At 47.4% G+C, this 57,671-nt stretch carries 53 protein-coding genes (2 of these 53 only partly in view); 37 read left to right on the forward strand and 16 right to left on the reverse strand.

Annotated features, from left to right (window positions below):
* Positions 1-50: the beginning of a hypothetical protein gene (locus PKOR_RS06385; RefSeq protein WP_046309787.1), read on the reverse strand. It extends 1,087 nt beyond the left edge of the window; the window shows 50 of its 1,137 coding nt (coding positions 1-50); the start codon lies at positions 48-50; the stop codon falls past the left edge of the window.
* A gap of 234 nt (positions 51-284) precedes the next feature.
* Here PKOR_RS06385 and PKOR_RS06390 point away from each other — a divergent pair, with 234 nt between their 5' ends.
* From PKOR_RS06390 to PKOR_RS06405, 5 genes are all read left to right on the forward strand, one after another.
* Positions 285-1,787: a glycine--tRNA ligase gene (locus tag PKOR_RS06390; RefSeq protein WP_046309788.1), complete on the forward strand. Its 1,503-nt coding sequence runs from the start codon at positions 285-287 to the stop codon at positions 1,785-1,787.
* 671 nt (positions 1,788-2,458) lie between these two features.
* Positions 2,459-2,626 carry a hypothetical protein gene (locus PKOR_RS25005; RefSeq protein ID WP_158453747.1) on the forward strand — a complete coding sequence of 56 codons (168 nt, stop codon included), beginning with the start codon at positions 2,459-2,461 and terminating at the stop codon, positions 2,624-2,626.
* Between the two features lie 139 nt (positions 2,627-2,765).
* Positions 2,766-5,285, forward strand: coding sequence for an efflux RND transporter permease subunit (locus PKOR_RS06395; protein WP_046309789.1), 2,520 nt, complete (start codon positions 2,766-2,768; stop codon positions 5,283-5,285).
* Positions 5,266-8,619: an isoleucine--tRNA ligase gene (ileS, locus tag PKOR_RS06400; RefSeq protein WP_046309790.1), complete on the forward strand. Its 3,354-nt coding sequence runs from the start codon at positions 5,266-5,268 to the stop codon at positions 8,617-8,619. The genes PKOR_RS06395 and ileS overlap by 20 nt, the downstream gene beginning before the upstream one ends.
* 107 nt (positions 8,620-8,726) lie before the next feature.
* Entirely contained in the window at positions 8,727-9,347 is a 621-nt protein-coding gene (locus tag PKOR_RS06405; RefSeq protein WP_046309792.1) for a lipoprotein signal peptidase, read from the forward strand.
* Between the two features lie 137 nt (positions 9,348-9,484).
* On the opposite strand, the gene PKOR_RS06410 is transcribed toward PKOR_RS06405, so the two are convergent.
* On the reverse strand, positions 9,485-10,090 hold the full coding sequence (locus PKOR_RS06410; RefSeq protein ID WP_046309793.1) for an HAD family hydrolase: 606 nt from the start codon (positions 10,088-10,090) through the stop codon (positions 9,485-9,487).
* Positions 10,091-10,228: 138 nt separating this feature from the next.
* On the opposite strand from PKOR_RS06410, the gene PKOR_RS06415 reads away from it, so the two are divergent.
* The 4 genes from PKOR_RS06415 (at position 10,229) to PKOR_RS06430 (ending at position 16,316) form a co-directional block, all read left to right on the forward strand.
* Positions 10,229-12,058 (forward strand): ABC transporter ATP-binding protein, encoded by a 1,830-nt coding sequence (locus PKOR_RS06415; RefSeq protein ID WP_046309795.1) that lies wholly within the window; start codon positions 10,229-10,231, stop codon positions 12,056-12,058.
* Positions 12,059-12,111: 53 nt separating this feature from the next.
* The gene (locus tag PKOR_RS06420) at positions 12,112-12,876 is read left to right on the forward strand and encodes a DUF695 domain-containing protein (RefSeq protein ID WP_046309797.1); all 765 of its coding nucleotides are present in this window, start codon (positions 12,112-12,114) and stop codon (positions 12,874-12,876) included.
* Between the two features lie 193 nt (positions 12,877-13,069).
* Positions 13,070-15,334: a ribonuclease R gene (gene rnr, locus PKOR_RS06425; RefSeq protein ID WP_046309799.1), complete on the forward strand. Its 2,265-nt coding sequence runs from the start codon at positions 13,070-13,072 to the stop codon at positions 15,332-15,334.
* Between the two features lie 7 nt (positions 15,335-15,341).
* On the forward strand, positions 15,342-16,316 hold the full coding sequence (locus tag PKOR_RS06430; protein WP_046309801.1) for a polyprenyl synthetase family protein: 975 nt from the start codon (positions 15,342-15,344) through the stop codon (positions 16,314-16,316).
* Positions 16,317-16,374: 58 nt separating this feature from the next.
* Here PKOR_RS06430 and PKOR_RS06435 read toward each other — a convergent pair whose 3' ends face one another.
* Positions 16,375-17,046 carry an HAD family hydrolase gene (locus tag PKOR_RS06435; RefSeq protein ID WP_046309802.1) on the reverse strand — a complete coding sequence of 224 codons (672 nt, stop codon included), beginning with the start codon at positions 17,044-17,046 and terminating at the stop codon, positions 16,375-16,377.
* Positions 17,047-17,250: 204 nt separating this feature from the next.
* Here PKOR_RS06435 and PKOR_RS06440 point away from each other — a divergent pair, with 204 nt between their 5' ends.
* The 6 genes from PKOR_RS06440 to PKOR_RS25835 all read left to right on the forward strand — a co-directional run bounded on the left by PKOR_RS06440 (position 17,251) and on the right by PKOR_RS25835 (position 21,820).
* Positions 17,251-17,874, forward strand: coding sequence for a rhomboid family intramembrane serine protease (locus PKOR_RS06440; RefSeq protein ID WP_046309804.1), 624 nt, complete (start codon positions 17,251-17,253; stop codon positions 17,872-17,874).
* A gap of 97 nt (positions 17,875-17,971) precedes the next feature.
* Positions 17,972-18,433 (forward strand): fasciclin domain-containing protein, encoded by a 462-nt coding sequence (locus PKOR_RS06445; protein ID WP_046309806.1) that lies wholly within the window; start codon positions 17,972-17,974, stop codon positions 18,431-18,433.
* A 158-nt stretch (positions 18,434-18,591) separates the two neighbouring features.
* Positions 18,592-19,017 carry a hypothetical protein gene (locus PKOR_RS06450; RefSeq protein WP_046309807.1) on the forward strand — a complete coding sequence of 142 codons (426 nt, stop codon included), beginning with the start codon at positions 18,592-18,594 and terminating at the stop codon, positions 19,015-19,017.
* 162 nt (positions 19,018-19,179) lie between these two features.
* Positions 19,180-20,958 carry an SLC13 family permease gene (locus PKOR_RS06455; RefSeq protein ID WP_046309808.1) on the forward strand — a complete coding sequence of 593 codons (1,779 nt, stop codon included), beginning with the start codon at positions 19,180-19,182 and terminating at the stop codon, positions 20,956-20,958.
* A gap of 147 nt (positions 20,959-21,105) precedes the next feature.
* A complete protein-coding gene (locus PKOR_RS25830; protein ID WP_158453748.1) occupies positions 21,106-21,507 on the forward strand; it encodes a DUF2490 domain-containing protein in 402 nt (133 codons plus the stop codon).
* 37 nt (positions 21,508-21,544) lie between these two features.
* Entirely contained in the window at positions 21,545-21,820 is a 276-nt protein-coding gene (locus PKOR_RS25835; RefSeq protein ID WP_052738743.1) for a DUF2490 domain-containing protein, read from the forward strand.
* Between the two features lie 18 nt (positions 21,821-21,838).
* Here the strand turns inward: PKOR_RS25835 and PKOR_RS06465 are convergent, their stop codons facing one another.
* Positions 21,839-23,692, reverse strand: coding sequence for an ABC transporter ATP-binding protein (locus tag PKOR_RS06465; protein WP_046309810.1), 1,854 nt, complete (start codon positions 23,690-23,692; stop codon positions 21,839-21,841).
* A 215-nt stretch (positions 23,693-23,907) separates the two neighbouring features.
* Between PKOR_RS06465 and PKOR_RS06470 the strand changes: the two genes are divergently transcribed.
* Entirely contained in the window at positions 23,908-24,366 is a 459-nt protein-coding gene (locus PKOR_RS06470; RefSeq protein ID WP_046309812.1) for a hypothetical protein, read from the forward strand.
* A 588-nt stretch (positions 24,367-24,954) separates the two neighbouring features.
* Here the strand turns inward: PKOR_RS06470 and PKOR_RS06475 are convergent.
* From PKOR_RS06475 to PKOR_RS06485, 3 genes are read right to left on the reverse strand one after another with little or no spacing between them, the layout of a single operon-like run.
* Positions 24,955-26,004, reverse strand: a complete 1,050-nt coding sequence (locus PKOR_RS06475; RefSeq protein ID WP_046309814.1) for a glutathione synthetase — start codon at positions 26,002-26,004, stop codon at positions 24,955-24,957.
* A gap of 46 nt (positions 26,005-26,050) precedes the next feature.
* Complete coding sequence (locus tag PKOR_RS06480) at positions 26,051-27,898, reverse strand: peptidase MATCAP family protein (RefSeq protein ID WP_046309815.1); 1,848 nt, start codon at positions 27,896-27,898, stop codon at positions 26,051-26,053.
* Between the two features lie 16 nt (positions 27,899-27,914).
* Complete coding sequence (locus PKOR_RS06485; protein WP_046309817.1) at positions 27,915-28,721, reverse strand: N-formylglutamate amidohydrolase; 807 nt, start codon at positions 28,719-28,721, stop codon at positions 27,915-27,917.
* Between the two features lie 258 nt (positions 28,722-28,979).
* Here PKOR_RS06485 and PKOR_RS25010 point away from each other — a divergent pair, with 258 nt between their 5' ends.
* From PKOR_RS25010 to PKOR_RS06505, 5 genes are all read left to right on the forward strand, one after another.
* Positions 28,980-29,156 carry a hypothetical protein gene (locus PKOR_RS25010; protein ID WP_158453749.1) on the forward strand — a complete coding sequence of 59 codons (177 nt, stop codon included), beginning with the start codon at positions 28,980-28,982 and terminating at the stop codon, positions 29,154-29,156.
* A gap of 38 nt (positions 29,157-29,194) precedes the next feature.
* Entirely contained in the window at positions 29,195-29,395 is a 201-nt protein-coding gene (locus PKOR_RS06490) for a zinc-ribbon domain-containing protein (protein WP_046309818.1), read from the forward strand.
* A gap of 2 nt (positions 29,396-29,397) precedes the next feature.
* Positions 29,398-29,763: a hypothetical protein gene (locus PKOR_RS06495; protein ID WP_046309819.1), complete on the forward strand. Its 366-nt coding sequence runs from the start codon at positions 29,398-29,400 to the stop codon at positions 29,761-29,763.
* Between the two features lie 159 nt (positions 29,764-29,922).
* Positions 29,923-30,648, forward strand: a complete 726-nt coding sequence (locus tag PKOR_RS06500; RefSeq protein ID WP_046309821.1) for a head GIN domain-containing protein — start codon at positions 29,923-29,925, stop codon at positions 30,646-30,648.
* Between the two features lie 134 nt (positions 30,649-30,782).
* Positions 30,783-31,049 (forward strand): hypothetical protein, encoded by a 267-nt coding sequence (locus PKOR_RS06505; protein WP_046309822.1) that lies wholly within the window; start codon positions 30,783-30,785, stop codon positions 31,047-31,049.
* Between the two features lie 71 nt (positions 31,050-31,120).
* Here PKOR_RS06505 and bla read toward each other — a convergent pair whose 3' ends face one another.
* The 7 genes from bla to recF form a co-directional block, all read right to left on the reverse strand.
* Positions 31,121-31,849 (reverse strand): subclass B1 metallo-beta-lactamase, encoded by a 729-nt coding sequence (gene bla / locus PKOR_RS06510; RefSeq protein ID WP_052738744.1) that lies wholly within the window; start codon positions 31,847-31,849, stop codon positions 31,121-31,123.
* A gap of 12 nt (positions 31,850-31,861) precedes the next feature.
* Positions 31,862-33,265, reverse strand: coding sequence for a M28 family metallopeptidase (locus PKOR_RS06515; RefSeq protein ID WP_235337297.1), 1,404 nt, complete (start codon positions 33,263-33,265; stop codon positions 31,862-31,864).
* 443 nt (positions 33,266-33,708) lie between these two features.
* Complete coding sequence (locus tag PKOR_RS06520) at positions 33,709-34,278, reverse strand: acyl-CoA thioesterase (protein ID WP_046309826.1); 570 nt, start codon at positions 34,276-34,278, stop codon at positions 33,709-33,711.
* A 51-nt stretch (positions 34,279-34,329) separates the two neighbouring features.
* Positions 34,330-35,691 carry a T9SS type A sorting domain-containing protein gene (locus PKOR_RS23400; protein ID WP_052738745.1) on the reverse strand — a complete coding sequence of 454 codons (1,362 nt, stop codon included), beginning with the start codon at positions 35,689-35,691 and terminating at the stop codon, positions 34,330-34,332.
* A 39-nt stretch (positions 35,692-35,730) separates the two neighbouring features.
* Positions 35,731-37,221 carry an SUMF1/EgtB/PvdO family nonheme iron enzyme gene (locus PKOR_RS06530; RefSeq protein WP_046309827.1) on the reverse strand — a complete coding sequence of 497 codons (1,491 nt, stop codon included), beginning with the start codon at positions 37,219-37,221 and terminating at the stop codon, positions 35,731-35,733.
* 222 nt (positions 37,222-37,443) lie between these two features.
* Entirely contained in the window at positions 37,444-37,767 is a 324-nt protein-coding gene (locus PKOR_RS06535; protein WP_046309829.1) for a DciA family protein, read from the reverse strand.
* Between the two features lie 30 nt (positions 37,768-37,797).
* Positions 37,798-38,904, reverse strand: coding sequence for a DNA replication/repair protein RecF (gene recF / locus PKOR_RS06540; protein WP_046309830.1), 1,107 nt, complete (start codon positions 38,902-38,904; stop codon positions 37,798-37,800).
* 135 nt (positions 38,905-39,039) lie between these two features.
* On the opposite strand from recF, the gene pdhA reads away from it, so the two are divergent.
* The 3 genes from pdhA (at position 39,040) to ribH (ending at position 41,576) form a co-directional block, all read left to right on the forward strand.
* Entirely contained in the window at positions 39,040-40,086 is a 1,047-nt protein-coding gene (pdhA, locus tag PKOR_RS06545) for a pyruvate dehydrogenase (acetyl-transferring) E1 component subunit alpha (protein WP_046309832.1), read from the forward strand.
* A gap of 120 nt (positions 40,087-40,206) precedes the next feature.
* Positions 40,207-40,920, forward strand: a complete 714-nt coding sequence (locus PKOR_RS06550) for a tetratricopeptide repeat protein (RefSeq protein ID WP_046309834.1) — start codon at positions 40,207-40,209, stop codon at positions 40,918-40,920.
* Between the two features lie 179 nt (positions 40,921-41,099).
* Positions 41,100-41,576, forward strand: coding sequence for a 6,7-dimethyl-8-ribityllumazine synthase (ribH, locus tag PKOR_RS06555; RefSeq protein ID WP_046309836.1), 477 nt, complete (start codon positions 41,100-41,102; stop codon positions 41,574-41,576).
* An 82-nt stretch (positions 41,577-41,658) separates the two neighbouring features.
* On the opposite strand, the gene PKOR_RS06560 is transcribed toward ribH, so the two are convergent.
* Positions 41,659-42,252: a DUF3575 domain-containing protein gene (locus PKOR_RS06560; protein WP_046309840.1), complete on the reverse strand. Its 594-nt coding sequence runs from the start codon at positions 42,250-42,252 to the stop codon at positions 41,659-41,661.
* 356 nt (positions 42,253-42,608) lie between these two features.
* On the opposite strand from PKOR_RS06560, the gene PKOR_RS06565 reads away from it, so the two are divergent.
* From PKOR_RS06565 to recJ, 11 genes are all read left to right on the forward strand, one after another.
* Positions 42,609-42,998 carry a TraR/DksA family transcriptional regulator gene (locus PKOR_RS06565; protein WP_046309842.1) on the forward strand — a complete coding sequence of 130 codons (390 nt, stop codon included), beginning with the start codon at positions 42,609-42,611 and terminating at the stop codon, positions 42,996-42,998.
* A gap of 11 nt (positions 42,999-43,009) precedes the next feature.
* Positions 43,010-43,573, forward strand: a complete 564-nt coding sequence (gene scpB, locus PKOR_RS06570; protein WP_046309844.1) for an SMC-Scp complex subunit ScpB — start codon at positions 43,010-43,012, stop codon at positions 43,571-43,573.
* 103 nt (positions 43,574-43,676) lie between these two features.
* Positions 43,677-45,344, forward strand: coding sequence for a pseudouridine synthase (locus PKOR_RS06575; RefSeq protein ID WP_046309845.1), 1,668 nt, complete (start codon positions 43,677-43,679; stop codon positions 45,342-45,344).
* 2 nt (positions 45,345-45,346) lie between these two features.
* On the forward strand, positions 45,347-46,066 hold the full coding sequence (locus tag PKOR_RS06580) for a type III pantothenate kinase (RefSeq protein WP_046309847.1): 720 nt from the start codon (positions 45,347-45,349) through the stop codon (positions 46,064-46,066).
* Positions 46,059-47,357, forward strand: coding sequence for a BamG family beta-barrel-assembly machinery protein (gene bamG / locus PKOR_RS06585; protein ID WP_046309849.1), 1,299 nt, complete (start codon positions 46,059-46,061; stop codon positions 47,355-47,357). Before PKOR_RS06580 ends, bamG begins: the two co-directional genes overlap by 8 nt.
* A gap of 133 nt (positions 47,358-47,490) precedes the next feature.
* Positions 47,491-48,030, forward strand: coding sequence for an LPS export ABC transporter periplasmic protein LptC (gene lptC / locus PKOR_RS06590; protein ID WP_084694740.1), 540 nt, complete (start codon positions 47,491-47,493; stop codon positions 48,028-48,030).
* Positions 48,027-48,200, forward strand: a complete 174-nt coding sequence (locus PKOR_RS25015; protein ID WP_158453750.1) for a hypothetical protein — start codon at positions 48,027-48,029, stop codon at positions 48,198-48,200. The genes lptC and PKOR_RS25015 overlap by 4 nt, the downstream gene beginning before the upstream one ends.
* A gap of 20 nt (positions 48,201-48,220) precedes the next feature.
* On the forward strand, positions 48,221-49,522 hold the full coding sequence (locus PKOR_RS06595) for a hemolysin family protein (protein WP_046309850.1): 1,302 nt from the start codon (positions 48,221-48,223) through the stop codon (positions 49,520-49,522).
* 75 nt (positions 49,523-49,597) lie between these two features.
* Positions 49,598-51,703 (forward strand): peptidylprolyl isomerase, encoded by a 2,106-nt coding sequence (locus PKOR_RS06600; RefSeq protein ID WP_046309852.1) that lies wholly within the window; start codon positions 49,598-49,600, stop codon positions 51,701-51,703.
* Between the two features lie 187 nt (positions 51,704-51,890).
* On the forward strand, positions 51,891-53,708 hold the full coding sequence (locus PKOR_RS06605; protein WP_052738746.1) for a tetratricopeptide repeat protein: 1,818 nt from the start codon (positions 51,891-51,893) through the stop codon (positions 53,706-53,708).
* A gap of 240 nt (positions 53,709-53,948) precedes the next feature.
* A complete protein-coding gene (recJ, locus tag PKOR_RS06610; RefSeq protein WP_046314174.1) occupies positions 53,949-55,655 on the forward strand; it encodes a single-stranded-DNA-specific exonuclease RecJ in 1,707 nt (568 codons plus the stop codon).
* 51 nt (positions 55,656-55,706) lie between these two features.
* Here recJ and PKOR_RS06615 read toward each other — a convergent pair whose 3' ends face one another.
* Positions 55,707-56,531 (reverse strand): glycoside hydrolase family 25 protein, encoded by an 825-nt coding sequence (locus PKOR_RS06615; protein WP_046309856.1) that lies wholly within the window; start codon positions 56,529-56,531, stop codon positions 55,707-55,709.
* A 202-nt stretch (positions 56,532-56,733) separates the two neighbouring features.
* On the opposite strand from PKOR_RS06615, the gene lptB reads away from it, so the two are divergent.
* A complete protein-coding gene (lptB, locus tag PKOR_RS06620; protein ID WP_046314176.1) occupies positions 56,734-57,465 on the forward strand; it encodes an LPS export ABC transporter ATP-binding protein in 732 nt (243 codons plus the stop codon).
* 80 nt (positions 57,466-57,545) lie between these two features.
* On the forward strand, positions 57,546-57,671 hold the start of the coding sequence (locus tag PKOR_RS06625) for a GH3 auxin-responsive promoter family protein (RefSeq protein WP_462938320.1). Its footprint extends 1,392 nt past the window's final position; 126 of the gene's 1,518 nt are visible here — the first part of the coding sequence; the start codon lies at positions 57,546-57,548; its stop codon lies beyond the right edge, outside the window.

Genomic DNA, 57,671 nt, shown 5'->3' on the forward strand with positions numbered 1-57,671 from the left:
TAAGGCTTGATAGGGGCTACATGCTTTTTTCCTTTTTTGACTTTGGCCATTAGTTAAAAATATAGAAAAGTATAAAAAACGGTGCAAAGGTACTTTAAAGCAAAGTTATGATTCTAGGTCTAATGTTAAGAAATTGTTAATACAAACCATGTAATTGCAAGAGCATAGCTGTAGCAACGAAAGCGATGAAAAATTGAAGAACAAAAGGCCTGCTGAAACCTGCAAACATAAAATCTGTACCTGTAGCGTAGCAAAATCAAGCACTAAAAAGCTATATTTGCGACATGGCGACTCAAGAAAAAACACCTGTAGAAAACGCTCAGTTGAAAGACATTATCTCACATGCGAAAGAGTATGGTTTCATATTCCCGTCGAGTGAGATATATGATGGCCTGCAAGCCGTGTACGACTACGGCCAAATGGGCGTGGAGCTGAAAAATAACATCAAGAACCTGTGGTGGAAAAGTATGACACAGCTGAACCAGAACGTAGTAGGTCTGGATGCTGCCATCTTTATGCACCCACTGGTTTGGAAGGCCTCTGGCCACGTGGATAGCTTTAACGATCCGATGATAGATAACAAGGATTCGAAGAAGCGCTACCGTGCCGATGTGATGATAGAAGAAAAAGCTGCTCAGTATGAAAATGAGGGCGACGTAGAAAGAGCGAAAGCTTTAACTGCTGAGATGGGACGCTTATTAGAGGCAGAAGATCTTAATGGCGTGCGTGAGCTGATTATACGTGAAGACATCAAATGCCCTGTATCAGGTACTGCCAACTGGACAGAGGTACGTCAGTTTAACCTGATGTTCTCCACACAGGTTGGTTCTGTGGCTGAAGATGCCAGCACTATTTACCTGCGCCCTGAAACAGCACAGGGTATTTTTGTGAACTTCCTTAATGTGCAAAAGACAGGCCGAATGAAGGTGCCTTTCGGTATTGCACAAATTGGTAAGGCCTTCCGTAACGAGATTGTAGCACGTCAGTTCATCTTCCGTATGCGCGAGTTTGAACAAATGGAGATGCAATTCTTTGTGCGCCCTGGCACTGAAATGGAGTGGTATGAGAAATGGAGAGACACACGCCGCAAGTGGCACGAGGCTATTGGTGTGCCAACCGACAAGCTACGCTTCCACGACCACGATAAGCTGGCGCATTATGCAAATGCTGCCCTTGATATTGAGTTCGAATTCCCGTTTGGTTTCAAAGAGGTAGAAGGCATCCACTCCCGCACTGACTTTGACCTGACGCAGCACCAGGAGCTGAGCCGCAAAAAGCTTCAGTACTTTGATAACGACCTGAACGAGGAGGGCAAGCCGTACGGAAACTATGTTCCTTATGTAATCGAAACATCCGTAGGTGCTGACCGACTGTTCCTGATGGTACTGTGCAGCGCTTATACTGAAGAAGAAATCACAGAAGGAGACAGCACGAAGAGCCGAACTTTCCTGAAGTTGCATCCAGCATTGGCTCCTGTTAAGGCTGCTATACTTCCGCTAACGAAAAAAGACGGCTTGCCAGAGAAAGCTACCGAGATCTTCGATTCTCTGAAGTATGACTTCAACATGATCTACGAAGAGCGCGATAGCATTGGCAAGCGTTATACACGCCAGGACCTGATTGGTACACCATTCTGTATAGCAGTGGACCACCAGACACTGGAAGACAATACTGTTACCGTGCGTGACAGAGATACACGTGAGCAAGTGCGCATGCCAATCAGTGAGCTACATAGTTACATTAACAAAGCAGTTAGCTACAGAAGCATTTTTGAGCAACTAGCATAAGTATAGATATCGAATTAGCAGGAGAGGCAGCTCGGTTTACCCGTGGCTGCCTCTTTTTTTATTCCCTGTAAAAAATGCAGCCTTTCTAACAATCACCTTAAAGCATAAGCTTTTCAGAAGCTAAGTTTTAAACCGGCTTTCTACCGAACAGTTTTTCGTCTCTCAACCATATCAGTTCATACTGATTGTCGGTAGCTACATCAGAAAACCCATAGAAAATTTGAGCAGGCATCGAACTTCTAACATTGCTCTACAGAGTACATCTAGACGGCATTAGGATAACCTATCAACACAGTAGTTTTTGCAGGATTACCAAGCCCCAAGTTTTAGTTTGATATAATAAAAGCCGAAACAGCCTTCTATTATTGACATCTTCAATACACCAAAATGGAGGGAAACTTCTTTAAGTGCATAAATTATGTTAAGTATTATAGCGTAACTTTTGTTGATAAATCACCTCCACCACTTGTGTAAAACAAATGGGCACGGGAAAAGTACAAGATTTAAAAAAGCTAATAATCAGTGCAATTGAGCTGAAGGTAAGCATGATTTGAATATGTTAATGCACAAGAGTTATGGTGGTTTACTAACTTAAACAGGCAGTATGCCAAAACGTACAAAGCCTACTGTAGATTTGCCGTACATACAAGCAGAACCAAACTAGAATAGTCATGTCCAAATCAGATAACAACGAGCATAGTTTGAAAGAAGAGAACCCTTGCTGGAAAGGCTATGAACCAGTAGGCACAAAGGAGAAAGACGGCAAAACAGTGCCTAACTGTGTGCCAAAGAATGATTCCTCCAGTGGTTCCTCCTCATCCTCAAATAAGAAAAGCTAAAAGAAATTAGATACAGCACCTAAAGCCCCGGCTCTGGCTGGGGTTCTTTTGTTTTATACACACTCAATGGAAGGATTACCGGCTGATTACCTGCGGCGTGCGCAAAAAAAACGTACCTTTGCCGAATTGTAGCCGGATCATGTGGAATAAGATTGCCATTTTTATTATAAAGAACAGGCTGAGACTGATAATTCTCTTAGCCGTGCTTACTGCGTTTATGGCTTATAAGGCCAAAGATGCAGAAATGTCTTACGATTTTGCCAACGTCGTTTCAGAAGACGACGTGGACATGCAGTACTTCCAGCGCTTTAAGAAAACCTTTGGCGAAGATGGGAACGTGCTGGTGGTAGGCATGCAGGACAGCAAAGTATACAAGCTTCAGAACTTTAAGGAGCTGAAGACTCTGTCGGAGGAACTAAGCAAAGTAGAGGGGGTGAAGGCCGTGATCTCGTTGCCAAACCTGGTGCAGGTGGTAAAAAACACCGGTGAACGGAAGTTCACCACAGCTGCCATCTTCTCACCAGCTCCAGAAACACAGCCGCAACTTGATAGTATGCTGCAGGTGGTACGCAACCAGGGCTTCTACGATGGGCAGATCATAAACGACAAAACCGGAGCTACATTACTGGCCATAACAGTAGAACCAACTTACCTCAACTCCGCTCGACGTGTAGAGGTGATGGAAAACATCACAGCGCACACAGATGCTTTCTCTAAGAATACAGGCATAAAACTGCACTATGCAGGACTACCATTTGTGCGTGCCGTAATGACAACAAAGGTAGCCGCAGAGATGAAAATGTTCCTGCTGCTGGCTTTGCTTGTAACGGGTGTTACGCTCTTCATATTCTTCCGCTCCTTCTATGCCGTTATCTTTCCGCTTTTAGTAATTAGTGTAGTGGTGGTATGGGTGCTGGGAACGCTCTCGCTACTTGGCTTTAAAATATCCCTGCTAACAGGACTTATACCTGCCATCCTGGTGGTGATTGGTATACCTAACTCTACTTATCTGCTCACGCGTTATCACTACGATTACCGCAAGCACGGCAACAAGATAATGGCCTTAGCCCGCGTGATCAGCAAGATTGGCGTGGTAAACCTTGTAACGAACACCACCACGGCTATCGGTTTTATTGTGTTCACGTTTACGCATGTAGCCATACTGTATGAGTTTGGTGTGGTAGCCGGTATCAACATCTTTGTTACCTTCATCATAAGCCTGGTGCTGATACCTGCGGTGTTCTCTTACCTGCCGCCGCCTAGCCCGCGTCAGCTCCGCCACCTCGATGCAAAGCCGCTAAACAAGCTGCTTGAGTTCTTCGACTACATTGTGCACCGCAAGCGCCACCTGGTATATTTCTTTACGATCTTAGCAGTAGGCGTATCGCTGTTGGGAATTTACAAGGTGAAGACGGTATCCTATATGGTGGATGACCTGCCGGAGGAAAGCAGTGTGAACGCAGATTTGGCTTTCTTCGAGAATCACTTTAATGGAGTAATGCCGCTAGAGGTGATAGTAGATACAGGAGTGAAGCAGGGAGTGATGCGCTTGCCAAACCTGAACAAGCTGAACAGGCTGGAAGATTTCCTACGCACGCAACCTATACTTTCAGCACCCATCTCTGTAGTGGGACTGGTGAAAACTGCTACGCAGGCCTTCTATGGTGGAGATCCTAGTTCTTACCGCCTGCCAGACAACACCGAACGCAACTTCATCTTCAGCTACTTGGCCAAACAGAATGATGGAGCTAACCAGAAGCTGCTTCGGTCTTTTGTAGACAGCACAGGTCAGCGGGCACGTATCTCACTAAAAGTGGCCGATGTGGGTTCTCGACAGCTGGATACACTTATCATCAGTAAGATAAAGCCAGAGCTGCGCGAAATATATGGAGGCGAGGGTGTAACGGAAACTGAAGATGGCAACACTATCACCTTTAAACGCGACGACTCCGGAAGCCAAACCACCGTAAGCCTTACCGGAACAACACTCCTGTTCATCAAAGGAAACGAGTACCTTATCAACAACCTGCGCTCCAGCCTTATACTTGCATTCGTGTTGGTAACAATTGTGATTGCATTGTTGTTTAAGTCAGCAAGGGTAGTGATAATATCACTGATACCGAACATGATACCACTGCTGATTGCAGGTGGCCTGATGGGGTTTTTCAACATCCCGCTAAAGCCGAGCACAGCGCTGATCTTTAGTATAGCCCTGGGTATAGCCATCGATGACTCCATTCACTTTCTGGCTAAGTACAGGAGCGAACTGCTCTCGAATGGCTTTAACGTGAGCCGGGCCATCACCACCAGTTTAACCGAGGCAGGTACCAGTATGGTGTATACTTCAGTTATCCTGTTCTTTGGTTTTGTGATCTTTGCCTTCTCCGAGTTTGGCGGTACGAAAGCACTGGGAGTGCTGATGTCGGTGAGTTTACTGATTGCATTATTCACAAACCTGATTATATTGCCAACTTTGCTGATGAGCTTCGATAGCGGCAAGTTTGAGCGTGATCCTTACGCCCTGATAGAGCACTACGATGAGTTTTACCTGGAGCATGAGGACGAGGAGCTCGACCTGAATCAGCTAAAGTTGAAAGTTGAAGAATTAACTCTTGAGGAAGATAAAAAACCTGTAAACGGTGAAGTACAACGAGTATAAGAATCTGAATTACGCCAAAGTAGGCGAAGATGTGCTTTCCTTTTGGAAGCAGAACAACATCTTTGAGAAATCGGTAGCCACACGTGAGGGCAAAACACCTTTCGTGTTCTACGAAGGCCCACCATCTGCCAACGGTACACCGGGCATTCACCACGTAATGGCCCGTGCTGTAAAAGACATTTTTTGCCGCTATAAAACCCTGAAAGGTTTTCAGGTAAACCGCAAAGGCGGCTGGGACACCCATGGCCTTCCGGTAGAGCTGCAGGTAGAGAAAGAGCTGGGCATTACTAAAGAAGATATCGGTAAGAAGATAACGGTAGAGGAGTATAACCAGCGCTGCCGCGAAACGGTAATGCGTTTCAAGAACCAATGGGATACCCTAACAGAGCAAATGGGCTACTGGGTAGACCTGAACAACCCGTATATCACTTTCGAGAATGAGTACATCGAGTCTTGCTGGGCACTGCTGAAGCGCCTTTACGACAAGGGGTATTTATATAAAGGCTATACAATACAACCTTTCTCTCCTGCTGCAGGTACAGGCCTTAGCTCACACGAGCTGAACCAGCCAGGCTGCTACAAAATGGTGAAAGATACTACCATTGTGGCGCAGTTCGAGGTGAAGAAGATTACCCGTAACATGTTCCTGTTCGAAGACGAAGAGGAGAATGTATACTTCTTGGCTTGGACAACGACGCCTTGGACACTGCCTGCCAACACAGGACTTGCCGTAGGTAAGAACATAAAGTATGTGAAGGTGAAATCCTTCAACCCATATACGTACGAGCCGATCTCAGTTATACTTGCTAAGGATCTGGTGAGTCGCTATTTCAACCCGAAAGCTGCTGACTTGGCGCTGGCTGATTACAAGGCAGGCGATAAGCTGGTTCCTTATAAAGTGGTAGAGGAGTTTACTGGTACTGACCTGAATGGCGTGGAGTATCACCAGCTGATGCCATACGTGCAGCCAGACAAGCCAGCTTTCCGTGTGATCATCGGTGATTATGTAACTACAGAGGATGGTACTGGTATCGTGCATATTTCGCCAACCTTTGGTGCAGATGACGCCCGTGTAGCCGCTCAAAATGATATCCCGGCACTGCTGGTAATGGACGAGAATGGTAAGCCATCTCCGATCGTAGACAGACAAGGTAGATTTGTGAAGGAGATCACCGACTTTGCTGGCATGTATGTAAAGAACTATGCCAAGGAAGACGAGTCTGCTGCCGAGTACAAGCCTACTGATGTAAAGATCGCCATCAAGCTAAAAGAAGAAGGCAAGGCATTCAAAGTAGAGAAGTACGAGCACACTTATCCGCATTGTTGGAGAACAGATATGCCGGTGCTGTACTACCCGCTGGATAGCTGGTTCATCAAAACCACAGCTGTTAAAGACCGCCTGATCGAGCTGAACAAAACCATCAACTGGAAACCAGAGTCAACTGGTACAGGTCGTTTTGGTAACTGGCTGGAGAACCTGGTGGACTGGAACCTGTCACGCTCCCGTTACTGGGGCACCCCACTGCCTATCTGGAGAACTGAAGACGGCGAGGAAGAAATCTGCATCGGCTCTATCGCGCAGCTGAACGACGAGATTGCCAGAGCGGTGGACGCTGGTTTGATGGATACTTCTGTAGAGGTGAAAGACCTGCACCGCCCGTATGTGGACAACATCGTGCTGGTAAGCAAGTCTGGAAAGCCAATGTACAGAGAGACAGACCTTATCGACGTGTGGTTTGACTCTGGTGCTATGCCTTATGCACAATGGCACTACCCATTGGAGAACGAGAATATCTTTGATAAAAACTTTCCAGCAGATTTTATTGCTGAAGGTGTTGACCAAACACGCGGCTGGTTCTTTACGCTACACGCATTGGCTGTAATGCTGGAGGATAACGTGGCTTACAAAAACGTAATCGCCAACGGTCTGGTGCTGGATAAGAACGGCAATAAGATGAGCAAGCGCCTAGGCAATGCCATAGATCCGTTCGAGATGATTGGTAACTATGGCCCGGATGCCGTGCGCTGGTATATGATCTCCAATGCGCCACCGTGGGACAACCTGAAGTTTAACCCGGATGGCGTGGTAGAGACGCAGCGCCGTTTCTTTGGCACACTGCAGAACACATACTCGTTCTTCGCACTCTATGCTAACCTTGACAACTTTACGTACTCAGAGGCTGATGTGCCAATGGCGCAACGTACCGAGTCAGACCGCTGGATCATCTCAAAGCTGAACACGCTGGTGCAGGACGTAGATACGTACTACGAAGACTACGATCCAACCCGTGCTGCCCGTGCCATCCAGGATTTTGTGGTGGACGACCTGAGTAATTGGTACGTGCGCCTGAACCGTAAGCGTTTCTGGAAAGGTGAGTATAACACAGATAAGATTGCCGCTTACCAGACATTGTATACTTGCTTGGAGACAATTGCTGTTCTGGCTGCTCCGGTGGCACCGTTCTATACAGAGCAATTGTACCGCGACCTGAACAACGTAAGCAACAAGCATACAGTAGAGTCGGTACACTTAGCATATTATCCGGAGGTAAATCAAGAGAATATCGATACGGATCTGGAGGAGCGCATGCAACTGGCGCAAACTGTTTCTTCTTTGGTGCACTCGCTGCGTAAGAAAGAAATGATTAAAGTACGCCAGCCACTGCAGCGTATCCTGATACCGGTACTGAACTCGAAAATGAAGCAGCAGATTGAGGCTGTGGCTGATTTGATCCTGAGTGAGGTGAACGTGAAGGCTATCGAATACATCGATGATACTTCTGGCATCCTGGTGAAGAAGATTAAGCCTAACTTCAAAAAGTTAGGTCAGGTGTTCGGTCCAAAGATGAAGCTGGTAGCAGCTGCTGTACAGCAAATGGATCAGGCAGATATCGCTACACTGGAGCGCGAAGGTGGCTTTAAGATCATGCTTTCAGAGGATGAGTCAGCAGTACTGACGCCGGACGATGTGGAGATCTCTTCTGAGGACATCCCGGGTTGGCTGGTAGCCAGCGAAGGCAGATTAACTGTAGCCTTGGATATTACCATCACAGAGGAGCTGAAGCAGGAGGGTATTGCCCGCGACCTGGTAAATCGTATCCAGAACTTGCGTAAGGACTCTAACCTAGAGGTTCAGGACAAGATCCACATCGCCATGCAGCAATCAGTGCCAGAGGTAAACGAGGCTGTTAAAAACTACAGCGACTATATATGTGCTGAAACACAAGCCCTGACGCTGGACCTGGTAGTGGAGCTGGCAAGCGCCACCATACTGGATATTGATGATTACAAGGTGTCAATCCAAATTCAGACAGAAGAAAGAGCGACTATCTAAATCAACAGAGCACCAGGAAACTAAAAGGTATTCTGGTGCTCTTATATTTTCAAGAAGTCTGTTATGGCGGCCAACATTGTAAAGTGCCAGCTGCTTAAATTTTAGATATGAAATACGGAAAATACTACCTGGCTGCTCTTGCCGTGATTCTTGTAGATCAGGCTGTAAAGCTGATCGTGCATTACAACATGGAAATGGGAATGCCAGGGGAGATTCATCTAATTGGCGATTGGCTGAAACTGCATTACACTCTTAACCCTGGGATGGCCTTTGGTGTGGAGCTAGGCTCTGAGTATGGCAAGCTTATACTTACGCTGTTCCGCTTGGTAGCCATGTTTGGTATTGGCTATTACCTGTATTACCTCGTTAAGAATAAGGCTCCTAAAGGTCTTATCTGGTGCATCTCGCTGATACTTGGCGGCGCTATAGGTAACCTGATAGACAGTACCTTTTACGGTGTATGGTTTGACAACGCTCCCTATGGCTCTTCTACACCATGGTTTCATGGGCAGGTAATAGATATGTTCTATGTGGACATATGGGAAGGTATCGTGCCGAACTGGGTTCCGATTCTTGGTGGTAAACCAATGTCGCTGTGGCCTATCTTCAATGTAGCCGACTCTGCCATCTTTGTAGGTGTATTGCTGATCCTTTTCAACCAGAAGCGCTTCTTCGGAGAGCACCATGAAGAGCAAAAGCAAAAGCCAGTAGAGCAGCAAGGGCTGTAATCATAAGTATAAATTCAAAACAAAAAGGCTGCTCCTGAATTGGAGCAGCCTTTTTGTTTTGAATACAATGTGGGTTACTACGAAGCTATACTACTTCATACTCCAGACGGTCGGAGGAGCTGTGTATGCCACGAGAATTATAAAACTCCTCTCTCTTTCAGCGCTTCCTTCAGCGCTTCGGGCGAAGTAAAATGAATAGAATCTATTCCAAGTTGTTCTGCCGCTTTTACGTTCCGCAGGTTATCATCTATAAAAACAGCTTCGGAAGGATGCACATCATACCTGCTTAGTAACGTGTGGTAGAAACTGCTAAATGGCTTCCTGTCTTTTTCGGTGCCTGATACTACTATTCCATCGAACCAGTTCAGGAAATCAAACTGTTCCTGTGCAATCGGGAAAGTTTCTGCAGACCAGTTTGTGAGGGCGTAGAGGTTGTACTTGCCGCTTTCTTTTAACTCCCGCAAAATATCGACAGTACCCTCTATGGCTCCTCCCAACATTTCATGCCAGCGGCCATAAAAAGCCTCTATTCTTTCCTGGTGCTCCGGATGCCTTGCTACCAGTAGTTCTGTGGCCTCCTGTAACGGACGTCCGGCATCCTGCTCCTCATTCCATTCCGGGGTGCAAATGTTCTCCAGGAAGTGCAGCATTTCTTCTTCTTCATCGAAGATCTTTCGGTACAGGTAGTGCGGGTTCCAATCAATCAGCACAGCACCCAAGTCGAAAATGATGAATTTAATCATAGCTTAAATAAGAGGTGTTTTTCTAAGTTATGTGGTTTGGATATGTATTTCAAAATGTTTATTCTAAAAACGTAACTGGTACAAAAGCCTTGTAACTAAAAAGCTTTATTTTCACCAAAGAACAAACCCACTCTTGCGTTGACTTTACTAAAACCCATACTTCAGGTAATAAACCTAAACTCTGTTTTCTCAACACTCCATAGCATCACAAAAGCTGTAGACAAGGTAAGCTTTGAAGTCTACGCTGGCGAAACAGTTGCCATAGTAGGAGAGTCCGGCTCCGGAAAGTCTGTAACGGCACTATCTCTAATGCGGTTGCTCGATACAACCCCAGGACAAATCGCAACAGGGCAGGTGGTGTTCCAGTCAAAAAAGTATGGAGAAGTAGACTTATTGCAGCTGCCGGAGAAGCAAATGCAGCACATCCGTGGCAACGAGATCAGCATGGTTTTTCAGGAACCTATGTCCTCACTTAACCCCGTTTACACCTGTGGAAAACAAGTGACAGAGGCATTGCTGATACATAATACTCTAACAAAAAAACAGGCCAAAGAACGAACTATACAGCTTTTTGAAAAGGCAAGGCTGTCACATCCTGAAAGAATTTTTGATGCTTATCCACATGAAGTTTCAGGAGGGCAGAAGCAGCGCGTTATGATTGCTATGGCCTTGGCCTGCGAGCCAAGTATACTTATTGCCGATGAGCCTACTACGGCTTTGGATGTAACGGTGCAGGCACGCGTGCTGCGGCTGGTAGACGAGCTGCGGATAAAGGAGAATACGGCAGTGCTCTTCATTACCCACGATCTAGGCGTGGTAGCCGAGATAGCTGACCGCATCCTAGTGATGTATAAAGGAAAGATAGTGGAGCAAGGTAAGGTGATAGATATCTTTACCAATCCGCAGCACCCCTATACCAAGGGTTTGCTAGCCTGCCGCCCAAAGCTTACAGCGAAGAAGCAGACTATACTTCCTACTGTATCTGACTTTATGTTTGAGGATGAGCAAGGAAACATACTCGAGAGAAAGGCGCAGATACTGGAGCCCTCGCTGGAGGATGTAGTAAGTAATTATGTAGGTACTGTTCGTAATATAAAACACCAACAGGAAAACAAGCAGAAGCCTTTGCTGCTACAAGTTGAAAACTTGAAGGTACACTTTCCGATAAAGAAAGGATTCTTTGGCCGCACTACTGGTTTAGTTAAGGCTGTAGATGACGTAAGCTTTGAGGTAAGGCCAGGCGAAACGATAGGTTTGGTAGGTGAGTCTGGCTGTGGCAAAACAACCTTAGGGCGTGCGCTGTTGCGGCTAATAGAACCAACGGAAGGAAGCATAACTTTTGATGGACAGAATGTAGTGCAATTAACCCCTGAAGAATTGCGCAATAGCCGTCGCAATATTCAGATGATCTTCCAGGATCATTATACGTCGCTTAACCCAATGCATACTGTAAGTGAGGTTATTGTGGAGCCAATGCAAGTGCATAACTTCTACAGTTCCGATAAAGAACGACATGGAAAATCTTTGGAACTGATTGAGAAAGTGGGGCTTACGAAAGATTATTTGCATCGTTATCCACATGAGCTGTCAGGCGGGCAGCGGCAGCGTGTAAGTATAGCCCGGGCGTTAGCCCTGCGGCCCAAATGTATCATATGCGATGAGTCTGTGTCAGCGTTGGATGTATCGGTGCAGGCGCAGGTGCTTAACCTGCTTAACAGGCTAAAGCAGGAGTTTCATATCACCTACATCTTTATTACCCACGATCTTTCTGTAGCAAAATATATGTCGGACCGTATACTTGTAATGAATAGGGGTAAGATCGTTGAGACTGGTACACCAGAGCAGATTTTCCGTCAACCGCAAGAGGAGTATACGCGTAATCTAATCAGTGCAATCCCGAAGGGCGAGCCGGAAGACATTATAACCGCACAACAAAAGCGCAAGGCCATCAAGGCAGGGTTAGAATAAGACAGCTTCCTCAGCTGTGGCCCGGGCAGAATCAATCTAAAGATTTGTAAAGTATGCAGCAAACGCACCATGAATCCGACTGGGAATTCCATTTCAGAAGCATAGACAATAAGCCTGGCTCCATAGCGGTAGATCTAGGCTTGGCTAAAGTTGCCCCGCTGTCCGAACAGCCAAATCTTGTACAGGTGTCGGTTAAAATGGTTGATCCTCGTCCGGATGGGCTGTCGTCGTTGCAGGAAACAATTGTGCTGCAGAGCCTGGAAGATGACCTGGAAGAGGTTTTAAGAACAACCTGTCAGGCTACCTATGCAGGGCGCTTAACATCTAACGGGCATCGCAAAATCTACTTCTATATGGGCGAGCCTAACGGCTATGCGGAGTCTGTTCAGCGTGTTATGCAGAATTACAACGGACATGCCTATACCCTTAAGCTGGTAAAGGATAAAGACTGGAGCCGGTACTTTAACTTTTTATACCCAGAACCGGAGCAGTTACAAAGTATACAAAACCGCAAAGTGTTGGAAGAGTTGGAGAAGAACGGCGATGACTTGAGCAAAGAGCGGCAGGTGGACCACTGGGTGTACTTTAAAACAGAGGCTGATAGAACTGCATTTGTGGAGAGTATAGCCAACGAGAATTACACCGTTATCACCAGCGATTACCTGGAAGCATCAGAAGACTACCCATTCCGCCTGCATATTAGCCGCACCGATAAGCTGGACCAGTTAAATATAGACAGAACAGTACTCCACCTGCGACGCCTGGCCCTTAAGCACCATGGCGATTACGATGGCTGGGAAACCTCCCTGGAAGTATAATAACCGCACCTATCTACCCTCTCCATTGCTCAAATCCCTCTTATATAGAAAATTCTCTATAAATTGAACTCGAATTACAAGATACTTTAGCCAAAGAGCGCTTAGTGGCGTATAGTAAAACTAAATTATTTGTGCTAAAGATTGTAAATGGTTGTGGCAGCTGATTTAGCTGCCCCCATAGCGACGAAGATACATGAGAAGTAAAAGAGACAAAAAAGGCGGCAGAGATTCTGAGAGCCGCAACGACAAAGGCCAGTCCCGCAGAAGAGGAGGCGAATCATCAAACCGCAAAGAGTCCGCAAGAGAGGCTTATGCCAGAAGAGAACCCTCTAACCGAAAAGGGGCTCCAAAATCGGCTAAAGCTATAGTACTGGAAGTGTTCTCCAACAGTCCCGACACTGTTTTTACAATGCGACAGGTTACGCGCCGCCTAGGTGTGACAGACAAGCATGGCCGTGAGCAGGTGCAGAAGCTGGTAAAGACACTGGTGCAGGAAAACAAACTGCTGGCCGTGGACGACGACAAGTACATGATGAACCTGAAGGTCGAAATCGTGACAGGTCGTGTGGACTTGGCTAACAGCAAATATGCCTACATCGTGTCGGAAGACCGGGAGGAAGACATCCGTGTGTTTACAGAGCACCTACAGTATGCCTTAGATGGCGACTTGGTTAAAGTAGAAGTGCTGCCATCGGTAAGAGGTGGCCGCCAGGAGGGAGTGGTAGTAGAGGTACTGCAGCGCTCTCGTACAGAGCTGGTAGGTATCATGGAGCTATCCAAGAACTTTGGCTTTGTTGTGCCAGACTTCAAAAGGGTATACTTTGACATATTTGTAGGCGAGCGGCATCTGAATGAGGCGGAAAGCGGAGATAAAGTGCTGGTACGCGTTATTGAGTGGCCAGACAAGCCAGGAAAGAACCCAACGGGTGAAGTGATTCGTGTTTTTGGTCCGGCCGGTGAGCATGAGGCTGAAATACACTCTATCATGGCTGAGTTTGGCCTGCCATTCGAGTTTCCGGAGGCAGTAGAGGAAGAGGCTGAGACAATCTCTGATAAAATACCAACCGGTGAAATTGCCAAGCGCCGCGATTTCCGCGATGTTGCCACTTTCACCATAGACCCTGCCGATGCCAAAGACTTCGACGATGCACTATCTATACAAAAGCTGGAGAACGGAAACTGGGAGATAGGCGTGCACATTGCCGATGTAACGCATTACGTGCACCCAAGAAGCGTGCTGGAGAAAGAAGCCTACCACAGGGCAACATCAGTATACTTGGTAGATAGAACCATCCCAATGCTGCCGGAGCGCCTTTCCAATGGCCTTTGCTCCCTCAGGCCAAATGAAGAGAAGCTAACATTCTCTGTTGTGTTTGAGCTGGACGAAAACGGCAAACTTTACGACACCTGGTACGGCCGCACCATTATTTACTCCGACCGCCGCTTTAGTTACGAGGAGGCACAGGAACGTATCGAAACCGGCGAGGGCGACTTTGCCGAGGAAATCAATATCCTGAACAGTATTGCCAAAAAACTGCAGGCGAAGCGCTTTAAAAATGGAGCTATCTCTTTCGAAACTGTAGAGGTGAAGTTTAAGCTAGACGAGAACGGCAAGCCACTATCGGTGTATGTAAAAGAACGCAAGGATGCACATAAGCTGATTGAGGAGTTCATGCTATTGGCTAATAAGTGTGTAGCTGAGTATGTGTATGGCCTGGGCAAAGGCAAGAAGCGCCCTACCATGGTCTACCGTACCCACGGCCAACCTGACCCGGACAAGCTGAGTACCTTCTCGCTGTTTGCCCGCAAGTTTGGTTATAAAGTAGACGTAGACGCCGATATTTCAGAAGAGCTGAACCACCTGACAGCCGAGATTGAAGGTAAGCCGGAGCAAAGCGTGCTGCAGAACCTCGCAATCCGTACCATGGCCAAGGCCAAGTATAGCACCGAACCAGAGGGCCATTTTGGTTTGGCTTTTGACCACTACTCACACTTCACCTCGCCTATTCGCCGTTACCCGGATATGATGGCACACCGCCTGCTGCAACATTACCTGGATGGCGGCAATTCTGAGGACAAAGATGAGTATGAGGAGCGCTGCAAGCATTCTTCGGAGATGGAGAAACGCGCTGCCGACGCAGAACGAGCCTCTATCAAGTATAAGCAGGTAGAATTTATGAAAGATACCATCGGGAATCAGTATAAAGGTATTGTTTCCGGTGTCACAGAATGGGGTATCTTTGTGGAGATCGAAGAGAACAAGTGCGAAGGCATGGTACGCCTGGCTGACCTCAACGACGATTATTACGAACTGGATGCTGATAACTACCGCATCATCGGTCGCCAAACCAAGCGTATTATTTCGTTCGGAGATGAGGTACTGGTAGAGGTGAAAAGTGCCAACCTTGCCGATCGCACCATCGATCTGGACCTAATCGAGACACTAAAACAACATTAAGTATCCTGTGGATATCACCACCCTTTCCGAAAAGTTAAACCATACTTTGTCCGCGCTCCGCTACGGTGAAAAGCCAAAGGAGCTTTACGAACCAATTAGGTATATAATGGCGTTGGGCGGCAAAAGAATTCGCCCATTGCTGGTGCTGCTGAGCGCAAAAATGTTTGATGAGGATGTGGAGAAAGCTCTTTTGCCCGCTGCGGCAGTGGAGGTTTTCCACAACTTCACGCTCATGCACGACGACATTATGGACAAGGCCCCACTGCGACGTGGGCAGCAAACTGTGCACGAAAAGTGGGATGCCAACACGGCTATACTTAGCGGCGATGTGATGCTGGTGCGGGCTTATGAGCTTTTATTAGGGGTGGAGCAAGATAAGCTGGCGCTGGTACTAAGGTTATTCAGCCGCACGGCAGCCGAAGTATGCGAAGGACAACAGCTGGACATGAACTTTGAGCGACGTGAGCAGGTAAGTATCCACGAGTACATCCACATGATCACGCTGAAAACAGCCGTGCTGCTGGGCTTTAGTCTGGAGCTGGGTGCCATACTTCAGGGAGCGCCAAAATCCGACGCAGAGCACCTGAAGGCCTTTGGCGACAACGTAGGTATAGCTTTCCAGCTACGCGATGATTTGCTGGATGTGTATGGCGACAAAGACAAGTTTGGCAAGCAGGTAGGTGGCGACATCCTGTCGGATAAGAAAACCTTCCTGATGCTGACAGCGCTGGAGCAGGCAAACGAGCAGCAGCGGCAAACCATCATTAGCTGGCGCGATAAAACCGATGAAAGTATAGCCGAGGACAAGGTAAAGGCCGTGACAGAGGTATACGACCAGCTTAACATCCGCCACCAAACAGAGCAGCAAATCGACCTGTACTTCCAGAAAGCTATACATCACTTAGATGCCATCCAGCTGCCAAAGGAGCGTAAGAGCACTATCCGTGGCCTTGCCCTGCAGCTTATGGAGCGTGATAGTTAACAATTAAAAAAAACTTTGTTAAGGAAGGCTGTGTTTTGCGGCCAAACCACAGCCTTCCTTAAAATAAGAGAGTGCCGGTGCGCAGCTCTTCAATGTCTTCCAGGCGCAGCTGGCTGAAGTCTTCCGTAACTAGGTCGGCCAGGGAAAGGTCCTGGTTCCCAGAGTTAGCCGATTTGTAGCCGATACACTTCATGCCAGCGGCTTTGGCGCCCTTAACGCCGTTGCTGCTGTCTTCTATCACGATAAAGTTAGCCGCTGGTATTTGGTAACGTTGTGCCACCTCCAGAAATATATCCGGAGCTGGTTTCCCATCGCGCACGTCCTCACTGCTTACAACAAAATCAAAGTAATGCCTGAACTCCAGTTTCTCCAGGATCAGGTCAATGATGTTGTGGGGAGAGGAGGAAGCCACAGAGAGTTTGTAACCGTTTTCCTTTAAAGTGGCCAGCAGCTCGTCCACTGCCGGGATGCACTGGATTTGGCGGGCCTGTAGTTCCCTATGTTTTACCTCCTTTTCAAGCCGGAAAAGCTCTTCTACCGTATGTGGGAGGTCAAACTCCCGTATCAAGGTTTCCCATACTCGTTTGGGGGCCATGCCCACAAAGCTGTGGTGCAGGGTGGTAGGCACCTGTATGTTTAACTGGCTGAACAGAAGCTTCTCCAGCTCTATGTGGATAGGCTCACTGTCCACTAGCACGCCGTCCATATCGAAGATCACGAATTTTTCCATGGGGTGTTGCTGTCGATCAAATAAATATGTGTTGGAGGGAAGATATGCAAAATCTGTAGGAATACCTTTTTAAAACTTGCAAGGGCCGCGTAGCGGAGGCGGTAAAGTATAAACGAGCATAAACCGTGAACATTTAGTGAGGGCATACGACTTTGTCTTTTATCTTTGTTCATAATCATTTCGTTACTCTTTCAAAAACAGAGCATGAGCGTTACCGTTATATTAATCATTATTACAGTTGGCATTTCGCTGTACGCCTGGCAAAACCAGGACCTGATGCATAAGTGGATCTTTCAGCCATACGCCGTACAGCGCGACAACTCCTGGTATCGCTTTCTTACATCTGGTTTCCTGCACGCTGACTTCACACACCTGTTGTTTAACATGTTCACGCTGTTCTTCTTTGGCGATGTGGTGGAGTATGTGTTTACATCTGCTTACGGACCTATTACTGGCATACTTTTATACCTGCTCGTGTACTTAGGTGGCATTATCGTATCAGATATCCCTACTTATTTCAAGCACCGCAATGATCCTCCGTACCGGGCATTGGGTGCCTCAGGTGGGGTAGCAAGCATTGTTTTTGCCAGCATACTTTTCTTTCCTACACTGGATATCTGTCTCTTTGCCTTTCTGTGTTTACCGGGCTTCATCTTCGGTATCCTGTACATGATGTACTCGTATTTCTCGGGCAAGCGTATGGGAGATAACATAAACCACGATGCCCACTTGTATGGTGCCTTGTATGGCTTTTTGCTGAGCTTGTTGTTAGTGCCTAGCGCACTGCCTAACTTCTTCAACCAGATAGCTAACTGGCGTATGTTCTGATTCGCAGGATTGTACTCTTATCATTAGGTAAACACGCTAAGTCCTCAGCTTTTATAGGGTGAACTACGTATAAAGTAGCAGTAAACACTCTATATACATGAGGCTGCTGCATAAGTACACCCACACAAAGTTGCTCCTGATTGCACTGTTTCTGCTGTGTTGGCAGGCAGGGCAAGCGCAGGAGAATGCCTCTATGATGGAGTATGTTATAAAGGAGCGTCCTGTGCTGGCGGGATTACTTACAAAAGCTGGTTTTGCTCCTATTCTATCTGTAGATACGCCTGTAACGCTGTTAGCTCCGCCAGAGGCTGCTTTGCAAAGTATAGCAACCGAGTCCCCCGAGCGTCTGAAGGCTATTCTCTCTAATCACATTCTTAAGGGAGCGCATCAGGAGAAGGATCTGAAAGACGGAGAAACCATAACCTCCATTTGTGGTACTAGCCTTACTATTTACAGAAAGAGTGGAAAGACTTTGGTGAATGGCATTGCCATACAGCGAGCCAACCTACAGGTTAAGAACGGAGTTGTGCATGAGCTTGCCAGCTTGTTGGAAGGGTAACATTTAGATTAAGTAGGTGCTTGCCTTATCTAGAAAAATACAATTGCCGATAGGCGTACTGTAAGGAAACAAAAGCTTTATATAGACATATTTCAGTTTTTACTTTTAAAAGTATAAGTAAAAAGGTGCTGTTCCTTCGTAAGTAAGGAGTAGCACCTATGTACAGCACTGAAAAAGATACTACTCAAGAACAAACTGGAACACTGGTTGCCCAAAACCAGTGCTATAAGATACTGTACGCGCCTCACCAAAACAGACTGTATCTAAGCATTCATGGGTTTTGGAAAAATAAAAACGCTGTACCCGAATACCTCCCTGACCTGAAAAGGGCGCTGCTGTTGGTAAAGCCTGATTTTACACTGCTCCTGGATACCCGCACCATGATAACGCATCCTCAAGCAGTTATGAGCCTACATGTAGAAGCACAAACGCTACTCAGGGAAGCTGGCATGAAAAAAGCGGCCTGTGTAGATCCTGCCGACAGGATTGCTACCCTACAGTTAGAAGACACCTTCAGCCAGAGCCGTTTTTCCTCAAGGCACTTTACATCCTATGCCGAAGCGGAGGCTTGGTTAAACGAATAACATTCTGTAAAAGCCACTTTATCAGGCGTGTAAACAGCTTGCATGCTGTAACCGTATGCCCTCGATTTGAGTTATAGTACCCAAAAAACTCTCTTGTCTGTGGCTATCCCATGTTTTTGATGGATACTGGCGCAGGTTAATCTATCTGCAGCACCATTGTATATGACCGTTGAGATCGGAATTGTGCTAGGAATCATTCTGCTGGCGGTTATACTTTTTGTAACCGAGCGCCTCTCCATTGATACGGTTGCTATCCTGACAATGGTGCTTTTTATGGCGACGGGTATCCTTACACCGGCTGAGGGCTTTGCCGGTTTTAGCAATCCAGCCACCATTACTGTTGCCTCCATGTTCATCATAAGCTCGGCAATCTTTAAGTCGGGCGCACTAAGCAATGTTGGCTTATGCCTCACGCGTATAGGCAGAAAGAGTTATTTGCTGTGCCTGCTTCTGCTAATGCTAATTGCCGGCTCCCTCTCTGCCTTCATCAACGATACAGCTGTTGTGGCGCTACTTATGCCTGTTGTTATACAGGTAAGTAAAGATATTCGCGTAAGCCCGTCTAAGCTGCTTATTCCGCTAAGCTTTGGCTCTTTAATGGGGGGCGTATGTACACTTATAGGCACTTCTACTAATATCTTGGTAAGCGGTATTGCAGAAGCTCAGGGGCTGGAGCCGCTTCAGATGTTTGAGTTCCTGCCGGCCGGGATATGGTTTTTAGTGGCAGGTATACTTTACATGTTCTTCATAGGGCGCTACCTTTTGCCCGACCGAAAGCTTGCAGAAAACCTTTCGGAGGAGTTTGGGCTTGGAAACTACATCACAGAAATCGTGTTATTGCCGGGGTCCCCATCGGTAGGGGTGCCGTTGCAGCAATCAAATCTAGTGCGGGACCTGGATATTGAAGTGATGCAGGTGACCCGCGATAAGGAGAGGCTGCAGGTGTTCCCCTCGCTTATACTTCGGGCCAACGATGTGTTAAAGGTGCTGATTGGTGTTGAGAAACTGAAAAAGTTAAAACAGGACCAGGGAGTAAAGTTAAAGTCGGAGCGAAAGTTTCGGGATGAGGACGTGGGTATGTATGATAGCATGCTTTATGAGGCCATTGTTACCCCAAACTCCTACATGGAGGGTAAATCTCTGAAAGAGCTGAACTTTCGGGCGTATAATTATGGCGCCTCTGTACTGGCAATTCGCCACCGCGATGAGATTGTGCATGAGAAGCTGGCCCACGTAAAGCTGTCGGCAGGAGATGTGCTGCTGATCACCGCCAACAGCGACCAAGCAGAGAAGCTGCGCCAAAACGACGATATCCTTATCATTTCTCAGACCGTCCGGAGTGAGTTCAAGTATGGTAAAATAGTGCCTGTAATGCTGATAAGCATAGGTGTGGTACTGGCAGCAGCTACTGGGTTGGTTCCTATTGTGCTCAGCGCTATGGTTGGAGTGGTAGCAATGGTCATATTTAAGTGCATCCGATTAGATGAAGCATATGATGCCATTGACTGGAAGGTGATTTTTATGCTGGGAGGGGTGCTATCGATGGGTGCTGCGCTGGAAAAGACAGGAGCAGCCAAGTTACTTGCCGATTATCTTATAATCGGGGTAGGGCAGTATGGGCCTCATGCGCTGCTGTCGGTGTTCTTCTTTACTACCTTCATGACGACCAACTTTATGTCTAACAACGCCACGGCGGCTTTGTTGGCACCCATTGCTATTGTTACAGCACAGGAGCTGGGCGTGAGCGAACGCCCGTTTCTGATGGCTGTAGCCTATGCGGCTTCTCTCAGTTTTATGACTCCTATGGGCTACCAAACCAATACCATGATCTACGGTCCTGGCAACTACCGCTTCTCAGATTACCTTAAAGTAGGTACGCCCCTAAACTTGCTCTTCTGGATTTTGGCATCTCTTATTATTCCGTTTTTCTTTCCGCTGTAGCAGAAGACGTTCCACGTGGATTGTTGCTACATTGTAGGTAATTACAACTCCTGTTTCTCATGAGGATTTTCAAAGCAAAAGGTGCTGGTAAGTAAGGGTACACCTATGGTTTTGGCTTTATGTTTCTGGTTATTGGCAGCAGCAGCTTTGCAAGCTCAAAGCACGGATAAGCAGGTGGCACACCAGCAATTGGTATGGTTGGGGTATCACAACACGCTTGAGCTAAGCAAAAGATGGTCGGTAAACTCAGAGGTAGAGGAAAGGAGGTTTCTGAATCCGGATAAACAGCATCAGTTTCTCGTGAGGAGCCAGCTGCGCTATAGTTTGGGGAGTAACTGGGATGTCTCCGCTGGCTTTGCATACTTCCTCCAGAATACGCAAGATCCAAGGTCATCAGAAACATTAGTGGTGCCAGAGCTACGGCCACATGTACAGCTGGACTACAGGCAAGGTATAAACAAGCTTACGGTGACGCACCGCTATAGGGCTGAACGACGGTTTTTCAGGAACACAGCAAACGGAGTGTTGGCCGGATGGTTACAATGCTAACTTCAGGTTCAGATACAGAATAGGACTGGAGTATCCTTTGCTTCAGGTAAGGCAGCAGCCGCTAAAAATCAGAGCTAGTGACGAGATTATATTCAACGCTGGCAAAAGGATAACGAACAATCGGTTTGACCAGAATAGGATTTACGTGGGGCTAAACTACCCGGTGCATAAGAGTATAATACTGGAGGCAGGCTACCTGAAGTGGTTTCAGCAGCGCGCCTCCGGAAACCAATTCTACAGCAGAGACATCGTACGTGTAGTCATAACCCATAAAATCAACTTGAAGAGGAAAGAGGCAGATCCGGCAGAATAAAGCAGTTGTTTCGAAGATTTACAAGTAGCCCCTTGCCTGCAGCAGAAACAGCTCCGCATACTTGCCATTCTGCGCCAGCAGCTCCTCGTGCGACCCGAGTTCTTTCAGCTGACCTTGCTCCAGGAACAGGATTCTGTCAGCCATGCGAACAGTGGAGAAGCGATGGGATATAAGCACAGCGGTACGGCCCTCTATCAGCTCAGAGAAGCGCAGGAACACCTCATGCTCAGTGCGGGCATCAAGGGCGGAAGTAGGCTCATCCAGTATCAGCAGCTGTGCATCGCGCATGTAGGCACGTGCCAAGGCTACTTTTTGCCACTCTCCACCCGATAGCTCTACACCTTTGTTGAAACGTTTACCCAATACCTGCTCATACTTGTCGGGCAGGCGCTGGATAACCAAATCGGCAAGGCTTTTTTGTGCTGATCCCTGTATGCGTTCCCTGTCCGAAATATTATTGATCTGGCCAATGGCAATATTGTCAGAGGCTGTCATCTGGAAGCGCACGTAGTCCTGAAAAATTATGCCTACCTGGTGGCGTAGGTCGTTCAGGTCATATTCACGCAGGTCTACTCCATCTAAGAGTATACGTCCTTCGGTGGGCTCATAAAGCCTTGCCAAAAGCTTTACCAGCGTAGTTTTACCTGCACCGTTCTCGCCCACCAGAGCCAATTTCTCACCGGCTCTTAAATGGAAAGACAAGTGCCGTACAGCCCATCTTTCAGAATTATGATACTTAAACCCAACATTCTCGAAGGTGAAGCCTTGTTGTATGGGGCGTGGTATGGACAGCGGGTTGGCAGGTGGCGTAATCTGTGGCTGCAACTCCAGAAAATCGAACAGGTCCTGTAAGTATAAAGCACTCTCGGCAATTTGTGAAAAACGCGTCATAATACCCTGCAGCAGGCTGCGCATGCTGCTGAACGATCCTGCCAGAAAAGTAAGGCTACCTACTGTAATTACTCCGGCCACTGTCTCGAAAAGTATAAAAATATAAGCGCCGTAATAGGCCAGCGTTCCCAGAGCAGAGAGGGCACTTCCCCAGAAAGCACGCTTCATAGTGATGCTCTTGTTGAGCAGGTAGTATTTATCAGATAGCTCCTTAAAACGACCTGCCAGAAAGCCGGAAAGGTTAAATGTCTTTATCTCCTTAGCTGTTTCGTAGGAGGCGCCAATGTAGCGCAGGTAGTCCAGTTCGCGGCGCTCGGGCGTCCAGGAGCGGGAGAGGGAGTAGCTGCGCTCGTTAAAGTGCGTTTCGCCCAGAAACGAAGGTATAACAGCCACCAGAAGTATAAGTATCAACCATGGGTTGAAGGCAATCAAGCCTACGGCCAAGAAGCCAATTGTCACGATATCCTGCAGCTGCGACAACACCTGCGACATAAGTACTACCCTTGTTACAGTCTGCCGCCGCGCTCGCTCCAGCTTGTCGTAAAATGTGGCGTCTTCGAACTGGGCCAGGTCCAGTTTAGCAGCGTGTTCTATCAGGGTGACGGAGGTGCGGTTAGAGAACAGATCGCCTAGCAGGCTATCCACCAACGTAATGCCCCGGTTAATCAAATCAGACAACACTGCTAAGCCCAGCTCCAGCGCCACTAGCGTCCAGAGGTAGGTCAGGCTTTTCTCTCCTGTCACATCAATCAACCGGATTACCTCGTCGATAATCAGTTTGCCCACATACAGCATGGCTAGCGGCAAAGAAGACTTAACTAAACGCAGCAGCAGGTTTGTGATGGTTAAGGCTGGACTTGTCTCCCAGATGAGCCTGAAAAATTTGGGTAGGTTCTTTAGCGCACCTACCTGCTCACGTAGGCTTTTCTTCTCCTTTTGTTGGGTTGCTGTGTCTCTTGTTCCTTTTTTCGCTTTGCTCATACTCTATTTACACTTGCCATAGGCCTTATAGCTATACAGGCGGCCAAGGGTTTTGTTTAAGATTTTGGAAACAGTATGATGCAAGGTAGAGGATGTTGTGGTGCATTAAGTGCTTTACCTTTTCTAACTCTCTAAAGCTTCTTTAGAGAGTTAGAAAAGGTAAAGCACTGGGAAGGAGTATCCGAAATAGGTCTTTTATAGTATGATACCTTAATATGACGCGTTATCTGCTATATTTTTTAACTGGCGTTGCTACGGCAACCGTTATACTTTTCTTCAGGGGGTATGTGCAAGTGCCTCATAATCTCTATTCTAATGTGGCTTTACTGGCAGGAATGGCATTGTTTGGCCTGGCCTCATGGATAACGCTGTTTCGTACTAAGACAGGATCATTGTTAGCCTTGCTGTGTTCCTTGGCACTGGTGCCCTGGCTGGTACGCATTGGTTTGCGCATTTGGGATGTTGCGAACAACCCACCACAGGTCCTACAGATTGTGCATGTGGTGCTGGCTATACTGGCACTATTCTCACTTGTAGTTAGTGCCCGCTATACTTTCAGCAGAGGGTCCTGGCGCTTAGGCACACCTACTCCCAGTTTTGTGCTGAAGCTATTTTTAGCACTTATTCCTTTGGCTGTGATGGCAGGCTGGCTGCTGGTGATGAACAAAGTATAGTTACCGCTTTTTATTGTTGATGCAGACCTCTGGCCAAGCTGAACTTTATAAATGAGAAAAGCCCCGCCATTTAATGACGGGGCTTTCTCTCACCTTAAAACAAACTAAACTAATCTAAACTTTATCTAACCTTATTTTTAGTAAACTTTACTTCTTTCTAAAAAGCAGATCTGCTACAAGCTTAAAATCTGCTAAAATTGAGGGCGAGCTGATGAAAAAATATTCAAAAAACGCACCAAAGGCTTGTAAGTAAAAAAACTGTTAAGTATATTAGCCTTCCGATATAGTGTCTCCCTCAATTCGGGTGCAAAATTACTTTTTTGCTTTCTATTCCGAAAGAAAAACCTCAAAAGATTTTTCACTTTTTTCTATTTCTCCATTTTTTATTGATTAACTTTTTGGCTATCAATGTTTTAGATTTTAATAGCGCCTTAAATTTTAGCTATAAAAATTACCGGAATGGAGCCGGAGGATCAGGTTTGGTGTTTAAACGCTGATAATGTAGGGCTTTTGACCTATAATCTAAGGTGCGGGCAAGGAAAAAGCAGGGTAGAGCCCTGCTTTTAGAGTATGATTAGGTGTGGTTTGTTAGATCATTGACACTGTTTTGTTATTTATCTGAACATCGTAGGTCTTTTTGTAATGAACCTTACGCTCTAGTGCGGCAATAATCGGTTCCGAAAAATCTACCCCCTCCATTTCGCTGGCATCGTAGAGTCCTCCCGGGCTGAACACATTTATCTCCATCAGTTTGCTGCCTACAATATCCAGCCCAACCAGAAACATTCCATCCTGTATCAGCTTAGGGCGCACAAGCTCCACCAGGTCCAGCATGGTTGGTGTTACCTTTGCTTGCTGTGTTGAGCCGCCTGCATGCAGGTTACTGCGGATGTCGTCTTTGCTGTTTACGCGATGGATGGCGCAGTATTTCCCTTTGTGCTGCAGCGCCTCCCCGTTCATCACGATCAAGCGTACATCTCCCGCGCTAGCCTCTGACAGGTACTCCTGCGCAATAACGTAGCCGTCGCGACTGATCGCTTCCACAATCTGGTTTAGGTTAGTGGCATCGTTCTTCTTTACCATGAACACACCTGAACCACCTGAACCTTGAAGTGGCTTAAGGATAATGTTATTCTTTTGTTCGTTAAAGAACTCTTTTATCTCATCCTTATCGCGGGTGATGAGCGTGCGCGGACGTACAGCCTCCGGGAAGTGCTGGAAATACATTTTATTGACAGCATCCGAGAGCTTGGTAGGGTCGTTTAGCACAATTACGCCATGGCGAAGGGCTAATTGGCCGAAAATAATACCAGCGTTCTGTGCCCAGCCACGTCCCTCAGGCTCAGAAGAAGGGTCGTTGCGGAGCATGAGTACATCAAGCTCAGGAGCTGTCACGCGCACTTTGTTAGCCTTCTCGCTCTGTATGGCCTCCAGGTAGGTAGTGAGCGATTTATACTTATGCTTAGGGTCGGCCTGCACAGCTTCGGCCCCCATGTAGCCATCAGGGTAATAAGCCAGGTCGCCAACACCCATTAGGTATACGGTGTGGCCCTTGTTGTGCATGCGCTGTGCCAGAAATATAGTGGTGTAAGTTGCTTTCTCAGTAGTGATGTCGTTTACTACAAATCCTATAGTCATCAATTAGGTGCTTTATAACTTTAATGTGGATGATGTGGTTGGAAGGTTACAGTAAGTTAAATACTGAAATGCCGCCTTTTAGTTGTTCCAGCTTAGGCTTCAGGCGCTCGTCTAGGAGATAGCGCGGCTTAATAGGCATAGGGCGTAACACGTTGCGGTATATCAGTTCCTGTACAATTGGTATATAATCCTGCCTGATCTTGCCGATGAGCAGCGGCTCCAGTTCGTGGCCTTGCTTCAGGTAGTCCAGGAGGTGTACCAGGCCACGCAGGTATACCGCATCTTTAGTCAGGCCACCACCGCGGTGCACACGCATGGTTATATTCCAGGCCGTTTCGTCATCAAAGCGGTACTCCTCTTTAAGCCGCCAAAAATTATCTGTAAAGCTGCAGCCTTTGGTCAGGTGGTATACGGCCACTACGCGGGCAGCCAGAGTGCGCATGCGGTCCTGGTCCAGCCCGCCTACCAGCCACTCACTTAGCACAGCAAGACCTTCCTGGAGCTCCTCATAACCAGGGCTGCCCACATAAAGCTGCTGTAGCGGCTGTGCTTTGCCGTTATAGTAGGTCAATATATGTGTGCCTACCTCGTGTTGTATCAAGGCTTCGGCACGGTGGCGGGGAATTCTGGCATCGGTGCCTACGTTCAACCTGCCTTTTGATACGATCAGCCCTACCACATCTTCACGCACGTCTACGCCAGAATCCAGGGCTGGGTACTGCTCCCGCAGGAAGGCAATTTCCTGCTCTGCCTGCGCCACAAACTCGGGTACGGGTATAATGTCTGGCTCTGCATTGCGGGTTGGCTCAGGAACGGCAGCTAATATTCCCTCTGCCACTTTCAAGAGCTGGTCGCTTACAGTGCCGTAGAGTTGCATGCTGCTGTACAGGAAATCCGGTGTGTTGCGGTAAGAGAGCATAGTCAACATCTTGTCTAGCTCATGGCGCTTGTCGCGGAACAAGTAACCCAGGGTAGGGTCATCCACCTTCTCTATAGAGATATTGTAGAGTTTGCGCTTGAGCTGGTCGGCATCGACGGGCATCAGGCGGTAATGGAAAGTTGGAGCCTTGCTGAACTTTGCTTTTTTAAATTCTTCCCATGCCTCTCTGTTATTTACCGGCGTAACGAGCAACAGGAACCTGAACTGATTGCTAATACTGGTCAGTTGCTTATCGATGCGCCACACTACCCGGTTTACCGCCTGTCTTCCCAGTGCCTGGAAGTGGATCGGATGGTGCGAAGTCTGCACACTCACAAAGTCGAAAACAGTTTTTTTGATGGCGTTGGCGACCTTCTCGCGGAGGTTGCGCTGCAGCAGCGGATAAACTTTACCTGTGGAAGTGTTTTTGTAAACAGGCTTTAACTGCAGCCCCAGCACCAAAATACTGTGCTTTTTAAGCTCCTCTTCAGACATCAAGCACTGTGGCTCCTGTAGTAGAGGCTGGTTGCTCTCGGTTGTTACTGAGGCAGAGGCACCGTTCAGCTTTATATCTTTTAACTCCTGTACAATGGTTTTAGTGGTAGTAGGCAGCTGTTCTTCCGGACCAAGTATTTTAAAAAGCGGGGTATCTGCGGCGTCAGCATCGGCAGCCATCAACTCTATGATCATGAATGCCCCAAATTTGTCTGCCATAGACATGGCTATGCTTTGCACTAATGGCCTTAGCTCCTCGGTACGCTCGTGGTGGGAGATAATGTAAGCAGCATTAGCCTTTAAGAAATCGGCAGTAGGGTGGTCTGGTTGGCCTGCAGGATGGCGAAAAAGCACCAGAAAGGGCAGGGGTCTGTCGATGTACAGCAGCCCGCCCTGTGGCAAGCGCCGGTGTACTTGTTTGCCCCGCTGCAGGCTACGAACAGCTTTCTTTATGAAGTTGACGGTTATACTTTCAATCATTCTTAATTTCAGAGTCTTAGACTTGGCATACTTGCGTAAGCGCCTGAAAAACAGGTTTTGTGCTTTGCTGTAGGGCCTGTCGTATCTCCTGCACCTGTGCCTGGTCTGGTTCCCCCGTCCATTCATCCATAAAGAACTTCTTAAACTCGATGCTCATCACGCATACTTTGCTGCCAAAGGTGTCGTGGATCCAGCGCATAAAGTGGCCACCGTTAAACTTTACATTCTCACGCACGTCAAGTCTGCGGCCGCGGTAGTTGTAGTTGCTTAGGCTGTGCATGAGTGTATCCACGACAGGTGCCCATTTCTGGCGGTTCATGTTGCCGGTGCCAATGTTTACCTCCGGGTTTTCCTGCGGGTCGGCGGCCGGTCCATTAGGGCCTTCGCGACGGTGGTTGTAGGTATGCAGATCGTAAATCACTACACATCCATGCTCCTCGATTAGCTTTGTCAGCATTAGCTTCACATCCTCATAAAACTTATCGTAGCGCGACATAGATTCCTGCGCGAGTTCTTCAGGCAGTTCCTCTTTCCATACTCTTAAACCCCAGGCATCCTCGGGTTTTCGATAAATGGCTTTCTCCGGAGGGCGGTTCAAATCGAATTCGAAGCGGGAGTAATGGTCTACAATCTGATTATCGGTAAAGCTTACCCACTCGGCAGTAAAAGGATCCTCTTCGCGCAGTCGCTCATCCGGTGTCAGGTTATAGAGGCTCCTAAGGTTATGGCGCACTTCGTGCCCGTTGTGAATGGCAGTGGCTACTAAAGGACTGTCCCCACGGGTAATGGTATAGTATACAGTATCTACTTTGGTTTGTGTCATAGCTATTTTGTTGAGTACAGTTTTACCCTTTCGGGCTGCTGAAGGTTTTTTATAGACGACTTGCCGGACTGAGGAGGTTTTTCGGAATGGTACTTTCGAGGTTGTGGCTGCTCTACATCTGGCTTAAGAAAGAGGTGTCTATGTATTTTCTAACAGGAGCAGAAGTATGTGCCAACATCGCTTGTGCATAAGGATGTGTAATATGTAACTTGCTAGTACATAATAAAGTATAGGTATTTTATAATACATGATTTGCCTATGGACAAACTATACAAATCGATCCTATTTACTTGCGGTGTATTTCTGGTGGGCCTGCTGATGTACTGCCTGCGGCATGACTCTGCTACCATAACCCTGCAGCAACTACTGCCATTAGTGCTGTTATATGCGGCCGGGCTGGTGCTGGGTGTGCTTGTTAAACCTGCTTTGGAGTAAGCGCAGCTTTTTACCTTCCGTATACGTACCTTTGTAGCATGGCAAGCCCAGAAACCCCAGCTACAAAAACATGCCCTAATTGTGGAGCCGAAGTGCTACTTAGAACGAAGCAATGCCCCGGCTGTGGCCAACTGCTGGCGAACCCTAAACCACAGTGGTTTAAAGACCTTACCGCAACCGAGATATTCCTGCTCATATTGGGCAGCATCATGCTAGCCATAGGCTTGGTAGCGCTATAGCTATGGCTACTTTGCGACAGCCTCTCTTCCTGCTTTTTTTTATACTTGCCATAGGCAATCAGTTGCTGGAACTGCTTGGTATTTATATTTGGCCGTTGCACACTCATCTTGGAGACCTGTTGTCTCTCCCGCTAACGCTTACTATTGCTCTGGCTGCTGAGCGGCTATACTTCCAAAACCCATACTTTATCCTGCCTTTGCGCTTTACCTTACTGGCCCTGCTGCTGTTTAGTGTAGCGTTTGAGGGATTGTTGCCCCTGCTACACTCCAGGTATACCGCCGATCCTTGGGATGTGCTGGCATATGCGGCAGGAGCAGTAATCTTTCAGGTTTGGATGAATAAGCCCCTAAAGGAGGAGAGAGTTTAGTAGCATTAGTTGAAGCTGTACAGGCTGTGGATTTTGAAGAAATCGTTTATCCCAAAACTTTTTTATGGTTTCAGGCAACCTTTAGAATAAACCTGCATCTTTAGCATAGATTAGTTAAAGAACAGTTAGATTTTGATTCACCAACCAAAAAGCTATACTATGAAAATCACGAAACTACGCACAGCAACTTTTGGCTTATTAGCCTTTGCCTTTCTACTGCTAAATATAAATGCAGCCATGGCGCAGAGCCTGCAGGGTAACAAGAAAATCGCTACCCAAAACAGGGAAGTATCTGGCATCAGTGGCATTGAAGTGAGCGGTGGTTTTACAGTAGAGTTAACCCAAGGCAGCAACGAGGGAGTGCGGCTGGAGGCTGAGGAAAACCTCCTCGACAATATCAAAACAGAAGTGCGCAACGGGGTATTGCGTATTTACAATGATAAGGGTGTGAGCACCAATAAGGGCATGAAGGCCTATGTTACCCTGAAGGCGCTGGAAAGCATTAACATTAGCGGCGGTGTAAAAGTAACAGGCAACTCAACCTTCAAGTCTTCTGCACTGAAAATGGACCTGAGTGGTGCCTCAAACGTGAAGCTGGCTCTTGATACAAAGCAGCTTGATGCTGAGTTGAGTGGAGCAAGTAAGGTAGAGTTGATTGGCAAGGCTAATGAAGTGAACATGGATATGTCAGGAGCTTCTAAAGTAGATGCCTCGGAACTGGAGGCCCGCCAGGTAAAGGTGCAGGCAAGCGGAGCCAGCAATGTGAAAGTGTTTGCTAAAGAGTCGCTGAATATAAACGCTTCCGGAGCATCCTCAGTGTACTACAAGGGTAGCCCTAGCATTACGTCGGACGTTTCTTCGGCAGCCCGGGTATCCAGATTATAAAGTAAAGAATACAACCTAACCTGTAGTGAAAAGCAGCCTCGCCTCGGGGCTGCTTTTTTAGTGTTCAATCCTTTAAGAGCGGCTACCCGTATAGCTAAACTGCGGAAAATAAACCTAATAAAAACAGTAAAGCTATGAGTGATTCTAAGAAAACAACAAACCATAAAGAGATACAGGAGTGGGCAGAGAAGCATGGTGGTGTACCCAGCGTAATCAAAGGTACCGAGAATGATGGCAGTGGAGAAGGCGTGCTGCGCATTCACTTCCCTAAGAAGAGCGATGATAACGACAGCTTTGAAGAAATCAGCTGGGACGAGTTCTTCAAGGAGTTTGACAACAACAAACTGGCCCTGTTGCACGACCCTAACGGCAACTTTAATAAGCTGGTGAACAGGGATTAGGTACAACCACATGAGTATAAAAGAAAGGCCGGGGCTGTTTTGCCCCGGCCTTTCTTTTATAATTCAGCATATTATTGCTTCTGATTTTGCAGTAAGCTTAGCGTGTGGCTAAGCAAGGACTGATCGCCCCAGGGGCCATGGCTTGGCACGACCACCTTTGCCTTCGGGTAGCGCTGCTGCAGCCTCTGGATAGCAAGTGGCCAGCTCTTAAGATCAGCATCAGCGGTGTTACCCAAGTTTTTTGCCTGCAGATCCTTTACCAAGCACCCTCCGAACAGGATCTTTTGCTGCGGCAAGTATACCACCACGTTATCGGCAGTATGGCCGCCACCTGGGAAGTATACCTCAAGCTGCTGCCCACCAATTGCAAAAGTTGTATCCGTAGCGAAGGTGACATCCGGTGTGCCCTTGCTATTCTCAGCGGCTAGTATGGCTGTAAGCTCCGACGTTACTACCGGAACGCCCTGCCGTTGCACAGCTTCCATGCCACCCAGCTTGTCGTCGTGCCAATGTGTCGGCACGCATACTTTTACAGGCTGTTTCAGGTTAGTTTTTATCCATGTCAGCAGCTCTTCTGTTGGCTCTTTACCCCAACCGGTATCTATCAACACCGCACCCTCCTTCGTAGAAACTATCAATCCGTGTGACGGTACTACAGTGCCGTGGTAAGTCTTGTACGATGTATGAATCCATACTTTAGAAGATATCTTCGTTACCTCCAGTTGCTGTCCCTGCGCTTTCAAAGTATAAGCAGGCATCAGGAGCAGCAGGCAAAGTATAAAATGCGGCAATGGCTTCATGTTGAATAATGCTTAACGCACTGGTACAGGCAATACAGGCAAGCTGGCATGTCCTTCTGCACTGGCAGACTGCACCGCAAAGAAATAGTTGTCCTTAGAATATGGCAGCGTTACTTTAGTATCGGTTACATAGAAGCGCTTCTCCCAGTTAGAGCTGTTGGTTTCGCGCATCAGTACGTAATAACCCGCAGGTTTCGCGCCCTTTGTTGGAGCCTGCCACTGCAGGTCAGTTTTGTTGGTAAGGTTAGAGGTAAGTACACCCACTTGCTCAGGAGCGGCAGGAGCCCAACCCAAACTAGCCATACTTGCCAGGTTAACAGCAGTGTTCTTGCGCAGGTATTCAAAGTCCATGTACTCTGGAAGGTCGCCGTACTGCTTGCCGTTCTCCTTGCGCACATCCTGGTGCTGGTGGTCGAAATCTTCGTTCATCTCGCTCATGCGCACCGCTGCAAAGCCCTGGCGGTTAAACGGCGTGTGATCGCCACCACGCAGGAAACGGTCCGCGCGATGTACCAGCACTACATCCATTTGATCCACGTATTTCTCGCCTACCAACTCCATGTAGCGGGCAAGGTTGCGGCTTGGGCTATCGTTTTCAGTGCCGAGTGTTCTGCGGAGACGTGCTTGCTCCTCGGTCTCGTTTACTGGTGTACCTTCGCTGAAGATGCGCACTTTGGTGTTATCGTGCAGGCCGCTCTCTGCTGAGAAAGAATTGCCTACAATATCATTGTTCTGCATGGCAACCAGGTTCCAGCCTTCTTTCTTAGCACGCTCGGCTAAGTGCGTAGAACCGTAAAGGCCCTGCTCTTCTCCTTGGAAGGCCACGAAAACAAGCGTTGCCGGAAACTTCTGAGAGGCCATGATACGAGCCATTTCCATCACCATGGCTACACCAGAAGCATCGTCGTTAGCGCCTGGAGCTTTGCTTTTGGCATCCATCACGTCAGTGGCTCTGGAGTCGAGGTGGCCGCCCACAATGATCACGCGGTCGTTGTTCGGATCCGTGCCTTTGAGAATAGCCATTACGTTAGCCATCTCCGTATCCTGCGGCACACGGCGGCCATCGGCTTTTACTACAAACTTATCCATTTCCACGGTCATGCGTCCGCCAGAGGCTTTTGCATACTTTTCAAACTCCGACTTTACCCACTCGCGGGCTGCGCCGATGCCTTCTTTTTTGCTTGTAGTGGTACTAAGGGTATGGCGTGTACCGAAGCTAACCATTTTGCGCACCAGCTGCTCCAGATTCTCAGCTGATATCTGGTTTATCATCTTCTTGATATCGTCATCCTGGCGAACGACTTCCTGGGCTATACTTTCTGTTGGGCTGAGCAAGGGTGAACCACCTAACAACAGAAGTGCCAGGAGTGGTTTAAGGGTAGATTTAGTGGTCATTTGTAAGGTTAATTGTATCATCAGTGTTACAAGATACAAAGGATATGGGAGAAATGGGAGTTTTGGTGTGTTAGAGCGATTCTGTTTGCGCGTTACTATGCTTCTATAGTTACTGCTTTCTATAAGCTTTTCTTTCTAGCCACTGCTCATCTACAGCTTTACATTCTGCTTGTTTCGGAGCGCTCAAGCCCGCGAGGGCTCGTCCTTGGGTATCGCGCTGTGTGCCTGAAGCTGCTCCTCGCTCCGCTGCGGGCTGCAGCATCCGCGGCACCGCAACATGCACAAGGCGCTCAACCCAAGGACTGAGATCAAGTTTGATAGCTACTGCCTTTGCTAACTCCCCCTTTGAAGGGAAGGGGGATGTTTATTGTTCCCAAACAGGTTCCCCTCCCCGGAGGGGTTAGGGGTATGTTCTTCTGAACAGCTCTAATTACAGAGCTTATACTCTGTAGCTGCGTACGTTGCTAAAACGTAATTTGACAGCGCTGTGCCTCCAGTAGGTGTAGTTCTTTCTCTACCTGGATTATGGTTTTGGTGTTGTCGAGTTCTGTCTGGTAGCGGCGTGAGAGTTCGCGGCGTCTGATGGCTTCCAGAAAGCGGCGGCCGTCCTCACGGGTTTCAAGTATGAGGCCGGGTACCTGGGCAGATTTATCTTCATCGTCTTTGGCCACCATGGTGAAGTAGGAGGTGTTGGTGTGTTTAACATTGCCGGTTTTCACGTTTTCGGCTATCACCCTAATGCCAACCATCAGAGAAGTGTTGCCCACGTAGTTCACGGATGCCTTCAGCGACACCAGCTCGCCTACCTCTACGGGCTGCAGAAAGTTTACTCCCTCTACCGAAACGGTAACGCAGTAGTTACCAGCATGCTTGGCGGCACAGGCATAGGCTACTTTGTCCATCAAAGAAAGAAGTATACCACCATGTATTTTCCCGCCGAAGTTGGCATAACTCGGGATCATGAGCTCAGTAAGTGTGGTGCGGGAGTAGGAGACAGGGCGGAAGTTTTGGGTGTCGGACATTTTGCTTAGCATAGGTTTATTGAAATATACGGCAGAATGGCTGTGTTAAGATTCGTTCACCTGTTACTTCTCCACGACTACCTTGATAATGGCTGGTGTTTCTCCATCTTGCAATACATATAACAGGTATAAACCATTAGGTAGGTGGCGCAGGTCTATTCGGGTTTGGTCCTCAAAAGTTTTGCTCATTAGCAAGCGTGCATTGGTAGAGTAAAGAGTAAGCAAAGCTGGTGTATCAGGAATAGCGGCCTGCACAGTCAAGTAATCTTTAACAGGTATGGGCCAGGCGCTGGATCGCTGCCTGGCTATAGCCCCAGGTACGGCAACTACTTTAGAAAAAGTAGCCGTGCCATCGTGGTCCAACTGCTTAAGCCTATAGTAGGTGATAGACTTTCGATAATTTGCATCTAGGTAATTGTAATGATTTGAGACGTAGGATGTGCCTATGCCTTGCCTGTATCCGACCTTGTACCAGTTACCACCCGAGTCCTGGCGCCAAATTTCAAATCCTGCGTTGTCGTACTCTGATGCGGTTATCCAGCGTAGCTCTACCTGGTTGTCAGACCTTCTAAATGCTTTAAAATAGAATAACTCCACTGGTAAAGGCTCCTGTGGTGGTAGAGCCATGGCTACATCATATCCGTTGCCTATACCCCCTCTAAAGAGCACAAGCTGCTCTTCGCTACCTCCCAAAGACTGGCTTTCAGAAGTATACATGGCCCAGCCATCCGCACCCCCGCCAAAGTACAAAGTAGGGGTGTATGTAAGGCCATCCAAGCCTCTTTCCGACATAAGGGTTGTCGCGAATCCATCTTCACTGCCTCCGTTAAACATGATCAGGTTTTGAAATTCGCCATTCAAAGTCTGATTCTGTACCTCAGCAGCTGCCCAGCCGTCTTTGTTCCCACCCTGAAAAAGGGTAGGAGTGTGCAGGCTACCATCAAGAGCGAGTTCCTCTGAAAGTTGTGCTGTGGCCCATCCGTCAGTGGGGCCTCCTTTGTATAAGGTAAGGTCTGGAACCATTCCGCTAAGAGTTTGTACTTCGGAGAAGTATATGGCTGCTCCGTCAGATTCGCCACCATAAAACAAAGTTAGCTTTGCAGTTTGGCCGCTAAGGGTTTGCTTGGGTGCTGTGGTCGCCTCGCTCCAGCCATCCGTAATTCCACCAAAGTATAAGGATAGTACTTGAGGCTCTCCTGACAACTGCAGGTTGTCGGTCTCTGCTCTTGCTGTGCCATCTCCGGCTCCGCCACTGAATATTTTTATCGAAGAAACTTTACCTGAGAAAGTTACTGGAGCAGCTGTAGAGGTGGCAGAATATCCGCCTGCCTCTCCGCCTGCAAAGGGATACTGCTGTGCTAGGGCTGTGACAGCGATTGCCCAGCAGAGTATAAGCACCAGCAGTGTCCGGGGGAGGTAGCTCACCAGGGTTAATTAAGTTAGGGAGAGGATTTGTGGAGGAGGTTATGGTGCAGTGCGAATAGCTCGAAAGCCAAAATCGTTACGACGAGCTGTTGAATTATATGCTGCCCAAACTCTATCAGAAGCTCGTAAGTCTACAGCTGAGGAGGCTGAATACCACGAGCCACCGCGAAAGCCTGCTCCTGCAGCGCCCTTTACCTCATTTGTTGCTCCGGTAGCACCAGGCCAATCTGCTACATTTGCATAGCCATTGCCGCTCAGCTCCCCGTCACCGTGGGTACCTGCAAAGTCATGCGTGGCGGAAAAGCCTACACTAACAACTCGCTCCCATACATTACCACTCAGCTCCATGATGCCCCAGTACGAGGCACCTGCCTGCACACGGTCGGAAGATGCAGTAGCAAACATGCCTACCCTAACAGGCCCAAGAACGCTGGCGTTTCCAAAATTTGCGTTGGCATTGGAAGTATTGCTACCCTCATTTGCCAAGCCATCGTTTAACAGTGAGGATACAGCTGTAATATCATCTCCATTGCCCCAGGCGTATTCACCACCTATGGCATTCATACTACCACGAGTTGCTTTCTCAAACTCAAGCTCTGTCATAGGCCTAAGCCCAGCCCAGTCAGCATAGGCAGCTGCATCCATCCAATTAAGATAACCGCATGCACGATTTGGAGTTTCTGTTGTGGCATCGCCTCCAGTCCAGCTGATAGTGTTACGAAAATATTCTGTGTTACGGCCTTTACCAGTTCCGCTTGTCAGGTCTAATGTGTTCTTCTGTGGTGTAGTAAGGGTATTGAAGAAGTCTACCCATTGTCCTTCAGAGATCTCATACTTCATGCAGTAGAACGCATTATAGCCTTTGGGAAAAGTGGAAGGAATAGTAAAGGTGGATCCGGTTCCAAGTCCCTGATAACTGGAGCCTTGAGTATAATAGTATCCGTTTGAAATTGTATTGGTAACTAAAATGGTGTTCTCGCTACTGATATCCCACGGGCGGGTGTCATTTGATGCTGATCCTTTTTTAAAAGAGCCTCTTGATGTATTGAAATCCCCTGCATAAAATGCCCCTTGAGGCACATAGACCATTTCTATGGCAAAGACTTTAACAGTAACCAGTGCACCATCCGTTAAACCATTAGCTGCATAATCCCACTTTAGCCCTATATCTGTTAGAGAAAAGGTGCCTGAACCAGCTGCAGAACGATATACAAAAGCACCCATGCCGTCGGCTGGTGCATCTATCTTAGCTCCAGTAGGTGCAGTGTGTCCGGTAGGTTTGAGTTTGGCATGATACCATTGCTGGCTTCCACTTGGTTGGTACTTTACAAAAACCCAGGCAGCATCCCAGTTCTGTTGGCCTACTGACAAACGCCAGGAGTTATCCCAACGGAGATCAAAATTTACAACTGTCGTTTTCTCGGTGGTGTTTTGGTTCTGAAGGACTACATTGCTTACACTGATATTATTAGCATAGGCTGTGGCACAGCCAAGTAAAAAGTAAACAATTAGTATTAAGAGGGAGCGCATTAATCTTTATGGCTTGTTTGATAATGCCAAATATATATTACCGATGTTATATATATAGTACTTTAGGTATGCAACTTGCTTTTGATTGCTTTTTTAGTATGATTATTTAAATAAATAATACTTTAAGTTAAATTTAAAAAAATAAGATTTTGTCAAATACAGATGAGTACGGAAGTTTAAACACAGATAGGGTGCAACTGTGATGAGCGGGTGGTATTTAGCTTATAGAAATACGATATCCTTCACCACATTGCTGCCAGCCTCGGTGTTCAGTATCTCAATAACCTTGCTCTTAGACATGTTAAGCTCGTGCTTGAGCGGGGCAGAGGTAAGGCGCACGAACAGCTTTCCGTCTTTAAAGTATAGTTGCTGCGTTTTCAGGGCAATGGGTTTGCCCATAATTTTCTCCCAATTCTGCACTAGCTGTACCTCGCTAAGCTTGCCATCTAAGCGATAAGCCTGCATCAGTGCCTTCAGGCTCTCCCCAATCGGTTGGATATCTGCCTTACGTTTATCAATCTCCTCTTTCTTCTTGTAGTAGCGCACCTGAAATGAATAAAAATGTTAATTGTTGGGCTATTGAATCACCTTCACCTGCCCCTCCTTCACGTCAAATCTACGGATACTTTCCGAGAGGCCTTCGAGTATTTTGTCGGTGCGCTCCAAGTGGGTGTCTGTTAAGAAGATTTGGCCAAAAGTATGGGCGGCCACCATTTGCATGAGCTTGGTGATGCGCTTCTCGTCTAGGCGGTCGAAAATGTCATCGAGCAGGAGCAGGGGCTTGTGGTGCTGGCGTTGGTCCATTACCTCAAAGTGCGACAGCTTCAGGGCAATTACGTAACTTTTCTGCTGCCCCTGAGAGCCGAAGTTCTTTACCGGGTTTCCATCCATCAGGAACACGAAGTCATCTTTATGCGGACCCACAGTAGTGCGTTGCAGGGCCAGGTCCTTGCGTTCGGCCTGCTGTAGTTTATAGGCAAAGTCGTCGCCGGCCAGCTGGCTTTTGTAGGTAAGCGTTACCTCCTCGTGGCTGTCGGAGATGTGGTGGTAGTGCTTCTGGAAGATCGGCACGAAGTCCACCAGAAAACGCTGCCGTGTTTGTGCCAGCTCCTCGCCCAAAGGTATCAGCTGTTCGTTCAGTATCTGCAGGTAATCGCGGTCGTAGTAATTGCGCTCGGCAAACTGCTTAAGCAGGGAGTTGCGTTGCTTCAGGATATAGTTGTACTGTATAAGCTGCTCCAGGTACACATGGTCGTACTGCGACATAAGGCTGTCGAAGTACTTGCGGCGCTCCTCGCTACCCTCGCGGATGAGGTCGGTGTCGTAAGGCGAGATAAGTACCACCGGAAAACGGCCGATGTGGTCGCTGATTTTCTCATATACTGCCTTGTTGTGCGTCACCGTCTTTTTCTGTCCCTGCTTCAGGCTCACCTGCACGGTGTGCTTATCATCAGAAATATCAAAGCGTCCTTTCACCATAAAGAAATCCTCATCCTGTTTTATACTCTGTGCATCAGTGCCGGGAAAGGCGCTTTTAGTCATGGAGAGGTAGTGAATCGCGTCGAGCAGGTTTGTCTTTCCGCTGCCGTTATCGCCTATAAAACAGTTGATATGCTCCGAAAAGCTGAGCGTAGCTTCTTCATAGTTCTTGAAAAACAGCAAACTGAGATTTTCGAGGAGCATTTAATTTCTAATTGATATCTTTTTCCTTAATTTCGCATGATATACCGTTTGTGGCTTATATTTGCCGCAGTTTTAGGCTCTTAAAGGCCGCAAAAGTATAAACGGACATCTTAAAACGCACATAGACTATTACTCATGGCTGATACGAAAGATAAGGCAAAAGCGAAGTCGGCGAAAGCAAAGGTACAGGCTGAGCCAAAGTTTTCAAAGGAAACATACATGTGGTGGTATGAGTCGATGAAGCTCATGCGCCGCTTTGAAGAGAAGGCGGGCCAACTATATGGCCAGCAAAAAATCAAAGGTTTCTGCCACCTATACATTGGTCAGGAAGCATGTGCTGCTGGTGCTGCAAGTGCCCTGCAGAAAGGTGACAAGTGGATTACTGCTTACCGCGACCACGCACACCCACTGGCGCTAGGTACTAGCCCTAATGCTATTATGGCAGAGTTGTTTGCAAAGGCTACTGGTTGCTCTAAGGGCAAAGGTGGTTCTATGCACATCTTCGATAAGGAAGTAGGCTTTATGGGTGGCCACGGTATTGTGGGTGCTCAGGTGCCAATGGGCGCAGGTATTGCCTTTGCTGAGAAGTATAACAACACTGGTAACGTGTGTATCACTTACATGGGTGACGGTGCTGTTCGCCAGGGTGCTTTCCACGAGGCCCTGAACATGGCCATGACCTGGAAGCTGCCTGTGATCTTCGTGATCGAGAACAACGGTTATGCAATGGGTACTTCTGTACAGCGTACCTCTAACGTAACAGAACTTTACAAACTGGGCGAAAGCTACGACATCCCTTCTGAGCCGGTTGACGCAATGGAGGTAGAGAAGGTACACGAGGCAGTGGCAAGAGCTGCAGAGCGTGCACGTGCTGGTGAAGGCCCAACCTTGTTGGAGTTCAGAACTTACCGCTACAAAGGTCACTCTATGTCTGACCCTGCTAAGTACAGAACTAAAGAGGAGCTGGAAGATTACAAAGGCCGCGACACTATTGAGTCTGTAAAAGCAACTATCCTGCAGAACGGATGGGCTACTGAGGAAGAGCTGGACCAGATTGATGACAAAATAAAGCAGCAGGTAGCTGAGTCTGTAGAGTTTGCTGAAAACTCTCCTTATCCAGAACCAGAAGAGCTTTACACAGACATCTACATTGAGAAGGACTATCCATTCATAATGGACTAAGTCTCATTTATTCAAGATAACAGGAATTAAAAGTTATAAATTTGTTGTTCGGGATCTAGAAGTATTGATTCTAATTACTTTTAATTCATACTTTTGAGGTTATAATACATTAACACACTGATGGCAAAAGAAACAGTTAAGAACCACAGCGAGTTTGAGGAGCTGGTTGAGAACCCTGATGCATTGGCAGACCGCCTGTCGCAGTCAGAGGACTTTGTGAAGAAAAACAAATCAAAGTTGCTGGGAATATTCATCGCCATCGCTGCTGTTATTGTTGGTGGTTTTCTGTACTACAACTACCGCAGCACGCAGAATGTAGAAGCTCAGAACGCTATGTTCCAGGCTGTTTACTATTTCGAGGCAGATTCTCTGAGCAAAGCCTTAAACGGTGACGGTCAGAATGCTAGTCTGTTGGAGATAGCTGATGAGTATAGCAGTACAGATGCCGGTAACCTGGCAAACTTCTATGCTGGTGTTGCGCTGTTAAAGCAGGGCCAGTATGCAGAGGCTGTAGAGCGTCTGGAGAACTTCAAGTCTGATGATTATCTGTTACAAGCTCGTGCATATAGCCTGACAGGCGATGCGCTGTTAGAGCAGGGTAAGCATAAGGAAGCCGCTGACATGTATAAGAAGGCAGCTAACCATAATGCAAATCCTTTCTTCTCTCCGCAGTACCTGATGAAAGCGGGTATTGCTTATGAAGCAGGTAACAACTACAGCGCAGCTGCTGAAGTGTATGACCAGATCATCAAGGAATATGTAGCTTCTTCGGAGGTAACAGATGCCAAGAAGTATAAAGCCCGTGCCGAACTGTTGGCAGGTGGCAACAACTAAGTATAAGCAGGCTTGTGCCTAAAGTATAAAAAGCGCTTTTGCCCCTTGGCAGAAGCGCTTTTTTGTTAAGATCTGTTCTAATCAAAGCCGCTGGCGTACAGTAGTAAAAGCATTAGGTAAGCCGTAACAGAAGCAAGTATAAAATCGCGATCAAGGAATAACGAAAAGCAAATCAATAAATGGCTACATCATTAAAAAACCTGAGCGAGTATAGCCAGGATAAATTTACAGACATATCAGATAAGACCTTTGGTATCGTAGTAGCTGAGTGGCACGATGATATTACCAGTGTATTGTGCCAGGGGGCCATAGATACACTGCTAAAGCATGGAGCGCAGAAGGAAAACATCTTTGTCAACACAGTGCCAGGAAGCTTTGAACTAACGCTAGGAGCGCAGTTCTTGGCCATGCAGGAGGAAATAGATGCAGTGATCTGTATTGGAGTGGTGATAAAAGGGGATACAAAGCATGATGACTATATCAACCATGCTGTGGCCAATGGCTTAACGATCGTATCGCTGAAGTTTAACAAGCCAGTTTCTTTCGGGTTGGTAACTACCAATAACCTGGAACAGGCATTAGACAGAGCAGGAGGCAAGCATGGCAATAAAGGCGTAGAAGCCGCTGCAGCAGCCATAGGTATGCTTAGTTTTTGATAAGTATAAGACTTCACAAAACGAATTCGCCCGCCTCACTTATTGAATGAGGCGGGTGAATTCGTTTTGCAATATATTTGTTTTAGAAGCTGTACCCAACTGTCAGGCCAGGTCTGATTCGGACACCGCTGCCAACCAGGTTTAGGAAACCAAGGTCAAAGTCATCTTCTGTACCTGACTTCACTTTAAGGCTACCTCCGTTTACGCCCAGGCCCAGGAACAAATCAACAGATATACCACTATTGAAAATCCACTGGTTCCCAGCAGCTACACCAGCACCTACAGGTGAATAAGTGGCTTCATAAGTTTTACCCGCATCCTCATCATCAACAGTGAGTTTATAGTTCAGGATACGGCCATAGCCAGCTACATACACACCATTAGGAGCCTGTTTCGTTTCAGAGAGGTAATAGCGTACCTCCGGTGTAAAGCCATAACCGCTAAAGTCCACATCTTTGATAGAGACGCCTGTTGTAAAGGCGCCCAGCTGTGCACTAAGCTGAGGAGCAAAGGCATATTCTACAAATCCCGATGCAGTTAGCGCAAAGGGGCTGAGAACGTTAGCTTTGATAACAGCACGACGTGGCGCTTCTGTTTGCCGCCGCACTTGTGCAGAGGCAGCTGACACCGCAAAGAGGACAAATATAGCAGAGAGTAAAAGTGTAGTCTTTTTCATGATGATAGGTATAAGCGTGTCTGCTCTTAATAAGGAGTAACTCTGAGGAGCTTCTGCAACTATTGTTCCAGAAAGTAGGCCTTGGCAGGATAGTCAAACCGGCACTATTATAAATGAGAAAAAATGGTTAAATAATAGACATCAATAGTAAAGTATAAAGAATACTCTTATTTTTGCAGCAATTTTAGAGGCTTACTTTCTCGAAACCAAGGTTTTTGGCTAAGATTTTGCAAGTACAAAGAAATTAAACTATATAGGTTTGCCTGATGTTATGGCGCATAAGGTACCTAGAGAGACTATAGACACCAACTCTTACAAAAAGAGGTTAAACTATATCACAGTTCTAATACAGCGTAATGAATACAAACGAAGAAAAACAGCGCTATTCCAGAGAGGAACTTGCTGAGTTCGAGGAGATTATCCAGGAGAAACTGTTGAATGCGCGTAAAGAGGTTGCCTTTATAAAGGAAACATTGAGCCGTCGCAACGACTCTGGAACAGATAACACAGCTTCTCCTTCCAAAATGCTGGAAGACGGTGCTGATACTGCCGAGAAGGAAAGCTTGAACCAATTGGCTTCACGCCAGATGAAGTTTATTCAGCAGCTTGAAAATGCTCTGATCAGGATCAAAAACGGTACTTACGGTGTTTGCATCGTAACAGGCAAGCTGATTCCTAAAGAAAGACTACGTGCCGTGCCACATACACAGCACTCAATCGAAGCAAAACTTCAGCGTAACGACTAGTACTTTTACCTTTGGATATACTGCAACACCATATTCAGGCACTGGTTTTTTGTGCCCAATCGCCAATCAGCATCGAAGAGATCCAGCGCTGCTTACAGGAGTCGCTCGGAATGGAGGAGATACTGGTGAGCGATGTGCTGGAAGCCGTGGAAGCTATAAATGAGCGATTGCAGGAGCAAGGCTTTGCTTTCCAGATCTATGCGATCGGGGGCGGCTATCAGTTCCTGACAAAGCCGGAGTACCAGGATACGGTCAGTACTTATCTGAAACATAAATCAAAGAAAAAACTGTCAGCGTCTGCACTGGAGACGCTGGCTATTATTGCCTATAAACAACCGATTACCAGAAGCCAGATGGAGCAGATACGTGGCGTTGGCTGCGACTACGCTGTACAGAGGCTACTGGAGAAAGAACTGATCGAGATAAAAGGCAAAGCCGACACCATTGGACGTCCGGTGCTTTATGGTACGTCCCAAAAATTCATGGATTATTTCGGCATCAACCACATCAAAGACCTTCCGCAGCTTAAAGATTTCGCCATCGAGGAAAACACCATTGGCGAAGCCGCCGACTAGCCCTTGGGCACTCATAGCCGTAGTGAACTATAGTTTAACCAATTCCATTATTACTGCACAACCAAAGGTACAGTAGCGATACTGCATCGATAAATATTTAGCAATGGCAAAATTTAATGATAGACCTGACCGCGATAACGCTGGTGCAGACAGAAGAGGTGCTGACAGAGATCGTTCTGACAGACCAAACAACGACCGCGAAGGCAAGAAAATTTTTAACAGAAGAGATAAGTACGAAAGATCTGAAGAAGGAAGTGAAGGACGTGGAGAACGTCGCTCGTTCGGAGACAGACAAGATAGAAGAGATAACGACCGCAAGCCGTTCAGCGGAGACCGCCGTGAAGGTGGTGAAAAACGCTCTTACGGAGATAGAAGAGAAGGCGGAGAACGCCGTTCTTTTAACTCTGACAGAAAAGAAGGTGGTGAGCGTCGTTCTTTCAACTCCGATAGGAGAGAAGGTGGCGAGCGCCGCAGCTATGGCGACAGACGCGAGGGCGGAGAAAGACGCAGCTTCAACAGCGACCGTCCTAACCGTGAAGGCGGCGAGCGCAGATCTTACGGAGACAGAAGAGAGGGAGGAGAGCGTAGTGAGCGCCGCTCTTTGAACTCAGACAGACCCGAAAGACGCGATAACGATAAAAGAAGTTTTAACTCTGACAGACGTGATGACCGCCGTGGAGGCGAGCGCCGCGAAGGAGGAGAAAAACGTTCTTTTGGTGGTGATAGAAGAGAGGGTGGCGAACGCAGTTCCTTCAGCAATGACCGCCCGAGACGTGAGGATGGTGAGCGCCGCAGCTTTAACTCCGACCGCCGCGAACGTAGAGGTGGAGAAGAGCGTGGTGAACGTCGTTTCAGCCGTGATAGCAAACCTTCTTTTGGAGAGAAGCGTGGCTTTAGGGGTGATAAAGGCGACAGAAAAGGCAGAAGCGTTGGCTTCAAAGGACGTTCTAACGACCGCTTCCGCAGCAATGGGGAAGAGCCGCAGGCACCTGATTATAACCTGAGTCGCTATAAGAATAACCCGCGCATTAAGAGAAGCAATCGCGAAGAGGAGGAGAATGACGGAACAATCCGCCTGAACCGCTACATCGCGAACGCCGGTGTGTGCTCTCGCCGCGAGGCCGATGTGCTAATCGAGTCGGGTGAGATCAAGGTTAACGGAGAAGTAGTAACAGAAATGGGCTACAAAGTACAGCCTACTGATAATGTATACTACGGTAAAAAGCTTCTGAGCCGTGAGAAGATGGTGTACGTGCTGTTAAACAAGCCAAAGGATTTCCTGACAACGACAGACGACCCGGAAGGCCGCAAAACAGTAATGAGTCTGGTTGCAAATGCCTCAAAAGAACGTATATTTCCGGTAGGGCGTTTGGACCGCAATACTACTGGTCTGTTGCTGTTCACGAACGATGGGGAAATGGCACAGAAGCTGACGCACCCATCAAACAACATCAAAAAGATTTACCAAGTAGAGCTGGACAAGCCTATCACCAAAGCTGACTTTGTAAAAGTAGCTGAAGGTGTGGAGCTGGAAGATGGCAAAGCTGAGGTAGATGATGTGGCACTGTTGGGTGAATCTAACAAGTTTCTGGGGCTAGAGATCCATATTGGCCGTAACCGTATTGTTCGCCGAATTTTCGAGCACCTGGGCTACGATGTAGTATCCCTGGACCGTGTGCAGTATGCCGGACTTACGAAGAAGGACCTGCCACGAGGAGAGTGGCGTTACTTAACTGAAAAAGAAGTTATCCAGCTGAAATACTTCATGTAATAATGCGCAACGCCGCCATCGACATCGGGAATACCGGCACAAAGTACGGCATCTTTGAAGAGGATGCCTTGGTGGAGCAGGGTTATTTTGAAGGGCAGGAGCAATTGCCTTCTGCTCTGCTAAATCAGACTTTTGATAATGCCATAGTTGCCTCGGTTGGTGTAGGCGCGCAAAGTATAAAGGAGAGGCTGTCTGTGACAGGTAAGCTAATGGAGCTTACCCCACAGGCAGCCTTGCCTGTTATAAACCTTTACAAGACGCCTCAGACTCTAGGTGCGGACCGAATTGCAGCAGCTGTAGGGGCAAACTACTTCTTTCCAGACCGTAATTGCCTGGTGTTTGATGCAGGAACATGTATCACCCACGATTTTGTGGATGCACAGGGCCAGTATCATGGCGGTGGCATTGCACCAGGGCTGCACATGAAATTCAAGGCCTTGCATACTTTTACAAAGCGCCTGCCGTTAGTACAGCAAATTGATTATGACTTTCCGTTAACCGGGCAGAGCACACAAGAATCTATTTTGAGCGGTGTTTTGGCTGGCAGTGTGGCCGAATTAAACGGCCTTACCCAATCTTACACAGAAAAAGCCTCTGATTTGGTGGTTATACTTTGCGGGGGAGATGCAGGATTTTTTGAAAGTAAGCTAAAAGGGCGCATCTTTGTAATTCCTGAATTGGTCTTGATCGGGCTTCACAGAATATTGACACATAATGTATAAGACACTCCGAGTACTGATAGGTTTCGCGGCGCTATGCCTGGCGCACACTTCTCAGGCGCAGATTATAGGCAATACCCCTTATTCCCGCTATGGCATAGGCGAAATCAACGAGAACTACGGCAGCATCCGTGGAGCCGGTATGGCAGGGGCAGGAATCAGTGCTGGCAACAGCTTTCAGCCTAATGTAGCTAACCCAGCACTGCTCTACTATAACAGCATCACAAACTTCGACTTTAGTGTTGCTGGGCAGGTTAAAAACGTAAAGAGCCAATATGCCTCCCAGTTGGACGGCAACGCCAATTTGTACAGCCTGTCGCTGGCAGTGCCTATTCACAGGCGCTGGAGCTCAGCCGTTGGTCTTAGACCATTCTCTACAGTAAACTACGAGATTAATGCCACATCTGAGGTAGAAGGTAATCCGCAGGCAAGCATCCTGCGCCGTTACTCAGGTGAGGGTGGACTTTCAGAAGTATACTTCGCGCATGGTATCAGGCTCTTTGGAGGCCTCACCATCGGAGGTAGTGCCTCTTATATCTTCGGTAATACCCTTACAGAAACAGGCAGCACTGTAGTAGATCCTGAGCAATCTAGCGCCAGTGTGGTAAGTGTAACTCAAATAGACCGCACTACTTACAGAGACTTTGTTTACCGCGGAGCCATTAACTATAGGCAAAAACTGAAAGAGAAATTGCACATGAGTGTTGGCGGTGTATATACTTTCGCTGCTGACTTGGATGCTGAGCGTGACATCTCTTATGAGCGCCGTGATCCTTCAGGCTCTCCTTTAGTAACGCCAGTTGCAGATGAGGATACAGTTAGCAGCACAATTCATTTACCAGCTAACTGGCGTGCCGGTATCAGCCTTGATAATGGAAGCAATTTTACTTTCGCGGCAGACATCATTGCCCATGAGTGGTCTAAGTATAAAGGCTTTGAAGGCGGTAATGATAACCTGGAAGACAGCTACAAAGTGATTTTGGGCGCTGAGTATACTCCAAATGCCAATGCTATTGACAGCTACTTCAAGCGTATTACCTATCGCGGCGGTCTGTACTATAACGACACACAGTATCAGCTGAACGGTAAAGACATAAAGGACGTGGGCATAACAACCGGTTTCACTTTCCCGCTAGGCCGTGGCACCATGTATGATCTTTATTTGTTAAACCTATCGCTGGGTTATGGGCAGCGCGGTACAACCGATAATGGCCTGATCAAGGAAGACTACTTCCAGTTTGGTTTAGGTTTTACGGTAAACAGCCGTTGGTTCCTGAAACGCCGCATAGAGTAGAACAAGTATAGCTTAAAATATGAAGGCCGTTCTTGGAGCGGCCTTTTTTATGATAGATACCTTCCAACTGTGGGCTTAGGTACAAAACGTACAAAAATTGCTAACTTCACACAAAACGAAGTTTAAGATATTCATGCGAAATGCATACATAGCCGGGCTGATGATGGTCCTGATCTTCTTTGGCTTCGGCTGCAAACGAGACATTAAAAATCCGGACGAAGAGGAGCGCTACACAGGCCCAACCATAGAGAACCACGACGTCACAACGCTGTACAGCGACTCGGCTAGGTTGCTGATTAAGCTGCAGGCGCCGGTGCAACAGGAGTTTGAGAGTGGCGATGGTGTTTTTCCGGAAGGCTTTTACGTGGAGTTTTACGATGAGCAGGGCCAACTGGAGTCGACACTGAAGGGTAATTACGGCAAACAGGACCCTCGAAAGAGTTTGTACTACGCCAGGGGCAATGTGGTGGTAGATAACCTGAAGAAGAAAGAAAAGCTGGAGACAGAGGAGTTGTTCTGGGACCGTAATAAAGGTAAGATCTATACAGACAAATTTGTGAAAATTACCTCTCCAGAGGAAGTTCTGACAGGTGTGGGCCTAACCGCCAACCAGGATATGTCGCGTTACTCTATCAAAAAGGTAACAGGTAAATTTAATTTTAGTGAAGAATGAACCGAAGGCTCATTTATATAATTTTATTATCGCTAGCCTTTGTGGCTATGGTAATAGGCGTACACCGCAGCATAGTAGAAGATGATATTGCAGGCAACTACTGGATCTTTATGATTGGGTTCGTGCTTTACATCCTTTACAGCTATGCCAGGAAAAAAGACCGCGCCTGATTTTTTGTATCTGATATAACATGATAGACCCCAGTCAGATCATACTTTTGTGCGTAGCCCTGCTGTTCTCTGCCTTTTTCTCAGGCATTGAAATGGCGTTTATGGCCGCAAACAAGATCCAGATTGAGCTGAGCGAGAAAAATGGTGTGCTATCGGGGCGCATTTTGTGGCACCTGCTGCAACACCCGGCACGCCTGATGGGCACTGCCCTTATTGGTAATACACTGGCTCTGGTGCTATATGGCTTTGTAATTGCCGGAGTGCTGCACCAACTGCTAACAGTTTACCTGCCTGATCAGCTGCAGTTCAACCTGCTTATACTTTTGCTCCAGGTCTTTATTGCCTCTATAGTGGTGCTGCTTACTGCAGAGTTTCTGCCACGCAGCCTCTTTGCCATCAATCCCAACAAAATGCTGCAGGTGTTGGCTGTGCCCATCCTGCTAATGCACTACCTGCTATGGCCGGTAGTATACCTGATTGTAGGGTTGAGCAAATGGGTAGCCGAGAAAGTATTTAAAATAGAGTTCTCTGAAGATAGGCCTGTTTTCGGTTTCACCGACCTCAACGCTTTCATCAAGAACCGACTGTACCATCCGGAGCAGGAGCACGCCCCTGAGGTAGACCCACAGATCTTCCACAACGCACTGGAGTTTAAAACGGTGAAGGTGCGCGAATGTATGGTACCTCGCACAGAGATAGAGGCTGTTGATGTGGAAGACTCGATTGAGGTGCTTCGGGAGGCCTTTGTTAGTACCGGGCATTCCAAGATCCTGGTTTACCAGGACAGCATCGATAATATTATCGGCTATTGTCATCAGCTTTCTATGTTCAAGCAGCCCCAGAGTATCAATGAAATTCTGGCTCCGGTAAGTATGGTGCCCGAGAGTATGCTGGCAAGTGAGTTGTTCGTGAAGTTTGTTTCGGAGCACCGCAGTGTGGCTGTTGTGTTGGATGAGTTTGGAGGTACCTCTGGCATAGTGACTGTAGAGGATGTAATAGAAGAGATCTTTGGCGAGATACAGGATGAGTACGACGTAAACGATGGGCTGCTGGAGCAGGTGGTGCCAAATAAGGGACTTTACATACTGAGCGCACGGCACGAGATAGACTACCTGAACGAAAAGTATGAGCTGGGCTTGCCCGAAGGCGACTATGAGACATTGGGCGGACTGATCTTATCAGAGTTTGGGGAGATACCAACGCCGGGAGACAAAGTAGAGGTTCCGCCCTTCACCATCACGGTGCTCACCATGGATGAGAACCGTATCAACGCAGTAAAACTTCTAAAAAACACAGATTTTCAGGTAGATGCCAAAGGTTAAACTGCTGTATAAAAATTTTGAATTTTAGCCCGATTAACCTTATTTTGCACAATCCTTTTATAAGTTACATAAAGAATGGCATTAATTAACAAGATTAGAGAGAAGTCTGGTTGGGCTGTAGGCGCCATTGCCATCGGGCTTGGTGTGTTTGTGGTAGGCGGCGACCTGCTAGGGCCAAACTCAAGGCTGCTGGGCAACGATGCAAATACAATAGGCGAAATAGCCGGTGAGGAGATTGACTTCCAGGAATTTGATAATGTACTGCAGCAAGTAAAGGCTGACTACGAAAATCGTGTAGGCCGTGCCGCTACTGAAGGCGAACTGGCTATGCTGCGCGAGCAGGCTTGGAACCAGCTAATCTTTAAGATTGCCCTACAAAAGGAATTTGACCGCCTGGGCCTGAAGGTAACAGACGAAGAACTGGCCGACATGGTACAGGGTAATAACATACACCCAGCGGTAATGCAGGCATTTGCCAATCCGCAAACCGGTGAGTTTGACCGCAGCCAGGTGGTGCAGTATCTGCAGAACCTAGATCAGACTGGCACTCGCCCAATGTGGGTTAGCTTTGAGCAAAGTATTGCCGAAGACCGTCTGCAAAGCAAGTACGCGAACCTGCTAAGCAAAACTGTGTACGTAACAAGTGCTGAGGCGAAGAACTTCTATCAGGCACAGAATGCTGCAGCTAGTTTGAAAGTTCTGTTCGTGCCTTATGATGCTATTTCAGATTCTGCCATTGCAGTAACTGATGCCCAGCTAAAGGACTACTACGAGCGTAATAAAGAGCTTTATAAAGTAGAGGCTGGCCGTACTATCGAGTTTGTAACCATTCCGGTATCAGCCTCCAAAGAAGACAGCACCTACTATAACGAAGAAATTTCCACAATCAAAGAGCAGTTCGCTAGCGCGACAAACGACTCTGCTTTTGTGAATGCAAATTCTGATGTGCCTTTCAATGGTACTTATGTTACTCCTGGTCAATTGCCAGAGGATCTGCGTAAGGAACTGCCGTTGCAGGAGGGTAAAGTATACGGCCCATACACCAGCGGTAGTACTGTAGCGCTTTTCAAAGTGGTAGATGCTAAGGAGTCTGATAAGAATGCTGCCAGAGCAAGCCACATCCTAATCCGCCCTGAGAACGATACCCCAGAAGCTAAGGCAGCTGCTAAGGCTAAAGCTCAGGACGTACTGAATCAAATTAAGAACGGTGCTGACTTTGCGCAGTTGGCAGTGCAGCATGGTTCGGACGGTACTGCCTCTCGTGGTGGTGATCTGGGCTGGTTCCCTGAAGGGCAAATGGTTCCTGAGTTCGAAAAAGCTGTTTTTGGATTCAATGGGAAAGGCCTTCTGCCAAACCTGGTTGAGACAGAGTATGGTTACCACATTGTAAAGGTAACAGAGCCTAAAACAAAAGAAACTTACAAAATTGCTTCTATAGAGCGTACCATCGAGCCGAGTGAATCTACTCGTGATGCCGCCTATGCCGTTGCTGACGAGCTAGCTGGTACAAGCGGTAGCACAGAGGAATTCCGTAAGAATCTTGAGGCGAACAAATCTCTTGTAAAAGAGGAAGCAGCAAATATTGGTAAAAACCAGGTACTGGTAAATAACCTGTCAAGCGCACGTGAGCTTGTGCGTTGGGCTTACGCTAAAGACACTGAAATAGGCGATGTGTCTCCAGTGTTTGAAATCGAGGACCAGTTCGTGGTAGCTACTCTTACAGGTAAGCGGGAAAAAGGCTATGCCTCTATCGGAAATGTACGCGATGAGCTGACTGCTGCCGTGCGTGACGAGCTGAAAGCACAGCAGATTATTGAGAAACTAAAAGGCCAGAAAGGCTCATTAGATCAGATTGCTTCTGCATACGGTTCCGATGCCATTGTAAGAACAGCTGATAACGTAACTTTTGCTTCTGCATCTATACCAGGAATTGGTATCGAGCCAGTGGCAGTAGGTAAAGCGTTCGGCTTGAAGCAAGGCGGCCGTACTGCTCCGTTCGAAGGACAGGGTGGTGTGCTGATGGTAGAGTTGATAAGCTTAAATGCTGCTCCTGAAATTGATGATTTCTCTAACGTGAAGCAGCAGATACTGACAACACGTACCAGCCGTGCCGAGACTAGTGCTTTCGAGGCCATCAAAGAAAAAGCTGAGATTGTAGATAACCGTGTACGCTTCTTCTAAGCTTCGGTAATCATTTCATATGAAAGAGCCACTCCCACAAGAGTGGCTCTTTTTATTTAAGAGGTAAGAGGTTTACAACTGCTTTGCTCCACTAGATTAACCAGCTAAAAACAAACTGATTCTGTATATTCATAGTTAAGAAGAAAGACATACAGAGAACTGTCGTCTTATCGTTAAAAAGAAAACTATGTGCAGGAACATACTCTATACTTTAATGCTCTCGCTAATGGTGCTGATAGCAGCACCAGTGGCTAAGGCGCAGCAGCAGGACCTGGAACTGGCACGGCAGTATTTTAGCCAGGGCGATTATACAAAAGCAGAGGAGCTGTACGGGAAGTTGATTGACAATCAGCGGCTGTTTCATGCTGTATACCCCGATTACCTGAAAACACTGCTGGCCCAGCGCAACTATAAGGAGGCCGAGAAGCTGGTTAAGAAAACAATCAAGCGTTTTCCAGGCAATCCAAGTTTCGAGATAGACCTGGGGTTAGTATATCAGGCGTCAGGCAATAAAGCTGCTGCTGAAAAACAGTTTGATAAGCTGTTAGAAACAATGAACTCTGAAGCGGTTGTAGTGGTAGCCAATGCGTTCATGCAGAACGACCTGTTCGATTACGCTGAAAAAGCCTACCTGCGTGGCCGCCAGGTCAGCAAAGATCCTACTTCTTATACCAGGCCCCTTATTGCGCTGTATGCCTACAGGCAGAAGACAGATAAGCTGATACCTGAGGTGCTGAACCTGTTGCAGGAGAACGAGAGTGAGCTAGGGTATGTACAGAGTAGGTTGCAGAACAGTATACAAGAGGAAGAGAATCATGACCTCCTCGAAAAAGAGCTCATACTGCGTGTGCAGCAGAATCCGGATAAGCTGTCTTACAACGAAATGCTTATCTGGCTCTATATTCAGCGGAAGGACTTCTACAGTGCTTTGATGCAGGCAAGGGCAGTAGATAAGCGTACACGCAGCGGCGGCACACGTGTGATGGAGTTGGGTGCAATCAGCTTGAAGAATAACGATTACCAAGGAGCTATTGAGGCATTTCAGTATATCGTAGAGGAGTATCCGGACGGGCCGTATTACCTGGTGGCGCGGCAGCGGCTGATAAATGCCCGCGAGGAGCAGGTAGAAAATACCTTTCCGATAGATAAAGAAAAAATACAGGCGCTAATTACTGACTATGAGGCACTGCTAAACGAAGTAGGACGTCGGCCAGAAACAGTGGAAGTGCTGCAGCACATGGCCGGTCTGTACGCCTTCCATCTTGATGAGAAGGAGAAGGCTATAGTCCTGCTACAGGAGGCTATTGCCATGCCACGAGCTAACCCAAGTCTGGTAGCAGACAGCAAGCTTACCCTTGGCGACATCTACCTACTGAAGGGGGAGCCGTGGGAAAGTACACTACTGTACTCACAGGTAGAGAAATCGCATAAGGAGACTCCTGTAGGGCATGAGGCTAAGCTGCGCAACGCACGCCTGAACTACTACAAAGGAGACTTTGAGCTTGCTCAGGCGCATCTGGATATCTTAAAAATGGCTACCAGCCGTGAAATAGCCAACGATGCCATGGACCTGAGCCTTCTGATTACAGATAATACTGGTTTGGACACCTCTACTGTAGCGATGGAGGAGTACGCAACCATTGACCTGCTCATTTTCCAGAACAAGCTTCCAGAGGCTTTAACCGCACTGGATGGTATGTTGCAAAAATATCCTGGCCATAGCCTGACAGATGAGATATACTTTCAGAAAGCAAGTATACATGAGCGAATGGGAGATTTTAACCTGGCAGTAGATAACCTTCAGAAGATAGTAGGAAACCCGCAGTATGACATTTTGAGTGATGATGCCTTGTACCGTATGGCCTATATTTATGAGGAAAACCTGAAGGATACGGAGAAGGCCCAACAGCTGTACAACGAGTTGCTGGTTAAGCACCAGGGTAGTATTTACGCGGCAGAGGCCAGAAAACGCTTCCGGAATTTGCGCGGCGATAAGCTGAACTAAGCTACCTGCTTAGGAAAAGAAAATAAAAAGGAAGAGTATAAAAAGGAGGAAGAACCCATACATGATCAGGTCCAGCGAATAATTTTTATACTTTCTGAAAATTTCTCTGAATCGTTTCACCTCTAGCCCTGTTAATCAGACAAAAGTAGGAAAATAACCGTGAAGGCAAATAGCACGGCAGGCGGTGCTGTTTAATTTAGTTACCTTTGCGACAGAACAAGTGTAGTGCAGAAAGAGTTTATGGAGAAAAGGTGGGTCATTAGCCAGGAGGCACCGGCAGAAGTTGTGCAGCAACTTTCAGAGGAGCTGAAGATTAGCTCTACTTTAGCTTCTATACTTTGCCAGCGCAGCATCTGCACCTTCGAAGAAGCAAAGCACTTTTTCCGCCCCTCTCTGCAGGACCTTCACGACCCATTTCTGATGAAGGATATGGGCAAGGCTGTAAACCGCCTGAACGAGGCCCTGCACCGCAACGAAAGGATACTAGTCTACGGAGATTACGATGTAGATGGTACTACCTCTGTAGCACTAATGTATGGTTTCCTGCGCAACTATACTTCCAGCATCGACTTTTACATTCCAGACAGATATAAGGAAGGCTATGGTGTATCAAGCCAGGGTATAGATTGGGCTGCCGAAAACGGATTCACGCTCATTGTTAGCCTTGACTGTGGTATCAAGTCTGCTGATAAGGTGGCTTATGCCTCTGAGAAAGGGATTGACTTTATCATTTGCGATCATCACTTACCTGACGATGATATTCCTCGGGCTGTGGCTGTGCTAGACCCTAAGCAAGTAGATTGCCCTTACCCATACAAGGAGCTTTCCGGGTGTGGGGTAGGCTTTAAGCTGCTGCAGGCTTTCTGTACGCAAAACGACATTGCTCAGGAAGAGGTTTATAAGCTGCTGGACCTGCTGGTAGTAAGTATAGCCGCAGACATTGTGCCTATTACTGGAGAAAATCGCATTCTGGCTTATTATGGGTTGCAGCACCTGAACGGGCCACAACCCATGCGTCCGGGGCTGGATGCTCTGAAAGAGCTGGCAGATATCCGTAGCGAGATGGACATAACCAGCATTGTGTTCGGCTTTGCGCCGCGTATTAACGCCGCAGGGCGTATGGGAGATGCCAAGAACTCGGTGCGTATGTTATTGGCTCAGACGAAGGAGGAGGCTTTCAAGATGGCCGATATCATCAATGAGTCAAACAAGGCCCGCCGCGACAAGGACAGCAACATAACCAAAGAGGCCTTGCAGATGATTGAGCAGGATGATTTCTTGCGCACAGCAAACTCAACCGTGCTTTTTAAAGAGACCTGGCACAAAGGTGTGATCGGTATTGTGGCCTCCCGCTGTATAGAGCACTACTACCGCCCCACCATCATACTTACCCAGTCTAACGGGAAAGCTTCCGGCTCTGCCAGGTCAGTACACGGTTTTAACGTACACAATGCCATTGAGAGCTGTTCAGACCTTCTGGAGCAGTTCGGAGGGCATATGTATGCTGCAGGCTTAACTTTGCCAGTAGAGAACATTCCGGCCTTCAGAAAGCGCTTTGAAGAGGTGGTAGCCAGCACCATTACGGCTGAGCAGAAAATACCGCAGATCGAAATTGACGCACCGCTCCAGCTGAAACAAATAACCCGCAACTTCTATAACATAGTGCGGCAGATGGAGCCGTTTGGTCCAGGAAATATGCGCCCAGTATTCGTGTCGGAGTGTGTTTATGATACCGGGAGCGTACGCGTAGTAGGTGATTCACACCTGAAACTGCGCCTTACGCAGGACGGCTTTTACAGCATCGATGCTATTGGTTTTGGCCTCGGCGATTACTACGATCGCATTAGCAAAGGTATCCCATTTGATGTGTGCTACACCATAGAGGAAAACATTTTCCGGGGCGTTATTACACTGCAGTTACGCATTAAAGACATTCGCATACAATAAGAGAGGCTCCTTTTCGGGAGCCTTTCTTATTAGTTATAAAGTACATGAAGTCTACGGCAGTGGCTGATGGTGCTTTAACTGCGTCAGCGGGCTTGAGTAGTCGAAATGCTGGGCAGTAAGCTCTGGCAAGCACAGTTGGGTGAGCTGTTCAAAGCTGCCGGCAAAAAAGTTGATGTCTACGGCCGAGTTTATGCCAGCAACAGAGCCACGGTCGGTAAACTGCCAAAACATCCAGCTGTCGGTGTGGTGTATCTCAGGCTTTACATCGCTGTAGCGGGCAATCCAGAAATGATACTCCGGGAAGTGGCCCTTCAGGTAGCGGCGATAATAATTTTGACCTGTGTAGATAATCGGGCGCACGCCATAGTGAGCTGTAACTGCCTCCAGCCAAGCACGAACGTCCTTACGCAGCTGCTCCGGGCTTACAGTTCTGTCTGTCACTTCTAAGTCCAATACAGGCGGCAGGTCCCCTGATTCCAGCGTAACAGTGCTAGTAAACAGCTTTACTTGCTCTGCTACCGGAATCTCCGGCTTATAGAAATGATAGGCACCGCGCTTGATGCCATGGCGCTTCGTCTCTTCCCAGTTGCGGGCAAAAAACGGGTCCAGCCTATAATCGCCTTCTGTAGCCTTAATGAAAGCAAAAGACACCTGCGATTCGCTCACCATGGTCCAGTTTACTTCTTTCTGCCATCTAGATACATCAATGCCCTTAACAACAGTAGAAGAGCTGCTGTTGCTGCTATTTTCGGATGAAGCAACTTTAGGGTCGTTGTCATCAGTACCCGTAGGTGCTGCAACGGCTATACTGCTACAGACTAGCAGCCCTGAAAAGGCAAGCCTCCGGCAAGTTGAAAGAAGTAAACGTACTGTCATAAAGTAAGTAAGGTTGTGTAGATTGTAAGCGTGTATCAAATTAATTATTAATCTCGCATTAGACAATACCTGATTACAAGGATTATATACTTTATTTAATTTTTATTAATAGTAAGCTTCTAATATACAAGAAGTTTACAGCTAAGCCTGCTAACTGGCACACACGTTGCAGGATGCAGGCTTTATGCGTAATTTAGCCACAATGATACTGAGAGCAGAACACCTGATAAAGAAGTATAAATCCCGCACCGTTGTAAATGATGTGAGCGTGGAGGTGAACCAGGGCGAAATTGTAGGTTTGCTGGGCCCTAATGGTGCAGGCAAGACTACATCTTTTTATATGATAGTAGGGTTGGTGAAGCCAAACGAGGGTAAGATTTTCTTGGATAAGGAGGATATAACTGACCTGCCTATGTACAAGCGTGCTAAACGCGGGGTAGGATACCTTGCACAGGAAGCCTCAGTTTTTCGGCAGCTAACGGTGGAGGAGAACATCCTGTCGGTGCTGGAGATGACGAAGCTGCCTAAGAAGGCGCAGTATGAGAAGGTGGAAGAGCTGCTGGAGGAGTTTTCGCTCACGCATGTGCGCAAGAACAAGGGCATCGTGTTGAGTGGTGGTGAGCGCCGCCGTACAGAGATTGCCCGCGCCCTGGCCGTAGATCCTAAGTTTGTGCTGTTAGATGAACCTTTTGCTGGTGTAGACCCCATTGCTGTGGAGGAGATTCAGAGCATTGTGGCTAAGCTTAAGAACAAGAACATCGGTATCCTCATCACTGACCACAACGTAAACGAAACCCTATCCATTACTGACCGCGCCTATCTGCTGTTTGAGGGCAAGATCCTGAAGGCCGGTACTGCCGAAGAACTTGCCGCCGATGAGCAGGTACGTCGCGTATACTTAGGTAAACACTTTGAATTAAAGAGAAAGATTTAGTCTTTAATAGGTATATTACAAGGCTAGTGTTTGCAAATACAGTATAAGGAAAGGCTGTTTAACCCTTTAGCCAATTTACCTTGGAGATCATAAATTCTATTTTAACGTGGGTAATGAAGAAGCGGATCCATGACATAGATCTGTTTCGGAAGTATCCGCATGAAGTGCAGTTGGAGCTGTTTCAAAACCTGATTAGCACAGCGAAG

It is taken from the genome of Pontibacter korlensis (assembly GCF_000973725.1).
Lineage (GTDB): Bacteria > Bacteroidota > Bacteroidia > Cytophagales > Hymenobacteraceae > Pontibacter > Pontibacter korlensis.

What these genes read in the sequence shown, in the direction of transcription:
- PKOR_RS06440 (WP_046309804.1), top strand. Translation starts at nt 17,251, where the DNA reads ATGAGCGTTACCGTTATATTAATCATTATTACAGTTGGCATTTCGCTG.
- recJ (WP_046314174.1), top strand. Translation starts at nt 53,949, where the DNA reads ATGGAGAAAAGGTGGGTCATTAGCCAGGAGGCACCGGCAGAAGTTGTG.
- recF (WP_046309830.1), bottom strand. Translation starts at nt 38,904, where the DNA reads ATGCTCCTCGAAAATCTCAGTTTGCTGTTTTTCAAGAACTATGAAGAA.
- PKOR_RS06615 (WP_046309856.1), bottom strand. Translation starts at nt 56,531, where the DNA reads ATGACAGTACGTTTACTTCTTTCAACTTGCCGGAGGCTTGCCTTTTCA.
- lptB (WP_046314176.1), top strand. Translation starts at nt 56,734, where the DNA reads ATGATACTGAGAGCAGAACACCTGATAAAGAAGTATAAATCCCGCACC.
- PKOR_RS06595 (WP_046309850.1), top strand. Translation starts at nt 48,221, where the DNA reads ATGATAGACCCCAGTCAGATCATACTTTTGTGCGTAGCCCTGCTGTTC.
- PKOR_RS06405 (WP_046309792.1), top strand. Translation starts at nt 8,727, where the DNA reads ATGAAATACGGAAAATACTACCTGGCTGCTCTTGCCGTGATTCTTGTA.
- PKOR_RS06390 (WP_046309788.1), top strand. Translation starts at nt 285, where the DNA reads ATGGCGACTCAAGAAAAAACACCTGTAGAAAACGCTCAGTTGAAAGAC.
- PKOR_RS25015 (WP_158453750.1), top strand. Translation starts at nt 48,027, where the DNA reads ATGAACCGAAGGCTCATTTATATAATTTTATTATCGCTAGCCTTTGTG.
- PKOR_RS06395 (WP_046309789.1), top strand. Translation starts at nt 2,766, where the DNA reads ATGTGGAATAAGATTGCCATTTTTATTATAAAGAACAGGCTGAGACTG.
- PKOR_RS06605 (WP_052738746.1), top strand. Translation starts at nt 51,891, where the DNA reads ATGTGCAGGAACATACTCTATACTTTAATGCTCTCGCTAATGGTGCTG.
- PKOR_RS06580 (WP_046309847.1), top strand. Translation starts at nt 45,347, where the DNA reads ATGCGCAACGCCGCCATCGACATCGGGAATACCGGCACAAAGTACGGC.
- PKOR_RS06420 (WP_046309797.1), top strand. Translation starts at nt 12,112, where the DNA reads ATGCAGCAAACGCACCATGAATCCGACTGGGAATTCCATTTCAGAAGC.
- PKOR_RS06470 (WP_046309812.1), top strand. Translation starts at nt 23,908, where the DNA reads ATGACGCGTTATCTGCTATATTTTTTAACTGGCGTTGCTACGGCAACC.
- bamG (WP_046309849.1), top strand. Translation starts at nt 46,059, where the DNA reads ATGTATAAGACACTCCGAGTACTGATAGGTTTCGCGGCGCTATGCCTG.
- PKOR_RS06435 (WP_046309802.1), bottom strand. Translation starts at nt 17,046, where the DNA reads ATGGAAAAATTCGTGATCTTCGATATGGACGGCGTGCTAGTGGACAGT.
- PKOR_RS06505 (WP_046309822.1), top strand. Translation starts at nt 30,783, where the DNA reads ATGAGTGATTCTAAGAAAACAACAAACCATAAAGAGATACAGGAGTGG.
- PKOR_RS06480 (WP_046309815.1), bottom strand. Translation starts at nt 27,898, where the DNA reads ATGATTGAAAGTATAACCGTCAACTTCATAAAGAAAGCTGTTCGTAGC.
- PKOR_RS06520 (WP_046309826.1), bottom strand. Translation starts at nt 34,278, where the DNA reads ATGCTAAGCAAAATGTCCGACACCCAAAACTTCCGCCCTGTCTCCTAC.
- PKOR_RS06490 (WP_046309818.1), top strand. Translation starts at nt 29,195, where the DNA reads ATGGCAAGCCCAGAAACCCCAGCTACAAAAACATGCCCTAATTGTGGA.
- PKOR_RS06550 (WP_046309834.1), top strand. Translation starts at nt 40,207, where the DNA reads ATGGCAAAAGAAACAGTTAAGAACCACAGCGAGTTTGAGGAGCTGGTT.
- PKOR_RS06450 (WP_046309807.1), top strand. Translation starts at nt 18,592, where the DNA reads ATGTACAGCACTGAAAAAGATACTACTCAAGAACAAACTGGAACACTG.
- lptC (WP_084694740.1), top strand. Translation starts at nt 47,491, where the DNA reads ATGCGAAATGCATACATAGCCGGGCTGATGATGGTCCTGATCTTCTTT.
- PKOR_RS06465 (WP_046309810.1), bottom strand. Translation starts at nt 23,692, where the DNA reads ATGAGCAAAGCGAAAAAAGGAACAAGAGACACAGCAACCCAACAAAAG.
- PKOR_RS06565 (WP_046309842.1), top strand. Translation starts at nt 42,609, where the DNA reads ATGAATACAAACGAAGAAAAACAGCGCTATTCCAGAGAGGAACTTGCT.
- PKOR_RS06575 (WP_046309845.1), top strand. Translation starts at nt 43,677, where the DNA reads ATGGCAAAATTTAATGATAGACCTGACCGCGATAACGCTGGTGCAGAC.
- PKOR_RS06600 (WP_046309852.1), top strand. Translation starts at nt 49,598, where the DNA reads ATGGCATTAATTAACAAGATTAGAGAGAAGTCTGGTTGGGCTGTAGGC.
- PKOR_RS06560 (WP_046309840.1), bottom strand. Translation starts at nt 42,252, where the DNA reads ATGAAAAAGACTACACTTTTACTCTCTGCTATATTTGTCCTCTTTGCG.
- ribH (WP_046309836.1), top strand. Translation starts at nt 41,100, where the DNA reads ATGGCTACATCATTAAAAAACCTGAGCGAGTATAGCCAGGATAAATTT.
- PKOR_RS06410 (WP_046309793.1), bottom strand. Translation starts at nt 10,090, where the DNA reads ATGATTAAATTCATCATTTTCGACTTGGGTGCTGTGCTGATTGATTGG.
- PKOR_RS06445 (WP_046309806.1), top strand. Translation starts at nt 17,972, where the DNA reads ATGAGGCTGCTGCATAAGTACACCCACACAAAGTTGCTCCTGATTGCA.
- PKOR_RS06455 (WP_046309808.1), top strand. Translation starts at nt 19,180, where the DNA reads ATGACCGTTGAGATCGGAATTGTGCTAGGAATCATTCTGCTGGCGGTT.
- PKOR_RS06485 (WP_046309817.1), bottom strand. Translation starts at nt 28,721, where the DNA reads ATGACACAAACCAAAGTAGATACTGTATACTATACCATTACCCGTGGG.
- PKOR_RS06530 (WP_046309827.1), bottom strand. Translation starts at nt 37,221, where the DNA reads ATGCGCTCCCTCTTAATACTAATTGTTTACTTTTTACTTGGCTGTGCC.
- pdhA (WP_046309832.1), top strand. Translation starts at nt 39,040, where the DNA reads ATGGCTGATACGAAAGATAAGGCAAAAGCGAAGTCGGCGAAAGCAAAG.
- PKOR_RS06475 (WP_046309814.1), bottom strand. Translation starts at nt 26,004, where the DNA reads ATGACTATAGGATTTGTAGTAAACGACATCACTACTGAGAAAGCAACT.
- PKOR_RS25010 (WP_158453749.1), top strand. Translation starts at nt 28,980, where the DNA reads ATGGACAAACTATACAAATCGATCCTATTTACTTGCGGTGTATTTCTG.
- PKOR_RS06500 (WP_046309821.1), top strand. Translation starts at nt 29,923, where the DNA reads ATGAAAATCACGAAACTACGCACAGCAACTTTTGGCTTATTAGCCTTT.
- rnr (WP_046309799.1), top strand. Translation starts at nt 13,070, where the DNA reads ATGAGAAGTAAAAGAGACAAAAAAGGCGGCAGAGATTCTGAGAGCCGC.
- PKOR_RS25005 (WP_158453747.1), top strand. Translation starts at nt 2,459, where the DNA reads ATGTCCAAATCAGATAACAACGAGCATAGTTTGAAAGAAGAGAACCCT.
- bla (WP_052738744.1), bottom strand. Translation starts at nt 31,849, where the DNA reads ATGAAGCCATTGCCGCATTTTATACTTTGCCTGCTGCTCCTGATGCCT.
- PKOR_RS06495 (WP_046309819.1), top strand. Translation starts at nt 29,398, where the DNA reads ATGGCTACTTTGCGACAGCCTCTCTTCCTGCTTTTTTTTATACTTGCC.
- PKOR_RS06515 (WP_235337297.1), bottom strand. Translation starts at nt 33,265, where the DNA reads ATGATACAATTAACCTTACAAATGACCACTAAATCTACCCTTAAACCA.